Origin of the sequence: Winogradskyella eckloniae (assembly GCF_013249045.1) — a bacterium.
Classification (GTDB): Bacteria; Bacteroidota; Bacteroidia; order Flavobacteriales; family Flavobacteriaceae; genus Winogradskyella; species Winogradskyella eckloniae.
In genome coordinates this window covers 346,029-403,699 of the sequence record NZ_JABRWP010000004.1, presented here as the reverse complement: position 1 = coordinate 403,699, position 57,671 = coordinate 346,029, and the positions used below count along the sequence as shown (strand labels likewise).

Here is a 57,671-nt window from a genome sequence, read left to right as displayed (position 1 = left end):
TGAAAATATTTCAAAAGGTTTATTTAAGAATAACTTTTCAATTTGGGCATTTTTTAACGCTTTATAATCTTTAGTCACTACAGCAAAACCAGCCAAACTTTTCATTTTAGAGGTGGTTTTGTATATGTTAGGGTTTACGGAATAAGAATGTATTCTATGAGTGATATAAACAAAAGGCGTGGATTTATAATGATCTTCAGCCATATTAATTAAGGTTTCATTATGATATTGCTCTATATGAATACCTTCTTTTATAATGGTTATAATATAATTCTCGTAAAAATTAACGGTGCAAAATTCAGTTTCTACTGTTTTATTCATTGAATGATTGATATGAATATTAAAAGTATAAAAAAACTCCTTCGAAATGAAGGAGTTTTTAATAATAGTTAAGGCAATTTAAGATTCCGTAGTTTTGCCAGATGACTTTATTTTAATTTTTAATTCATCTGTTTTAGTATCTAAATCCATTGTAATTGTATCACCTTCATGTATTTTAGAATTAATTATTTCTTCGGCTAGAGCATCTTCTACATATTTTTGAATTGCTCTATTTAAAGGTCGTGCTCCATATTGTTTGTCAAACCCTTTTTCCGCGATATAATCTTTTGCTTTTTCAGTAAGATTAAGTGTATAGCCTAAGCCTTTTATTCTTTCTATAAGCTTAACTAATTCGATATCAATTATTTTTCCGATGTCTTCTTTTTCTAAGGCATTGAAAACAATAACGTCATCAATTCTATTTAAGAATTCAGGTGCAAATGCTTTTTTAAGTGCATTTTCAATAACTGCTTTGGCATGGTCAGATTCTTGTGCAATTGCTGCAGACGTACCAAAACCTACACCAGTACCAAACTCTTTAAGTTTTCTAGCACCAATATTTGAGGTCATAATTATGATAGTATTTCTAAAATCAATTTTACGTCCTAAGCTATCTGTTAAATAACCATCGTCTAAGACTTGCAATAGCATATTAAAAACATCTGGATGTGCTTTTTCAATTTCATCAAGTAAAACTACAGCGTAAGGTTTGCGTCTTATTTTCTCTGTTAATTGACCACCTTCTTCGTAACCTACATATCCTGGAGGCGCACCTATTAATCGCGAAATGGCAAATTTCTCCATGTATTCACTCATGTCAATTCTTACGAGTGCATCATCACTGTCAAATAATTCTCTAGCTAACACTTTAGCTAACTGTGTTTTACCAACACCTGTTTGACCTAAAAATATAAATGAACCAATTGGTTTATTTGGGTCTTTAAGTCCGGCTCTGTTTCTCTGAATTGCTTTAACAACCTTTGCAACGGCTTGGTTTTGTCCTATGACTTTCCCTTTAATTAAATCTGGTAATTGCGCTAATTTATTAATTTCAGTTTGCGCAATTTTATTTACAGGAATTCCGGTCATCATAGAAACGACATCAGCCACATTGTCCTCTGTAACAACTTCCTTATGTTGTTTGGTTTCTTCTTCCCATTTTTCTTGAGCAGTTGCTAATTCTTTTTCAAGACGTTTTTCGTCATCTCTTAGTTTTGCCGCCTCTTCATATTTTTGCTTTTTAACAACACTGTTTTTGGTTTCTTTGACTTCTTCAAGTTTCTTTTCTAATTCAAGAATCTGTTTAGGAACATCAATATTGGTAATATGAACACGAGAACCAGCTTCATCTAAGGCGTCAATAGCTTTGTCTGGTAAGAAACGTTCTGTCATATAACGATTCGTCAATTTCACACAAGCTTCAATCGCTTCATCTGTATAATCAACATTATGATGTTCTTCGTATTTACCTTTAATATTATTAAGGATTTCAATGGTTTCTTCTACAGACGTAGGCTCAACAATTACTTTTTGAAAACGACGTTCTAAGGCGCCATCTTTTTCTATGTATTGTCTGTACTCATCTAACGTTGTTGCACCAATACATTGTATTTCGCCTCTTGCCAATGCAGGTTTAAACATATTAGAGGCATCTAGGCTACCAGTAGCTCCACCTGCGCCAACAATGGTATGAATTTCATCTATAAAAAGTATGATATCATCATTCTTTTCAAGTTCATTCATAACGGCTTTCATGCGTTCTTCAAATTGGCCTCTATATTTAGTACCAGCTACCAAACTAGCTAAGTCTAAGGTTACAACACGTTTATTAAATAAGGTGCGTGATACTTTTCGTTTCACTATTCTAAGCGCTAGACCTTCTGCTATAGCGGATTTACCAACACCAGGTTCACCTATTAATAAGGGATTGTTTTTCTTTCTTCGACTTAATATTTGAGAGACACGTTGTATTTCTTTTTCTCGTCCTACAACCGGATCTAATTTTCCTTCTTCTGCAAGGACAGTTAGGTCTCTACCAAAATTATCTAAAACAGGCGTTTTTGATTTTTTATTCGTCTTGCCTGCTTGTCCACCAAATGGATTTTGTTTAGCGTCTTCTTCTTCATTTATATCATCATCAGAAAACGACTCCGCTTTAGGAGTTTCTAAATAATCATCTTCGTTCGTTGCCATAGATTTAAATTCTTCTTTTACGTTATCATAATCCACTTTAAGCTTGTTTAATAGCTTTGTAGTAGGATCATTTTCATTTCTTAAAATGCACAATAATAAATGTGCTGTGTTTATGGAGGTGCTCTGAAACAGTTTAGCTTCTAAAAACGTTGTTTTTAAAGCACGCTCTGCTTGCCTTGTTAGATGCAAGTTCTTTTTTTCATTAGATGTTGTTACGATATTTGGGTTGGCAGGACTAAGGATCTCTACTTTACGTCTTAAATGATTGAGATCTACTTCTAATGCACCTAAAATATCAATAGCTTTACCGTTACCATCTCTTAAAAGACCAAGCATTAAATGCTCTGTGCCTATAAAATCATGACCTAAACGTAATGCTTCTTCTTTGCTGTAAGCAATAACATCTTTAACTCTTGGGGAAAAATTATCATCCATACTATATTCCTTTCTGCTTTAAAAATAATAAAAACATATTAGGTAATAGGCAAAAACCGTACCTAAACCAAATGATTTTTAAAATGTTTGAAGTTATTCTGAAATTTTTAATTCATTTTTTATTGATAAAACCGTAATAGATTTTGAGCTAAGGTTTTATTTTTTAGTACAATAGAAGACTGATAAAAATGAATGATTTAATTTCTAAACTTTGTTTTTTGGTTGTATCATTTATGTTGATAACGAAGAGAATAAAAATGCATTTTAAATCAAAGTAAATATTGAGATACTTATTAACCAAAAAGATATTAAATATTGTTAATAAAAAAAGCTTAAAAGCTTATTAAATTTATCTAAAAACAGTGGTAATTTGGTTATATTAGCACGTTATTGAAAATTTAAAAAACTAATTAATTTTATATATGGCAGAAGGAGAAAAACTCATTCCAATTAACATTGAAGATGAAATGAAATCGGCTTACATTGATTATTCAATGTCAGTCATTGTGTCACGTGCATTACCAGATGTAAGAGATGGTTTAAAACCAGTTCATAGACGTGTGCTTTACGGTATGCATGAGTTGGGTGTTAGAGCAAGTGGCGCACATAAAAAGTCTGCAAGAATTGTCGGTGAAGTTTTAGGTAAGTACCATCCACATGGTGATACGTCAGTATATGATGCAATGGTTCGTATGGCTCAAGAATGGAGTTTACGATATATGTTAATTGATGGCCAAGGAAATTTTGGTTCTGTAGATGGTGATAGTCCTGCGGCAATGCGTTATACCGAAGCAAGAATGCGCAAGATATCTGAGGATATGTTAGCAGATATTGATAAAGAAACAGTAGACCATAAATTAAACTTTGATGATACATTAGAGGAGCCAACGGTTCTTCCTACTCGTATTCCAGGTTTACTGGTTAATGGAGCTTCAGGTATTGCTGTTGGTATGGCGACAAATATGCCGCCTCATAACTTAACAGAAGTGGTTAATGGAACTGTGGCATTTATTGAAAATAATGATATTGAAATAGATGAATTAATGCAGCACATTAAAGCACCAGATTTTCCAACTGGTGGAACCATTTATGGTTATGATGGTGTTAAGGAAGCATTTCATACTGGTCGCGGACGTATTGTAATGCGAGGAAAAGCAATAATAGAAGAAGTACAAGGAAGAGAATGTGTGGTTGTCACAGAAATTCCTTATCAGGTGAATAAAGCAGATATGATTAAGAAGACAGCAGATCTTGTTAATGATAAAAAGCTAGAAGGAATCTCTACTATTAGAGATGAGTCTGATAGAAACGGAATGCGAATTGTTTATGTGTTAAAGCGTGACGCGATTCCTAATATTGTTTTAAATAAATTATATAAGTATACCGCTTTACAATCATCGTTTAGTGTAAATAATATTGCCTTAGTAAATGGTAAGCCACAATTACTGAATCTAAAGGAGTTGATTCATTATTTTGTTGAGCACAGACATGAAGTTGTTGTAAGGCGTACTACATACGAATTACGTAAAGCCGAAGAACGAGCACATATTTTAGAAGGCTTAATTATAGCTTCAGATAATATTGATGAAGTGATAAAAATAATTCGTGCCTCTTCTAATGCTGAAGAAGCTCGAAATAACTTGATAGCGCGTTTTGAGCTATCAGAAATACAGGCTAAGGCCATTGTAGAAATGCGATTACGTCAGTTAACTGGCTTAGAGCAAGATAAACTACGTGCCGAGTATGAAGAAATAATGAAAACAATTATTGATCTTAAGGATATCTTAGACAAAAAAGAACGTCGAATGGATATTATTAAAGAAGAGCTAATAGTTGTAAGAGATAAATATGGTGATGATCGTCGTTCGGTTATAGAATATGCTGGTGGTGATTTAAGTATCGAGGATATGATACCAGATGAGCAGGTTGTAATTACAATTTCTCATGCAGGATATGTAAAACGTACATCGTTGTCTGAATATAAAACTCAGAATAGAGGAGGTGTTGGTCAAAAAGCATCTACAACGCGAAATGAAGATTTCTTAGAACATTTATTTGTAGGTACTAACCATCAATATATGTTATTCTTTACAGAGAAAGGAAAATGTTTTTGGATGCGTGTGTATGAAATTCCAGAAGGATCTAAGACCTCAAAAGGAAGAGCAATTCAGAACTTAATAAACATAGAGCAAGATGACAAGGTAATGGCGTTTATATGTACACAAGATCTCAAGGATGAAGAGTACATCAATAACCATTATGTCATTATGGCAACTAAAAAAGGGCAAGTAAAGAAAACGTCATTAGAACAGTATTCGCGCCCAAGATCTAACGGTATTAATGCAATTACCATTAAAGAAGATGATGTATTATTAGAAGCGAAGTTAACGACAGGAGAAAGTCAAGTAATGCTAGCGCTAAAATCTGGGAAAGCTATTAGATTTGAAGAAGCTAAAACAAGACCAATGGGTAGAAATGCTTCTGGTGTTAGAGGTATAAGGCTTCAAGATGAAAAAACAGATGAAGTAATAGGAATGATTGCTGTAGATGATATGGAAAGCAATATTCTAGTGGTTTCAGAAAACGGATATGGAAAGCGTTCTAGTCTAGAAGATTATAGAATTACAAATAGAGGAGGAAAAGGTGTAAAAACGATTTCTATTACCGAAAAAACTGGAAATTTAGTATCTATTAAGAATGTAACCGATGATGATGATTTAATGATTATCAATAAATCTGGTATTGCTATAAGAATGGCTGTGGCGGATTTACGTGTTATGGGAAGAGCAACACAAGGTGTTAAACTTATAAATCTTAAAGGAAATGATTCTATTGCCGCTGTTGCAAAAGTGATGAAAGATGAAGATGAGGGTGTTGAAGATATTGAAGGCGCATTAAATGAAGGCGATGTGTCTGAAAATGAAATACCTAACGAAGATGGTACGACTATTGATAATAATGAAAACGAAAACTAATATTTAACAATAAACTATTTATTACAAGATGAAAAAATTAATGACATTAGTGCTTTTATTGGCAGTTGGTTCAATGTCTTACGCTCAAAAAGATGAGTTAAAGGCCGTTGAGAAAGCACTTAAGAATGTAAACTTCTCCGACGCTAAAGCAGCTGTTGCATCTGCAGAAGCTTTAATTGATAATATGGACGATAAGACTAAAGCCAAATTTTATTTTTTAAAAGCCAAATCATTATATGCTAATGGTGCAGGTACAGATGCAAATGTTGATGAGGCTATTGTTACTTTAGATAAATTGAAAACTTTAGAATCTTCAATAGGGAAGCTTAAATATACTGAGCAAGCCAATGAAATGAAATCTGAAATGTTTAATAAGTTTATCACTAAAGCGAATGAAGCATATAAGAGTAATAATTTTGAAGCAGCGGCAGATCGATTTGAAAAAATTTATAAGCTATCTCCAAAAGATACAATTTACCTATACTATGCTGCGTCAGCGGCAGTTTCACAGCCAGATTATGACACTGCTTTGGATTATTATATTCAGTTAAAAAACTTAGGGTATGATGGCACTGAAATAAATTATTATGCATTAAATAATGAAACAGGAAAAGAAGAATCATTTCCAGATAAAACGTCTAGAGATTTATATATTAAAGCAAAGTCGCATAGTAAACCAAGAGATCACAAAAGCCCTTCAAAAATAGCAGAGGTCGTTAAGAATATTGCATTGATATATGTTTCTCAAGGTGAACATGAAAAGGCTTTGGGTGCCATTGAAGATGCAAAAGCAGAAAACCCAGATGATTATAATTTAATTTTATCTGAAGGTAATGTTTATTTAAAACTTGATAATAAGGAAAAAGCATCTCAACTGTACAAAAAAGCCTTGTCTATGGATCCTGAAAATCCAGATTTAAATTTTAATGTTGGTGTTTTAGCAATGAATACTGGTCAAATGGAAGATGCGCAAACTTATTTTTCTAAAGCACTTAGCTTACAACCAGATTATGCTGACGCTGTTTTAAATTTATCTACAATTGAGGTGAATAAAGGTAACGCACTTAATGATGAGATGTATTCGTTAGGTACAAGTTCAGCGGATAATAAACGCTATGATGAGCTTAAAATTCAAAAAAGTAAATATTTTACGAAAGGTGCTGAAATTTTAGAAAACTTTTTAGAAAATAATCCATTATCTAAAAATTTAGATATTTATGGTCAATTAAAAAATATTTATGGTGCTTTAGGTGATGCTGAAAAGTCCAAAATGATGAAAGCAAAGATTGATGAAATTCAATCAGGCAATTAGAAATAAATTTAATTATAAAAAAAAGCGACTAATGTTTAGTCGCTTTTTTTATATAATTTTTTTAATCACTCTCAGTTTATGGGTATGGCTATTTTTTTCTTTGTTATAAATACCGCTGTGATCTAGTCTGTCAATTCTAACCTTACCATGTGCATGTATGATGTAATTGTCTTCCATTATGATACCAACATGAGTAATATGACCTTCAGAATTATCAAAAAAGGCTAAATCTCCTGGTTCACTTTCTTCAATAAAACTTAAAGCTTCTCCTTGTGTAGCCTGCTCTGATGCATCTCTAAGTAATGTATATCCATTAAGTCTGTAAACCATTTGTGTAAAACCAGAACAATCTATTCCAAATGGTGTTTTACCACCCCAAAAATAGGGCGCATTTAAGTACATAAAAGATGTGGCAATTAAATTAGATTTAGGTGATTTTGAGGCTATCACATTGCCATCAAAACGATGCTCTAATAGGGCAAGACCATTTAGGTTAGAACCCATTGGAATAGGGTATAAGTTGTTGGTTTTATCTACAACAAATTCAATTAAATCTTTTGATAAGTTAATATCAGCTGATTGTAGATTTACATAATCGTCTTCTTTAATTTCTGAGTATTGTTTATTGTCAATCCAACCTTCATATTTATCGAATGCAATTCTAACTCGACTCCATTTTTTACGTTTCTCGAGCACTTTAAAAAAGTCACCATATAATGCCTGTGTTACCATTTCACTAGTATCACTAGGTTCAAATCTTATTGGTACAATTCCAAGATTGCAAATGCCGTACTGCATAGAATTTGGTTAAGCGCGTTCTAAAATTAATGCAGAAGCACCACCACCACCATTACAAATTGCGGCAGCTCCAAGTTTAGCATTTTTTTGATGTAACACATTAATTAACGTCACTAAAATTCTGGCACCAGAACATCCAAGTGGGTGTCCTAATGATACAGCGCCTCCATTAACGTTAACATTACTGTCATTAAGGCCTAAAATTTTCATATTTGCTAGACCAACGACTGAAAAAGCTTCGTTAAATTCAAAATAATCGACATCACCAAGTTCTATGTTTGCCTTTGCTAATGCCTTAGGTAAAGCTTTTGCAGGTGCCGTTGTAAACCATTCTGGCTCTTGTGCAGCATCAGCATACCCTTTGATAGTAACTAAAGGTTTTAAACCTAATTCATCAGCTTTGGTTTTACTCATCAATACCATAGCTGCTGCACCATCATTGATGGTGGAGGCGTTGGCAGCAGTAACCGTTCCATCTTTGGTAAATGCAGGACGTAATGCTGGTATTTTATCCATTCTTACATTGGTATACTCTTCATCAGTATCTACAATCACAGGTTCACCACGACGCTGTGGTACTTTAATTGCTATTACTTCTTCTTTAAATTTTCCTTCATCCCAAGCCGCTTTAGAGCGTTCATACGATTGAATGGCATACGCGTCTTGATCTTCTCTAGAGAATTTATATTCAGTGGCGCAAGCATCTGCACAAACACCCATGGCATTATTGTCGTAGGCATCAACTAAACCATCTTTTTGCATGCCATCTTCTAATGTAGACGGACCAAATTTTGTGCCTTTACGCGCATGAAAATAATGTGGTATAGCACTCATGTTTTCCATGCCGCCTGCTATGACAACATCTGCATCACTTAATTGAATGGCTTGCGCAGCTTGCATAACGGCTTTCATACCAGATGCACAAACTTTATTTATTGTCGTACAAGGAATGGTATTCGGTAATCCTGCGTAAATTGCAGCTTGTCTTGCTGGAGCTTGTCCTGTACCTGCTTGTACGACATTACCCATTATTACTTCATCGACAAGATTGACCTCTAGATTAATTTTATCTAATGCCCCTTTAATAGCAGCTGCACCTAGTCGTGGCGCTGGTATCGTAGAAAGACTCCCTAGAAAACTTCCTATCGGAGTTCTAACCGCTGAAACAATAACGACTTCCTTATTCATTATAAATTAAGTTTGATATTATATGTTGCGAAATTAAACATTTTTTAAGAGATTTGAGAATGTATTATTGATATTGCACTTTTAAAGTTTTAATATTTATTACATTTGATTGTATATGAATACATTCTTCAATAAATGGTATAAAAATCATGCCCTAGGCTACAAAATATTGTTATACCTATTAACGACGCTGTTTATTGTTTATCTATTCCCTAAAACAGGTAAGTTTAGGTATTCTTTTGAAAAAAGTAAACCATGGCAGTCCGAAAACTTATACGCACCTTTTAATTTTGCAATAAAAAAGACTTCAGATGAAATAGAAAAGGAAAAACGAGAAATAGAAAATCACAGTCCTTTATATTTTAATATCAATGAAGATATTGTTGAGCAAGTCAATTCAGAGTACTTAGATAAGTTTAATCAGGTTTTTAAAGACTCCAGTGCTTTTAATATAGAGCAAACTAGTTTATACAAAAAAGGTAAACAATTAATTAATAAGTTCTATAGTGCTGGTATTTTAGATGTAGATTACAACTACGCTAGCGATAGGATGGTCGTATTAGTGAAGTCTAATAAAGTGTTTAATGAAATACAGTTTGATAGATTATACAAATTAGGAGATCTGCGAAAATTTGTTGAAAATGAATTTGGTACTGGTTTCAATGAAACCACAAAAAATCGGATGGTTTCGGTTTTTTTCGATGTATTAAAACCGAATCTTAGTCTCAATAAAAGTCTAAGTGATAAGGTGCTTGATGAAGAGTTATCAAAAATTTCATTAACTAGAGGTCAAATTGAAAAAGATCAATTAATCGTTTCTAAAGGACAAGTAATTGAAGAACATCAATATGATATTTTAAGTTCTTTAAAATCTGAATATGAATCCCATATTTGGAATACTAAAAATTACAATTGGGTATTGGTGGCTTATACGTTATTAGTGGCATTGGCATTACTGATGTTATTGCTGTTTCTTAAGAAATATAGAACAGAAGTGTTTTTAAATAATACTAAGGTTACGTTTATTTTCTTCAATATTTCGTTAATGATATTATTAACGACTTTGGTTATTAATTTTAACTCTCAATACATTTATGTTGTACCATTATGTATACTACCATTAGTCTTAAAAGCCTTTTTTGATGCGAGATTAGGGCTGTTTGCTCATGTACTTACGGTTTTACTTTTAGGTTTTATTGTTCCTAATAGTTATGAATATATGTTTCTACAAATTATTGCTGGTATGGTTACGATCTTAACCGTTTCAGAATTGTATAAACGCGCAAATCTATTTATTTCGGTAGGACAAATTACATTTATCTATATCATTGCCTATTTTGCTTTTTTTGTTATTCACGAAGGGCAATTAACAGGTCTAAAATGGGAAACATTTGGTTTGTTTATTTTGTGTGGACTGGCAACCTTATTTGTTCAGCCATTGATTTACATCTATGAGAAAATATTTGGTTTAGTGTCCGATGTTTCGTTATTAGAATTATCAGACACCAATACAAAATTACTTAAAGAGCTGTCTAATAAAGCACCAGGAACTTTTCATCATTCGTTAAATGTAGCTAATTTGGCGGAAGCATCTGCAAATGAGATTGGCGCCAATGCTATGCTTATTAGAGTAGGAGCGTTGTATCATGATATTGGTAAAATGAATAATCCGACGTATTTTACAGAAAATCAAAGTACAGGTATTAATCCTCATGATGAATTGTCTAGTAAAGAGAGTGCAAAAATTATTATCAACCATGCTATTAAAGGCATAGAGATAGCGAAAAAATATAATTTACCAGACAGAGTCATTGATTTTATCAGAACTCATCATGGTACCAGTTTGGTATATTATTTTTACATGAAAGAAAAGGCCAAAGATGAAAATGTTGATATAAAAGATTTTACATATCCTGGACCAAAACCTTTTAGTAAAGAAACGGCAATATTAATGATGTGTGATAGTGTAGAAGCTGCATCTAAGAGTTTAAAAGAGCCAACAAGTACAAAGATTAATGAATTTGTAGAAACGATTATTAATAAGCAAATGGAAAGTGGTCAGTTTTTAAATGCTGATATTACTTTTAAAGAAATACAATCTATAAAAAAGGTTCTAAAACATAAATTATCAAATATTTATCATTTAAGAATTGAATATCCTGAATAAACAAAAAAGCCTCACTAATTAAAGTAAGGCTTTTTGTGATCGCACTAGGATTCGAACCTAGGACCGCCTGCTTAGAAGGCAGGTGCTCTATCCAGCTGAGCTATGCGACCAATTAGAGATGAACTCTAATATTAAACAGTAAAAGTCGGGGTGGCAGGATTCGAACCTGCGGCCTCCACGTCCCAAACGTGGCGCGATAACCGGGCTACGCTACACCCCGAAAATTTAAAAAAATACTTGCAGTCGCATACGCTGAAGTAAATTTTGCGGAGAGACAGGGATTCGAACCCTGGGTAAGTGTTTCCACCTACGACGATTTAGCAAACCGCTCCTTTCGGCCACTCAGGCACCTCTCCAGTACATAATGAACGTCATTTTGTTTAAAATGCGGATGCAAATGTAGCTTTTCAAATTAAAGAAAACAACATTTTTTTAGAGTTTTTAATAAAAAAAATGAGTTCAAATTTTTAACCATACGTAATTGTGTAATTATTAGATGTGTAGACAGATTTTTCTGGCTAAAATTTTTACTTCTTTTTTTAAATTCTAATGGTATTATTAATTGATTTATGCATTTTGTCGATCAACTTGTCATTATTTAATGAGGTTAAACGCTGATTCTGAGATTGAGAACTATGAAATTCAGCTATATTTTCTGCATTTTTAATCAAATTATGCCTAAAAAGATGTATTTCATCGAAAAAATGAAACTTTTTGTCGATGATATCTAATTCGTTTTATATGTTTGTTGTCCCAAATTAAAAGAAATAGGTGTATAGCCTATTTTAAAAATAAATTTAAAATGAAAAACCTACTAAAATTATCGGTTATTTTTAGCCTATTCTTATTGTCTAGTTCTTGTACTGAAACTTCAGATGAATTAGTTGTTGAAAGTGAATCTACCACATTAAATCCACCTTGTATTGATGCAGATCCTAAAACTAGGGTTGTTAATAATGGAACGGTTGATTTTAATTTAGAAGTATTTCTTTCTGATGGTACTACAGTAGTTAGTATTTTAAATATTCCACCGAATTCTACAACATCTTGGGCCACTTTTTCTGAAGCCGAAGTAATGTTCTCTTTAAAAGGGTCTAACTTAAATGTGTCTGATGATAAAGTACTTATTCAGATGGATAATTGTATGGCTTATGAAATTGAAGTGGATATTAACAATGAAATAGTTTCTTATACACCAACTATACTTTAGTACACGTAATTATTATTTTTTTGTTTTGGAAGTCTGTTGTGAAAAACAAATAGAGCGTTCCGCCATCTTTGATTTTAAATTTTTTTCGGATGTCTGATACGGAAATTGGGAAATTTCTGGTGGTAATGTTGGCTTTAGTAATATGCTGTTGCTTGAATAGTTTTTTATTAAAAGGACTAATTTGTTCAACTTTGAAGCGTCTACCAGGAAACTCTAATAAAACATCAGATGTGTATAAGTGCGAGTTTTGATGTAATTTATTAACGTTTAATGTCGTGCTAATAGAATTAAATCCTCCAGACTTTAGAATTGCGGCATTAGGTTCGTATAAAAATGAACCTGGTTCACTGTATGTTGGGAGCGCTAGTGGTTCTTGAGCAAAAACAAAATTAAAATCCTCTGAATTGGTATCCTTTATATTTGTGGTCATTACCTTTACGTGACCACTATACTTGTTTTCTATAACCCATAGAAGCTCTTTTACGTCGTTTTTAACGGCTACAATATGAATTTCTTTAACGTATTGTATATCTCGTAACGTTGCTGTTAGGTCTAATAACGGCGAAGTCTTTATCAGTAAATTGTTTGAAAAAGTAAAATAGAAGTCTTGAAAATCTTTAATATTTGGCTCACAATCTGCTAATAAAAATACTTTCTTTTTAATTTTATCTCGTCTTGAAGGATCTACATAAATCCAGTCGAATTTTTCATTGCATTTTTTTAAAACTGACGTGCCATCTTCATTATAGCAGGTAATGTTTGAAACCTTTAAGGCTTTAAAATTATGACACGCAATAGCAGAAAGTGATTCATTAATTTCACAATGTATTACGTTTGTTACAGCCTTAGAAAAGTAATAACTGTCTACACCGAAGCCACCTGTAAGATCAATTAACTGTTTTCCTGAAACTAAATTTGCCTTATATATGGCTGTAGTTTCTGAAGATGTTTGTTCAATATTTAATTTATTTGGATAATAAATGTTTTGTGTATTAAACCATGTTGGCAATTTCTTTTGACAACGTTTTTTTGATTCAATTTGTTCAAAAACGACATTAGATTCAACGGTTTTAAAAGGCATTCCTTTTAAGACTAACTTAGACATATCAGACTGTAAATTAGACGTAATATAATCTTGAATTTCTTCTTTTAATATTTCACTTTTCAAAATATTTTAAATGCCTTTTGTCAGTTTTTTAACGATGTTGTAGTCAGATAAGAATTCTTTTAAAATCACTTTAATAGCAGTGTATGTAGGTATAGCTACGATCATACCTACAATACCAAAAACAATTCCTGCAATAAGGATCACTAGGAAAATTTCTAATGGATGAGATTTTACACTTTTTGAAAATATATATGGTTGACTAAAAAAGTTATCTATAAGTTGCGCAATTATAAAACCAATCATTACATAGGTTGTTTTTGGTAAAATAACTTCACTAAAACTTTCACCTAAATTACTAGACATACTAAGTAATAACATTAAAAAACCGCTAACTAAAGGACCAACGTAAGGCACTAAGTTTAAAAGTGCGCATAAAAATGCAATAACAATAGCATTGTCTATACCAAAGATGAGTAGGAGGATGGTATAGAAAACAAATAATATTAAGATTTGAAATATAAGGCCCACAAAATAACGCGATAACAAATCCTTTATTTTATGTATTGACCGTTTGGATCGTTCTTCATTTCCATTAGGAACAAAAATCATTATACCGTCTTCAAATAATTTACTGTCTTTTAAAAAGAAAAACGAAATAAATAAAACAGAAAATAGTCCGATACTAAAACTTCCTAATCCGCTGATAAAAGTGTTTAAGAAATTTGGAATGATGGTAAAATCTAATTTAGAGAGCAGATTAGAATCTTCGATAGATTGCTCTACATCAATATTTTTAATTTCAAAATAGGTAATTATTTGATCGTATAGATCTTCTATATTTACTTGTAATTGATTGATGTTTAATAGTGACAAGTTGTGACCTTGTTCTACGATTAAGGGAATAAAAAGACCTACTAAACCAAATAAAAGTCCAAGTAATAATAGCATTGTTACAATAACGGCTGGCGTATTTTTAAACTTTAATTTACGTCTTAGAAATAAAATTATTGGTCGTCCTATTAAAGAGATTACTGCAGCTACAGCGATATAAATTAGTACGGATTGAATTTTAAAAAGAAAGAGTAAAATTAATGCAATGGCAAGAATAATTCCTAACGCTCTTAAAATGCCATTGGCAATAGTTTTTGATTCCATTTCTTTTAATTTACTCAAAGATGCTGAAATAAATTCAGCAAGCCAAATTTAGGAATTAAGTTGTTTTGTGATTTCGTAAAGTGCAATACTAGTGGCTTGCACTACATTCATACTACTATTGTTTCCGTACATATTGATGTGAATAACTGCATCTGCAAGTGCCAATAGTGTTTCGGACACACCAAAATTTTCATCGCCTATAATTAGTGCAATAGGTTGTTTGGTTTCTAACTTAAACGCTGATAAGGCTTGGCTTTTTTCTGTAATCTCTAATGCTATAATGAAATAATTGTCTGCGATTAAACGCATTACTTGGTCTTCTATAGATGTATCATGACTGTATTTTACATACTTTTCTGTAGAACGCGATGTTCTAGTAATACGTTTACCCAATTGCATTTCGGAACCGCAAAAAATGAGTTCTTCAATGCCAAATGCATCTGCAACTCTAAATAAACTGCCAATATTAGGTGCATTAGTAACATTGTCGCATACCACTTTGATGGCATGGTTTTGTTTTTTAAAATTAGAATTGTAGTGCGTTAATTGCATTTAATTTAAGATGTTTTCTAACCCTTTTACTTTACCATGGTTTTATTAAATGCACTAGATTTCTTTTTCATTTCTATCCAAAAAAATAGAGGAATTGTGCCTGTTAAAGTAGATACCCAACCTAAATCCCAAAGAAAAAAGGTTACGATAACAGAAATAATAAAGCCAACAATTACAAGAGTATAATTGTCATCTGCGTATAACCTATTAATGTGTTTTTTTGTAAAATGACCACAATGTTTACAACGTTCATTAAATTCATTTGTTCCCATTTCCATTAATAAACCGTGTCTATCTGATGCTTTGGTTGTAATAAAGTTATCTTTTTTACAAGATTCACAACGGTAACTGAGTTTCATAATGCTAAATTATTTTGCGAATTGTTATTGTACGTGATTAATTTTCAAAAGCATATTTAATAATATTTGCTCCCATTTTCAAGGCTTTTTCTCTAACATCTTCAGGATCATTATGGACTTCTTGATCTTCCCAACCATCACCTAAATCACTTTCAAAAGTGAAAATTAAGACTAATCTATTTTCATGAAAAATTCCTAAGGCTTGTGGTGCTTTACCATCATGTTCATGGATTTTTGGTAAACCGTTTGGAAACTTGTAAGCCGAATTAAAAATTTTATGATCTTTTGGGATTTCTACCAATTCTGTATTCGGAAATACTTTTTTTAACTCTTTGGTGATATAAGGTTCCATACCATAATTATCATCAATATGTAAAAAGCCACCAGAGATTAAATAATTTCTTAAATTTTCGGCATCGTCATCACTAAAAAATACATTTCCATGTCCTGTCATATGCAAAAAAGGGAATTGAAAGATATCAATACTACCTGCTTCTACAGTTTGTACATTTTCGTTTATTGCTGTATCTATGTTAGCGTTACAATATTTTACCAAATTTGGTAATGCTGTTGGGTTACTATACCAATCGCCACCACCTTTGTATTTTAAAATGGCTACATCTTGAGAAAATAGGAGCGTAGCGCATAATGTTAGAAATACGGTAATGATATACTTTACTTGCGTCATTGTCATTAGTCTTCATTTAAAAAAGCAACAGAATGACAAGCTGCAATGGCTGCTGTTTCTGTTCTTAATCGTGTTTTACCCAAAGTTACAGGAATAAAATTGTGTTGCAAAGCCATTTCAATTTCTTTAAGACTAAAGTCGCCTTCTGGACCAATAAGTAGTATATATTCGCCATTAGGTTCTAATAAAGATTTCAAAGATTTTTTATCAGTTTCTTCGCAATGTGCAATAAATTTCTGGCCATTAAAATTCTGTTCTATTAGCGTTTTGAAACTTACAGGTGCATTGAGTTGTGGCAAATAACATTGTAGTGATTGTTTCATAGCCGACTGTATTATTTTCTCAAAACGCTCAGTTTTTACAACCTTTCGTTCACTATGATCACAAAGAATAGGTGTGATGCTATCTATACCTATTTCGGTTGCTTTTTCTAAAAACCATTCATAACGGTCATTCATTTTTGTTGGTGCAACGGCTAAATGTAATTTAAAGGTTTTCTGTGGTTTAAATTCTCTTGCTGTTATGTTAACACTACAGTTTTTTTGTTCGGCAACTATGATTTCTGCTGTAAAAAGCCAACCTTTACCATTGGTTATGTGTAATGCATCACCAGTTTTTTTACGTAATACTTTGGCAATGTGTCTACTTTCTTCCTTATCAAATTTAAAGCTAGTATCGTTTTCAGTAATATTTGGATTGTAAAATAATTGCATTAATCAATATCTTCTGAAAATTTTAAAACTGTAATTTCTTCAATAGGTGTTGCTAATTCGGTTTTTACAACCAAATAGTATTTTTTGTTTTCAAGATCATCTACAAGAAAAATAGCATTGAGATTGTGCGCTTCTTTAAATGCAACCTCATCAAAAGCGGTAGACATATCTCCAAGTTTTATCCAACCTGTATCGCCTCCCATTTTTGCGGTTGGACCTGTAGAGTAATGTTTAGCAAGGTCTTTAAACTTATAACCTTGATTGTATTGACTAATTACTTTTTCGCGTTTTGCTTTAGCGTCCTCGTCTGTAGTTTTATACGCATCAAAGACGATGATACTGAATTTAGTATATTCTACATTAGACTTCTCAATGACCTTGTAATAGGTTTTTTTAAATTCTGTACGTGTTACTTTTTTAGCACCTTTTGATAATTTAAAAAGATCGTTTGCTAATCTCGTTTTGTGTTTTGTTTTGTTAAAAGTAAAGAGTTTACCTTGTTTTGGTTTATGTTCTTTTAAAAAGGTGTCAGCATCTTCTGTGGTAGAGATAGAATCTAATTTCTGCTCTAAAGTTGCTTGAGAAAAACTAAATATTGGAAGTAATAAGAGTAGAATTAAAATTTGTTTCATTTTTTATTGACGTTTAGTTTGTTTGAGGTTAGTGCAAAACAACTAAATTTTAAGTTATCTTAAACGTATGGATGGAAAGGATGTTAACAGATGTTTTAACAATTATGGTCTGAATTGAATTTTTAATTAATTATTCTACATTTCCACTATATTTTAGACCTTCAGAAATGTGGTTATTGGGTTTTGAAGTTGATAAATCATCAATTTGAAAACGTAAATGTTAATGATTATGAGTGCGTTGTCGTAATTTTCTAATTATCACTTTTTAATTCTGCAAAAATGGTCTTCAATTTGTTAAAGGAATCAATTGAATGCTTATATGCATCTTTATTTAGATTTAAAGATACTCTTCTTGCCAAAACATAATTCTGAAAATGGATTTCTTGAGCATAACTTTTTGCGTTCATGTTCATATCCCAAAAACTGACATTTGAAATTAAAAAATCTTCATAAAAATCTAAGAACCCAGTATAATCTAAATCTTCTACAACTTTTATGTTATTAAAGGTTTCGTAAGGTTCAGATATAGAGTTCCGCAAGTTTAAATCGGTAAACAGTTTTAGGTCACCAGAGAATTTCAAGTTGTCATAAGTTACCGTTGTTGGATTTAAGTAATTAGATTGCATTAACCTATCTAGTTTTGTTGGCAATTTTGGGTTGTCGTAATCTTTGGTATATAAAATCATGATTACGGTATCGACGTCTTTCAGTATTTCGGTTGTGAAATCATTAATTTCAATTAATCGGTCAATGTTACGATTGGCTTCGTCGTCTAGCTGTGTGATGTAAGCATTGCGTAATTCTAAATCATGGTTAGCTTTTACATTTTCGTTAATTCCTAAAGCTATAAGAATACCAATGATTACAAGGACTATTTCTCCAATGGCATACAGTAAATATTTACTGAATTTATTTTCGGTCAATAGTTTTTGTCTAATTTTTCTAAAGAACTTAATCATTGGCTAGGGTTTGATGTTTTTGGTTTGTAACAAATTTGATTATAGTAAGTTACGTGGTTAAAACATCTAATTTAAGAAATAAAAGCCGAATAGAAAATAGGTCTAAACTTTGAGCGTGAATACGCATTAAAAAAATACAAACTTAATGTGTACTATACTTTAATATTACATCCATGACTTCTAAATGGAATTTAATAATGGATGCAGCACTTTCTGTATGTTTATAGAATTTTAAAGAAAATACAGTGTGGATGGTGTAAGTATTATGGCTACGCTTTCCTATGGTGTTAAGTTCAAAGGCTGAATTTTTAATAAGATCATCTAAGTTTAATGAAGTGATTAAGTTTGAAATATGTGATTTAAATAGTACATCAGATGATTTTACAAACCAATTTCGATTCTTAAATAAAAGAAGCTTACTGAGGTGGCTTATGGTTTTAATTTCAAATTCAGGAATATTTTTATGATTAGACATCTCAACTTTAAATTCCGCAGTATCCGAAAGCCCATAATTATATACAATATGCAGGTTTAAATTGTTATGATTTAAAGTTAAGTTATAGATAGAATAGAAATCATTGGACATATTTTCGCCAGCAACGCTACTATCTTCAAATGTGAATTTACCGTTATATTTTTCACTAAGGCGCTTTAATTCTGTTTTTGGATGCATATTGTAGGTCGAAGCTCTTTTTGTAGTTAAGATAGGTTTAAATATCTATTTATACAATTCATTAATGACGTCTTTCGTTAATTCAAGATTAGAATTTGGTAAATAAACAAATTCAGGACCATAGCTGTTTCCTATGCCTAAAACGCCGTATTCAGGATTAAACAACAGTGGTCCTGTTGCGTCGTCATAAGGATCTTTTAAGATATAAATCCCAAAATTTGATTTGTGAATTTCTTTATTCTGATAATTCACGTTATCAGAGAGAATGAATTTATCAAATGCAAAAGTTAATTGTTTAGAGACTTTGTGATAGGAGAATTCCATATGTTTCCCCTCATTTTCTAAGTTTCTATAAGAATATTTAGTGATAGAGTCATTATCCGTAATAAACAATTCATATACCATAATTGGTTTCGCTATTTCTGTATGAAAAACGAAAAGCATTCTTTTGGTAGTTATGGTATCCGTTTTAGACATTTGTGGTTTAGAAAAGTCATAATTCTCTGCATTGTAGCCCATAGCAGTTCCTATGAATATCATTATGCCTATAAATATTAAACTTGCGATTCCGAGAATAATGAATGCTATGTTTAGAGCTTTTTTCAAAAGTTAGTTAACGTTTTTGTGTCAGATATTATTCTTTTTTCGATTTAAATATTTTTTCGAAAGCATTGTAAACCGCATTGTGTAGTGCGTCTCCATGTGTTTTATTTTCTAAAAATTCATAAAACAATTGGGTATTTGCTGTTCTGTTTTTATTTAGTTGGTTATAAAGTTCTTTGGCAGTACGTTCCATTATGTCTCCCTCTTTTCCGCCAGCTATATAAATTGATTTATCGGAATCAAATGAAACAGGTTGTTGGTCTAATAGTTTTTCGTCGTCCCACCATAGACTTGGGCTTACAATAATGTAATTATCGAAAAGTTCAGGTTTTTTATATAATATTTCAGTTACCAATAGTCCGCCCAAGGATTGTCCAATTATAGTTTTCATTGAATTTGTTCGGTAATTAGATTCTATAAATAATTGTAGTTCGTTTTCTAAAAAGCGAATAAATTTTTCTGATTGTCCTGAAGTTGGAAACTCTTTTTGGTCGAGTTCATTTTTGGAAGGGTATGTAAAATCTCTTTTTCGATCTACATTTCCAATGCCAACAACAATGGATTCGGGAACCATATTAATCCAAGAAAACGAACCAAATTGAACAATGCCAGCAATATGAATAAAATCTTCATCTTTAGATCCATCTAGTAAATAAATGACTGGATAAGTCTTTAAGCTATCTGCCGAATAATTTAAAGGCAAATAAATATTAATATCCCTTGTTTCTTTTAATATTGTTGATTCAATTTTAATGGATTTCCCAATAGAGAAGTCTGTTTCACTAATTTTTTTGGGTATAGTTTGACCATGAGACAAATAAGTTGTCATTATTAAAATTAGTATTAATATGTTTAGTTTCATATTTTTCAGGTGTCAATATGGTTGCAACGGTTTTGTTTATCGTTACATAGTTAAAGCCCTAAAGTTAGCAAATACAATCCGATAAAATTTATAAGAATATATTGAAGTAGGCGAGGGCAAGCCATTACTTATAGCTATTGTTGGGCAATGTTTTTATTTCTTTATTTATTATCGAGTCAACTTCTTTGTCAGTTAATTTCAAATCTCCGTTTGAATAAAATCTGATTTTAAAGTCGTTCATTTTCCAAGGTTGAATTCTTTTGCTTTTCCAATTGTGTGGACTCTCCAGTTCAATCCGTTGATAATTGTCAGCGATTGAGTTTATAATTCCAACTTTGTCTTTAAATTCCATTTTTTTATTGAACGGAAAAGAATAATCTAATTCCGAATTTTTTAAAGTTCCGTTATTTTCAAGCACTACAAAATAGTCTGTATTTTCATCACTCAAGTCAATAATTATTTCACGTTTTGTGAATGAAAAGATTGTAATTCCAATAATCAAAATCGTAATTTCAATTCTGTTAATTATTTTCGTGTTTGCTTTATGCGCTAATATTCTGTCGAGAATTACAATTAGTCCAACTATTAAAACTCCAAATAAGATAATTGCTCCGCCCAAACTTCCGCCACCATTTAAAGTTAATCCGTTGATTCCAAATGGCAGTCCAACCAATATCAGAATTATTCCCAAGATTGAGAATATTGTTGGATTCTTAAATATCTTTCCGGTTGCGTTTTTCATAAATAGTGGCTAACGTGTTTGTTTATGGTTAGTTGCGTGGTTTAGCAACTAATTTACTAAACTTTAACAAGTAAGCACGTAAAAAGCAATTAATTATACACGATGTTGCCAGTAGTTTTTTTATATTCAGTAAATTTGTATTTTAGAAAAGTGGAAGAACAAGGTTATATAGAATTAAGAGTGACTAATAAGGATAATTCCTTAAGTCCTAAAGACATTGATATTAATGAGGTTAAAGACTTTATATCAGATGTAGAATCATTCTTGTATCCAAATCGAAAAGAAAAACAAAATCGACCACATATGTCTTATGACATAGAAGAAGGTTCTGCAAAGCATAAATTCTTTTTACCAATTACTGCTGTTATATTATTTAATGGATTAACGAGTGAAATTAGAAGTCGTAATAATCTTGATTTTCTGGATTATAAAAGACAATCTATAATTGATAAATTTCAGAAAAAAGCAGTTAAAGAAGGTTACATAATTGAGTTTAATAATTCAATTTCAAAAGAGTCTTCTTTAGTTATAGATTATTCTACAAATTTCGAAATGATTGCACCAACTTTTTATGAAAGTGAATTTTATCTTTATGGTGAAATATATCAAGAAGGCGGTAAAAATCCGAATTTACATATCAGTACTAAAAAGTATGGTAATCTAACTATTTCTGCTACAAAAGAGCAGATAATGAATGGCGAAAAGAAAACATATAAGCCATATGGAATAAAAGTCCGAGGTAAGAAGAGTTTAGAAGATGATAAATTATCTGATTTAGAGTTGATTGAATTTATACAATACCAACCTGTTTTTAATAAATCTCTATTGGAAAAGGTTATTAAAAAGGCTTCTGTTAATTTAAGTAAAATTACAAATGTAGATGCATGGATTGATGATTTAAAAACAGATGGAATATGAAAGGAATAAGTAGTGTTCTTTTAGATAATTCCTTCTGTATTCGATTATTAAAATCGGATGATGAATTTCATCAAAATGCTAAAGATTACTTTGAGTATTTTTTGGAAAATGGGATAGAGATGTATCTTTCTACGATTGTAGTTAGTGAATATGCTGTTGGTGATGACCCAGATAATTTACTTTCACTTAATGCTTTTAGATTGTTAGAATTTGATTATGCAGATGCTAAAACTGCTGGTAGCTTTTTTTTAGAACTCAAAGGAAATGAAACTTTAAGGGAAACCGAGCTAAGAAAAGTTATAATAAACGATATTAAGTTATTCTCTCAAATTCATAATAGGAAAATTGATGCTTATATCACAAAGGACAGGAAATCGTTAGGAAAAATGATTGAGCCTTTAGGGAAATCACATAATTTAAATTTTGAGTTTATTGATTTGACTATTCCACTAAATGATAAATTAGGAAGATTGTTTTAATTTTATTCTGGTTGTTTTTAGTCAAAAAAAAAGCCCTTCGAATGAAGAGCTTTTATATAATTGAATGCCTAACAGGTTGATTAGATATGTTCATTGTCTTACTTTCTAAATTTTCAATATTTTTTTTCAACATAATTTCCTCCTTTTCTTTATTTATATTCTCGTTATTAAATATTTCAATATTGTAGCTCATTACAAGCTGTTTGGTACTCTCGTACGAATGTATAGTATACATTCGAGTTAATATTAAGTAAAACACTATGACAAAGAACAATTTTATTCTGTTCCAAACCTGCGACCAGTAGTCTGCGAATTTGTTAGCTATTAATATACAAAATTAATCTGAATTAAACAAGTTTTTGGTCAGTTATTTTCAAACTGAATTTTGATTGGAATAATCTACTTTGTTTTGAAGTACGATTCTCAAATTACAGCCAACTAAGATATATAATCAACAACTTATATCTATCTAGATTACAATATAATAAGAATTTTTTATCAATAAAAATATAGCCTTTATTTACTGTTGTATAAAAACAGAAAGGGCTTTAATGACAAGTGTTGCTCAGAATAAAAACCAAGGTTTTATAAGGAGGTAGGAGGTAAGGCCATATTGTAACTTACGACTTAAATCTTTAATCGTGCGGTAGCCATAACATCAAAATCAGAAAAATCGCGATTTAAATATTTTAAGTAACCCACTATCGCAATCATAGCAGCATTGTCAGTGGTGTATTCAAATTTTGGAATATAGCTAGTCCATCCAAATTTCTGCTCTGCATTTTGTAGCGCTGTTCTAATGCCAGAATTCGCAGAAACGCCTCCACCTATAGCAATGTGGTTGATGCCTGTTTGTTTTACGGCAAGTTTTAGTTTAGCCATTAAAATGCCAATAATGGTGTATTGAATAGAAGCGCAAATATCATTAAGGTGGTCTTCAATAAAATTAGGATTTAACTTTACCTCACGCTGAATAAAATACAAGATATTGGTTTTTAATCCCGAAAAGCTAAAATTTAAGCCCTCTACTTTGGGTTTGGTAAATTGATACGCTTTAGGGTTTCCGAGTTGCGCACGTCTGTCAATTTCAGGTCCAGCAGGATAGCCTAAACCTAAAATTTTTCCGCTTTTATCATAGGCTTCTCCAACAGCATCATCAATGGTTTCTCCAATAACCTCCATATCAAAGAAATTATTAACCTTTACAATTTGGGTGTGTCCTCCAGAAATTGTCATTGCCAAAAACGGAAATGGAGGCGTTTTATGACCGTCTTCTTCAATAAAGTGCGCCAAAATGTGAGCTTGCATATGGTTCACATCAATAAGCGGAACATCAAAGCCGTAAGCCAAAGATTTAGCAAATGAGGTGCCTACTAAAAGTGAACCCATTAATCCTGGACCTCTTGTAAATGCTACTGCACTGAGTTGGGCTTTGGTAATACCTGCTTTTTCAATGGCCTGATGCACTACAGGAACTATGTTTTGCTGATGCGCTCGCGATGCCAATTCTGGCACAACACCACCATACTCCGCATGAATTTTTTGATCTGCAACAACATTGCTTAAAATTTTAGTATTACATAATATGGCAGCAGATGTGTCATCGCAAGAGGATTCAATTCCTAAGATATAAATATTTTCTTTTTCCATAGTAGATATTAGGCACAATAATTGTTAATTTTACAAGTTAAAGTCCATTGCCAATTTTATAACGTATTATGAATACAAAGGTAAGGAAGATTTCAAACTTTAAAACGTAAAATTCTATCAAACGCATACTCAAAATAATCGGTAAACTGGTCGCAATAATTGTGTTGCTGTTTATCATTTTGTTTTTGATTTTATCTATTCCTGCTGTACAAACAAGGTTAGGTAAGTATGTTACCACCAGAATTAATAACGATTTTAAAACAAACATCAATATTGGTAGAGTTGGGATGCAACTAAATGGCGATATTGAGTTAAAAGAAATTTTAATTAGAGATTACAAAAAAGATACGCTCATCAGTGTAGGTGAACTAAATAGTTCTATTATTAGTTTTAAGAATCTTCTAAATACAAAATTGAATTTTGGAGATATCGACCTTCAAAATGTTATTTTTAATCATAAAACCTATCTCAACGAAAAGGAATCTAACTTAGATATTTTCGTGGCGAAGTTTGATAATGATAATCCTAGAGTAGGACCAAGTGAATTCTTATTCTCATCGAGTGATGTGTCTATCGAAGGCGGAATTTTTAGACTCATTAATGAAAATTTAGAAACACCAGAGGTTTTTGAGTTTTCTGAACTCAATGCCAACACCACCAATTTTTTAATTAATGGTCCTGAAGTGCGATGCCGAATTAATAAATTAGGTTTTACAGACAGTAGAGGCATTGCTGTTAAAAACTTAATGGCCAATTTTGAATACACTTTAGATCACATGAATTTTGGTGATCTTAATATTACAACAGAACAATCTGAGCTAAAAGGTGATCTTACATTCAACTATAAACGAGAAGATTTTGCTCAATTTACAGATAAGGTTAACGTTGATGCAAGTTTTAGAGATTCTAATATTTCTTTAACCGAATTAAATGTCTTTTTTGATGAATTTGGTACCAACCAACATGCAATACTAAATGCAGATTTATCAGGTACTTTAAATAACTTAATCGCGACCAACCTTAATGTTAGTACCTCTTCTAATACGCGAATTATTGGCGATATTACGTTTAAAAATTTATTTAATAGAGAAGATGATAGTTTTGCTCTCGAAGGAAAGTTTCAAAATTTAGCATCAAATTATAACGATTTAACAGCTTTGATGCCAAGACTTTTAGGGAAATCAATTCCTACTGTGATTAACAAAGTTGGAAATTTTAATATTACAGGAACCTCATTTATTACAGCAAAACGGATTGAAGCTAATATAGATATTCATACAGATTTAGGCTATATAAAATCAGATTTACAATTAACTAATATAGATAATATAGATAATGCCAATTATATTGGTAATGTGGTTTTAGAAGAGTTTGATATTGGTAAATTGATAAACGACCCTTTGGTAAAGGCCACCACATTAAATCTCGATGTTGATGGCAAAGGTTTTACCATTAATAATCTAAGAACAGATGTCAAAGGTGAAGTGTCCATGTTGCAATATAATGGCTATACGTATCAAGATATTGTACTCTCAGGAGATTTAGGAAACAATATATTCAACGGACTCATTAATGTAGAGGATTTAAACCTGCAACTTAATTTTAATGGGTTGGTCGATTTTTCGCAAGATATCAATAAGTTCGATTTTAAAGCAGAAGTAGGTTATGCCAACCTCAATAAATTAAACTTTGTTACCAGAGATGATATATCAGAGTTTAGAGGCTTAGTTAGTATGAATGGTACAGGCTCCAATTTAGACAATGCCGCAGGAGCGATTAACATAAAAAATACCACTTACAAAAACCAAGATGGTAGTTATGTCTTTGAAGATTTTGATATTATTTCTTCATTTGAGGAACAAGAGCGCTCTATTTCTATTAATTCTCCAGATATAATTAGCGGAAAAATAACAGGTTTATTTAATGTAAAAGATGTTATTGGATTAATAGAAAATTCTGTAGGTAGTATTTATACCAATTATGTTCCTAACCAATTAGAAGAAGGGCAGTATCTCGATTTTAAATTTGATATTTACTCAAAAATTGCAGCTGTATTCTTTAAGGATTTAACACTAGGAAAAAATACGTTTATTGAAGGCCGAATTGAAACAGATGAAAAAGGCTTTGAACTAACCTTTAATTCGCCAGAAATTAAGTTTAAAGATTATTTTGCCAATAAGATAAATGTTAATATAGATAACAGTAATCCGCTATACAACACATATATTGAAATTGATAGTGTTGGCACTGGTGTTTATAACATGTCCGATTTTAGTTTAATAAACGTGACCAAGCGAGACACGTTATTAATTAAAACTGAATTTAAAGGTGGCAAAAACAACAAAGACAATTACAACCTAAATCTCTTTTATACCATTGATAAATTAAATAAGTCGGTTGTAGGCATTAGAAAATCAGACGTGTTATTTAAAGGCTATGAGTGGCTTTTAAATTCAGAAAAAGATTCATTGAATAAAATTCGATTTGATAGAGATTTTAAAGCGTTTGATATTGCACCTATTAGAATTACACAAGGCAACGAAGAAATTTTGTTATCTGGTACAATCAGTGATTCTATAAATAAAGATATAGATGTCAATTTTAAAGATGTACAACTCGTAAAGATTACACCACGCATAGATAGTTTGGCGTTAAAAGGTTTGGTTAATGGAAAGCTAGAAATTAAGCAAAGTAATGGTGTTTTTCTTCCGAGATCTAATGTAGAAATTAGTGGACTTTTTGTAAATGACTATGATTTAGGCAATCTTAAAGCTAAAGTAGAAGGGAATAATTCTATTACAGATTACGCTGTAGATGTATCCTTAATCAATGATAATATTAAGTCGTTAAGCGCTAAAGGAAACATAGATGTTGCCGAAAATAATCCTGAAATAAACTTAGATGTAAGTTTTGATGAATTTATGTTAGACCCTTTAAATCCATTAGGTGAAGGCGTTATAAATAATATAAGAGGATTGGTTTCTGGGAATGCTAAAGTTTCAGGAAGTTTAAAAAAGCCTAGCATTGATGGCGAGTTGTTATTAGACAGAGCTGGTATGTCTATTCCGTATTTAAATGTAGATTATGGCTTTGATTTTGATTCTAAAGTAGAGTTGAGAGGACAGCAATTTATTTTTAAGAATGTTGCCATGACCGATTCAGAATTTTTCTCAAAAGGAAATCTAAACGGGTTCATAGAGCATCATAACTTTTCAGAATGGCGATTGGGATTACGACTAAATACCAACCGACTATTAGTATTAAATACCGAAGAGTCCGAAGATGAATTATATTATGGAACCGGTTTTATTTCAGGAACAGCAGAAATAAAAGGGCCAACGGAACAATTGGTTATTGAAGTTAATAATGGAAGAACAGAAGCCGGAACCGAGTTTTTTATTCCCTTAAACGATGCCGAAAGTTTTGGAGATAACTCTTATATCCATTTTTTAAGTCCAGAAGAAAAATTAGCCAAAGTCAAAGGTAAAATATCAGAGCAAATAGAAGTCAAAGGATTGATTTTAGATTTTGATCTCAACGTAAATCAAAATGCTTCTATAGAAATAGTAATAGATAAGGAAGCCGGAAGCACAATAAAAGGTAAAGGTGAAGGGACGCTTAATTTTTATATTAACACCAATGGTACTTTTAATATGACAGGTGATTTTACCGTCTATGAAGGTTTCTATAACTTTAAGTATGGCGGATTTGTAGAAAAAAAGTTTAAAGTAGAGCAAGGCGGCAATATTGTATGGCAAGGTGATCCTTTAGGAGCAGAGTTAAATTTAAAAGCAGTGTATTCTGGCGATGCTAACCCTTCGGTATTATTAGATAATCCGGTGACTCAAAGTATAGATGTAGAAGTAGAAATTCATTTAACAGGACCATTAGAACAACCAGTACCAGAATTCGATTTTAGATTTCCTGGCGTAAGCTCCACTGTAAAATCAGAGTTAGAATACAGATTGTCATCAAAAGAAGAAAAAGACAACCAAGCCTTAATCTTTTTGGCCACAGGTGGTTTTTCTAATGGTATAGAAGGTGCTAATTTTACAGGAACCATTTCAGAGCGTTTATCAGGCATTGTTAATAACCTATTTGGTACCAATAATGGAAATTTAGACGTTGGTATAGATTTAGAACTTGGCCAAGACACGCCAGAATTACAAACCAATTCTACGGTAGGACTAACACTTCAAACTAAAATAAGTGATAAAATTTTAGTGAATGGAAAGGTTGGTGTACCATTTGGTAGTGCCAGCCAAACGGTAATTAGTGGCGATGTTCAAATTGATTTTTTATTAAATGAAGATGGCACACTAAGGGCTAAAGTCTTTAATAGAGAAAATAGTATAGTTAACCTTGTAGATGAAATAGGATACACACAAGGCGTAGGTTTATCTTATAATGTAGAATTTGATACCTTCAAAGAGTTTCTTCAAATTATATTTTCTGGAAAGAACAGAAAAGAAAATGCACCCAAAAGAGCAGAAGAAAATGATCTTAATGAGAATGAAGGATTTCTTCCGGATTATATAACTCAGAAAGAAAAAAAGGAAAAAACCAAGTCTTAAAATCTCATTTTTATTCAAATTATCAAAATACTTATTAACGAAAACGTTTGAATTGGTTTTTCAACGATTTTTTTAAGGAAATAGTCACTTTTTTCTATGTAATGTTTCTTAATTTTACTGTATATAAAAAAAAGATAATGCTACATACAATTAAAAAAATAGGTGTTTTAACTTCAGGAGGTGATTCTCCAGGGATGAATGCTGCGATAAGATCTGTTGTTAGGGCATGTGCTTTTCATGACATAAAATGTATTGGAATTTATAGAGGTTATGAAGGCATGATTGATGGCGATTTTATAGAAATGGATGCACGTAGTGTAAAAGGGATCATTAATAAAGGTGGTACTATTTTAAAATCGGCGCGTTCAAAAGAATTTAGAACAATAGAAGGTAGAACAAAAGCGCACGAGCAATTAAAAAAAGCGGACATAGATGCGTTTGTTGTTATTGGTGGTGACGGAAGTTTTACAGGTGCAATGATATTTAATCAAGAATTCAATTTCCCTGTGATGGGAATACCAGGAACAATTGATAATGATATTGTAGGTACATCACATACACTTGGGTATGATACAGCGTTAAATACAGTTGTAGATGCCATCGATAAAATTAGAGATACCGCAAGTTCACACAACCGATTATTCTTTATAGAAGTGATGGGAAGAGACGTTGGGCATATTGCACTTAACGTAGGTATTGCTGGTGGTGCTGAAGAAATTTTAATTCCAGAAGAAGACTTAGGTTTAGATAGGTTAGTAGAATCATTACGACGAAGTAAAAAATCGGGTAAGTCTTCTAGCATCGTTGTCGTAGCCGAAGGTGATAAAATAGGTAAAAGTGTTTTTGAACTTAAAGATTACGTTGACCAAAATATGGAAGGATACGATGTTAGAGTTTCTGTACTAGGTCATATGCAACGTGGTGGATCACCATCGTGTTTTGATCGTGTTTTGGCGAGTAGAATGGGTGTAAAAGCGGTTGAAAGTTTAATAACAGGAAAAAGCAATTATATGGTTGGTATAAAAAACGACGTTATGGATTTAACACCGTTTGACCAAGCCGTAAAAGGAAAATCAAAAATTAATATGGAACTTTTAAGAGTTTCTGATATAATGACAATTTAATACGAACAAAAATTAAAACAAAGATAGAGTAATGGCAAATTTAAAATTAGGAATCAACGGATTCGGAAGAATAGGAAGAATTGTATTTAGAGCAACAGTAAAACGTAATGACGTAGATGTTGTGGCAATTAATGATTTGTTAGATGTAGATCATTTAGCATATTTATTAAAATACGACTCAGTACACGGAAGATTTGATGGTACTGTAGAAGTAAAAGATGGACAATTAGTTGTAGATGGAAAAACAATCCGAGTAACAGCAGAAAGAGATCCTAAAAACTTAAAGTGGGACGAAGCAGGTGCAACTGTAGTGGCAGAATGTACAGGTATTTTTACAACATTAGAAACCGCTCAATATCATATTGATGGAGGTGCTAAGAAAGTCGTTATTTCTGCACCAAGTAAAGATGCTCCAATGTTTGTAATGGGAGTAAATGACGATAAATTAACGGCAGATAATACAATTGTATCTAATGCTTCTTGTACAACAAACTGTCTTGCACCAATAGCAAAAGTAATTGAAGATAACTTTGGAATTGAAGAAGCTTTAATGACCACGATTCACGCAGCAACGTCTACACAATTTACTGTAGATGCACCGTCTCGTAAAAACTACAGATTAGGTCGTTCTGCTATCAATAACATTATCCCAACATCTACAGGTGCAGCTAAAGCGGTAGGTAAAGTTATTCCTGAATTAGATGGAAAACTTACAGGTATGGCATTTAGAGTTCCAACGGTAGATGTGTCTGTTGTAGATTTAACAGTGAAAACTAAAAAAGAAACATCTCTAGAAGAAATCAAAACTGCAATGAAAGCTGCAGCAGCTGGTGCTATGGAAGGTGTTTTAGGCTATACAGAAGATGCAGTCGTATCTCAAGATTTTGTAAGCGAGGTAAAAACAAGTGTATTTGATGCCGATTCTGCTATAGAATTAAATTCAACATTCTTTAAGTTAGTATCTTGGTATGATAACGAATTTGGATATTCTAACAAATTAGTTGATTTAGCACAGAAGGTAAATAGCCTTTAAGACATATTATTAATTCTTAAGATTCCGTAGGATTATGTATTGTCATAGGCTACGGAATTTTTATTTATTCACCTTATCATGATTTTAATTACAGATGGTGGTTCTACAAAATGCGATTGGATTGCAATTGATGACAACGGCAATCAAGCCGTTGATAAAATAAGAACCAAAGGTTTAAATCCTGCTATTGTTGCAGAAAAAAAGCTTAACAAAATTATTCGTAAGAGTAAAGAGTTGATGGCAATTGCAGATGATATAACTCATATTTATTTTTATGGCGCTGGTTGTGGTACAGATAAGCCAACACTTTTACTAAAATCTATTTTAGAATTTTATTTTAAAAATGCAATCGTAGAAGTAAGAGAAGATACCTATGCAGCCGTACGTGCTTGTATTAATAAAAATGATGAAGCAGCTGTAGTTTGTATTTTAGGAACAGGATCTAATTGTAGTTATTATGACGGTAGAGATTTGCATCAACGCGTATCGAGCTTAGGATTCATTTTAATGGATGATGCTAGTGGAAATTATTTTGGTAAACAATTAATAAGAGATTATTATTTTAAAAAAATGCCAGATACCATAAGCGTAGCATTTGCGCACAAACATAATTTAGATGCAGATTTTATAAAATATAATTTATACAAGCAAACAAATCCTAGTGCTTATTTAGCAGATCATGCTGAGTTTATGTTTATTAATAAAGATTCAGAATATGTAAGTAATGTCATTACAAATGGAATTCGATTATTTGCAGAAAACATGATACTTCAATATAAGGAAGAATTAGACAAAGGGATTCCTGTACATTTTGCAGGCTCTATTGCCTATTTTGGTCAAGAAGAAATAAAGCAAGTGGCAAAAGAATTTGGTTTTAAAGTGGGCAACTTTGTAAGACGACCAATTGAAGGATTGGTAGATTATCACGTAAAGAATCTTTAATATGGAAATTGCAATTATTGCACATGATGGCAAAAAAGCAGAAATGGTTCAGTTTCTCAACCATCATAGTGCCATTTTAAAACAGAAAAATATAACATTAATTTCTACCGGAACTACAGGTAAAAAAGTAAGTAAAGCAGGTTTAAAAGTTAATGCCCTTTTGTCTGGTCCTTTAGGTGGTGATGCGCAGATTGCAGCTAGAGTAGCTGAGGGTCAATGTGATATGGTATTATTTTTTAGAGATCCTTTAGATCGTCATCCTCATGAGCCAGATATTTTAATGCTAATGAGACTGTGCGATGTTCATAATGTACCATTGGCGACCAATCCAGCAACTGCTGAATTACTGATTAAAGCCATATAATTTTTAATAACCTGTTAATAAAACTAGGCAAGCCTGTTGTAAAACTTATATTTTGGTTATATCTTTGTACCTTTAAAACGTAAACGAAACAAAAATTATGTTCGAATTTGATCAATATTTAGGATTTTTAGCATTTTTAACCATATTAACTATTGGATTTTGGTTAATGATTTTCCTTATTACTTTTGTAATTCCTTACTGGGTATTTGGTTCGGCTATTGAGCGTTTAAAAGAAATTAAAGAAGAAAAGAAAGCGAAAAGACTTGCTTAACCTTAGGGTAGAAGTTTATAAATATAAAAAAGAGCGCAAATTTAAAATTTGCGCTCTTTTTTTATTACATATTTGTGGTCATTAAGCGTTAAACCTGCAAAACTCCCATATTAAATGGTTTTTCAATAGGAGCGTGGTTGGCGGCTTCAATACCCATAGAAATCCAAGTTCTGGTATCTAATGGATCTATGACACCATCAGTCCAAATTCTTGAAGCTGCATAATAAGGAGAAACCTGGTCATCGTATCTCGATTTTATCTTATTGTATAATTCCTCTTCTTTTTCTTTAGTAATTGTTTCGCCTTTCTTTTTAAGAGAAGCCGTTTCAATTTGTAATAAAACTTTTGCGGCAGAATTGCCACTCATTACGGCAAGTTCTGCACTTGGCCATGCAGCAATTAATCTAGGATCATACGCTTTTCCACACATGGCATAATTTCCTGCGCCATAACTATTGCCTAATACAATGGTAAATTTTGGCACCACAGAATTACTTACGGCATTAACCATTTTGGCACCATCTTTAATTATGCCACTGTGTTCAGATTTGCTTCCTACCATAAAACCGGTCACATCTTGTAAGAATACTAACGGAATTTTTTTCTGATTACAATTAGCAATAAAACGTGTTGCTTTGTCAGCAGAATCATTATAAATGACACCTCCAAATTGCATTTCGCCTTTCTTGGTTTTTACTAATTTTCTTTGGTTAGCCACAATACCAACAGCCCAACCCTCAATTCGTGCATAAGCAGTAATGATGGTTTTTCCGTAATCTTCTTTATACTCTTCAAATTCTGAATTATCAACCAGTCGTTTTATGATGTCTTTCATATCGTATTGGTCGGCACGACTTTTTGGAAGTATGCCATAGATGTCTTGAGGATTTTCTTTTGGCTTTTTAACTTCGGTTCTGTTATAACCTGCGTTATCAAAATCACCAATTTTATCTATAATAGATTTAATCTTGTCTAGCGCATCTTTGTCATCTTTAGCTTTATAATCCGTGACTCCAGAAATTTCACAATGTGTTGTTGCGCCACCTAAGGTTTCATTATCTATAGATTCACCAATAGCTGCTTTAACCAAATAACTACCTGCAAGGAAAATACTTCCTGTTTTATCTACAATTAAAGCTTCATCACTCATTATAGGTAAATAGGCACCACCAGCAACACAACTGCCCATAACTGCGGCTATTTGGGTAATTCCCATACTGCTCATTACCGCATTATTTCTGAAAATTCGACCAAAATGTTCCTTGTCTGGGAAAATTTCATCTTGCATAGGAAGAAAAACACCAGCACTGTCTACCAAATAAATGATAGGCAATCTGTTTTCTATAGCAATTTCTTGAGCGCGTAAATTTTTCTTTCCAGTGATAGGGAACCATGCACCCGCTTTTACAGTAGCGTCATTGGCGACAACAATACATTGCTTGCCTTGTACATAGCCCATTTTTACTACAACACCTCCAGAAGGGCATCCACCATATTGCGCATACATACCTTCACCAGCAAATGCACCAATTTCAATAGATTTAGCTTTGGGATCTAATAGATAATCAATACGTTCTCTTGCAGTCATCTTGCCTTTAGATTTATGCTTTTCAATACTTTTTTCGCCACCACCTAATTTTACTTTGGCGAGACGTTTCTTTAAATCAGATAATAAAAGCTTATTGTAATCTTCGTTTTGATTGAATTTGATATCCATTAATTCTGGTTTGTTTTGTACGAATTTACAAAACGAAACTATTTTTGGAAAGTTATTATTTTTTTAAAAAGCATTACATGGAAATATATTCCTAGGAATATATATATATAAATTTTTATATATTTGTACTCTAATTAAATATTTAAAAAATGAAGAGAAATAAAATTATTTTCTATGTTTCTACAGCATTATTAACATTATTAATGTTGTTTTCTGTAAGTATGTATATTTTTAAACATGAGGATGTATCTGTTATGTTTTCAAAATTTGGGTATCCAACCTATATAATATATCCATATGCTGTGGCAAAATTATTGGGTCTGTTTTCAATCTGGAATCCAAAATTTAAGACTATCAAAGAATGGGCTTATGCAGGTTTTTGCTTTGCATTCATTTTAGCCTTTTTTGCGCATTTTATGATTAGTGATGGTGGACAAACAAGTGCATTAATAGCCATGATACTTTTAATTATATCGTATATATTTAACAAAAAAACACAAAATTAATATGAAACATATTATAGCATTTGCAGGTAGTAATAGTAAACAATCTATAAACAAGCAACTGGCTGGTTTTGCCGCTAGTTTAGTTAAAGATGTAACAGTAGATGTTTTAGATTTAAACGATTTTGAACTTCCACTGTATAGTGTCGATGTTGAGCAAGAAGATGGTTTTCCTGAAAACGCAAAGCGTTTTGTAGAGGCCATTAAAAATTCTGATGGTATTATTCTTTCGTTGGCAGAGCATAATGGTGCATATAGTGTAGTATTTAAAAACTTATTTGATTGGATTTCTCGTATTGAGCAAAAAACTTTTCTGAATAAGCCAATGCTATTAATGGCAACTTCTCCTGGAGCTAGAGGAGGAGCTACAGTTTTAGATATAGCAAAAGGTAGATTTCCATATCATGATGCACAAATTGTAGGCGCGTTTTCATTACCTTCTTTTTACGCTAATTTTGCGGAAGGAAAAGTTAGCGATGAGGCTTTAAATACACAGTTATTAGAACAGGTTAAGAAATTTGAAGACGCTCTATAAGTTTCTCCTATAATACTTTATAAAACGAAATTATTCAAAATATATGGGCGATTTTTCTAAAGACATTAATTCAACATTTCCGAATCAAAAAGTAAAAGCAATGCTTAACATTTTGTACACTGCGAATTGGATTAATAGTCATCAATCAGCATTTTTTAAGCCTTTTAAAATTTCATCACAGCAATATAATGTGTTAAGAATTTTAAAAGGAGCAGGTGAACCTTTAAAAGTTCAAACGATAAAGGAGCGCATGATTGAAAGATCACCAAATGCTACACGCTTAATGGATAAACTTCATGCAAAAAATTTAATAGAACGCATTGCTTGCCCAAATGATAGGCGTGTAGTGCATATTAATATTACTGATGAAGGCTTAAATTTGTTGGAGCAGATAGCTAAAACAGATAGGAAAAATAGCTTTCAAAATTTAACTGAAGAAGAAGCATCACAATTGAGTGATTTATTAGATAAATTAAGATGAAAAAAGTAATTCATAAAGCAGAGAGTAGAGGATTTGCAGATCATGGTTGGTTACAAGCGAGTCACTCCTTTAGTTTTGCAAATTGGTATAATCCTGATAGAATTCACTTTGGCGCTTTAAGAGTTTTAAATGATGATATCATCGCACCAAAAATGGGATTTGGTACACATCCACACGATAATATGGAAATTATTACCATTCCATTAAAAGGTGTTCTTAAACATCGTGATAATATGCATGAGGATTGGCAAACTGTTGTGCCAAGCGAAGTGCAAGTTATGTCCGCAGGTACAGGAATTCAACATTCTGAAATTAACGGTTCTGTAAATGAAGAATTAGGTTTGTTTCAAATTTGGATTATTCCAGATGAAAGAAATGTAAAACCGCGTTATGATCAAAAGGTATTTAAAGCTGAAGATAGACATGGACAACTTCAAACTTTAGTAACATCTTTTAATGATGCTGATACAGATTCCTTAAAAATTCATCAAGATGCTAAAATATCTAGGATTGACTTATTAGAAAATGAAACATTTGAGTATCACTTAAAGCACAAAAAATATGGTGTTTATGTTCTTAACATTTCTGGAGATGTTGTCATCGCTAATGAGGAATTGTCTACACGAGATGCCATTGGAATTTCAGATACAGAGCATTTTGATGTCTCAACAAAAGCGGCAAGTGCATTGTTATTTATAGAAGTTCCTATGATAAATTTGTAATTTTTTAATAGTATTACTAATATAAGCATCACATTTTGTGGTGCTTTTTTATTTAAAATACGATATTTGTATTTCAACTAACTAATTAACTAAAATAAAGATAAAGCGTATGGCGATGAATAAGAACACAGTACTAGCTTGGGCTACATGGATTATGATATTTGTAGGATGTGGATTAATAGCTCTAGGAGCATTTAGATATGATGATGTTGCAGGTTGGGGATTTGCTGCTGTAGGTGGTGGTTTTTTCTGTATTTCATGGGTGTTTAATGCCTTAAAAGGTAGAGTGTAATTTTGCCGTTTTATTGATTTTATAACTACAAACTTTTAAAATTTTATTATGAGTGACGATAAAAAAGTGATTTTTGCAATGTCTGGTCTTACCAAGACATTTTCTGGAGCAAACACACCTGTTTTAAAAAATATCTACTTAAGTTTTTTCTATGGTGCTAAGATTGGTATTCTAGGACTTAACGGTTCTGGTAAATCTACATTATTAAAGATTATAGCTGGTGTTGATAAAAATTATCAAGGTGATGTTGTTTTTCAGCCTGGTTACACCGTTGGTTATTTAGAGCAAGAGCCACAATTAGATGACGATAAAACAGTTATGGAAGTGGTACGAGAAGGCGCGGCAGAAACCGTTGCTATTCTCGATGAATACAATAGTATTAATGATCAATTTGGTTTAGAAGAAGTCTATAGTGATCCTGATAAAATGGAAAAACTAATGAATCGTCAGGCCGAATTACAAGATCAAATTGATGCTGCAGGCGCATGGGAATTAGATACGAAGCTAGAAATAGCCATGGATGCCTTAAGAACACCAGATGGTAATAAAAAAATAGGCGTGTTATCTGGAGGAGAACGTCGTCGTGTTGCGCTTTGTCGCTTATTGCTTAAAGAACCAGATGTTTTATTATTAGATGAGCCTACCAACCACTTAGATGCAGAGTCTGTACATTGGTTAGAGCATCATTTAGCGCAGTATAAAGGCACTGTTATTGCTGTAACGCACGATAGATATTTTTTAGATAACGTAGCAGGCTGGATTTTAGAACTCGATAGAGGTGAAGGTATTCCTTGGAAAGGGAACTACTCATCTTGGTTAGATCAAAAATCTAAGCGTATGGCGCAAGAGAGCAAAACAGCGTCAAAACGTCAGAAAACATTAGAACGCGAGCTCGATTGGGTACGTCAAGGTGCCAAAGGAAGACAAACCAAGCAAAAGGCACGTTTGAAGAACTATGATAAATTAATGAGTCAAGATCAAAAACAACTTGATGAAAAATTAGAAATTTATATACCAAATGGACCACGATTAGGTACCAATGTTATTGAAGCTGCTAGTGTTGCTAAAGGCTATGATGATAAATTATTATATGATGATTTAAACTTTAACCTTCCGCAAGCAGGTATTGTTGGTGTTATTGGGCCAAATGGTGCTGGTAAAACCACAATATTCAGAATGATAATGGGTGAAGAAACGCCTGATAAAGGAGAGTTTAAAGTAGGTGAAACTGCAAAGATTGCTTACGTTGATCAAAAACATTCTAATATAGACCCAGAAAAAACCATTTGGCAAAATTTTAGTGATGAACAAGAGTTGGTGTTAATGGGTGGAAAGGAAGTTAATTCTAGAGCCTATTTAAGTCGTTTTAACTTCTCTGGAGGTGAGCAAAACAAGAAAGTTAAATTGTTATCTGGAGGAGAAAGAAACCGTTTGCATTTAGCAATGACGCTTAAAGAAGAGGGTAATGTGTTACTTTTAGATGAGCCAACTAATGATTTAGATGTCAATACATTACGAGCATTAGAGGAAGGTTTGGAGAATTTTGCTGGTTGTGCAGTAGTCATCAGTCACGATAGATGGTTCTTAGATAGAATTTGTACTCATATTTTAGCTTTTGAAGGCGATTCTCAGGTTTATTTCTTTGAAGGAGGCTTTAGTGATTATGAAGAAAATAAGAAGAAACGTTTAGGTGGCGACTTGATGCCTAAACGCATAAAGTACAAGAAATTGGTTCGTTAATCAAAGCAATTTCTATAGGATACAAAAAGAGCCAACATGATGTTGGCTCTTTTTAATTATGTGAGATTTTGGATGATGCCTAAGTTATTTATATGTGTTATCTAATATTGTACGTTCTACAAATTTCAAATAACCATATAATAGAGGTCTAAGCTGTTTTACTATTGTAATCTAGGACTATTATAAGTAGAAATTCAACTAAGCTAACCGACTAAAAATTAGTTGTCTCCATAGAGATGACCACTTGGTGTTTCTTCCGTGGAGTTTTCGTAATCTTTAAATGCATTAGTTTGCATTAATTTTTTGTTCTCAGCTTTTAACCTATACATTTTAATAATAGCAATGGTAATGAGTACAAAAAAAACTGTGGCTACTGATATAAGTATAATGGTTAGTTGTGTTGTTGTCACAATCAAAGCCTTAGAAAGTAGTTGAATAAGCATAGAATTTGGTTTAGACTTGGGGTTCTAAAGCGCTAATATAGAAAATAATATTTTTTTTAAATGCTTAATTTTAAATTATTTACTAAATGTAGTTAACAATTTACTCGATAAAAGGACTTTAAAATCGGACAAACAACAGTGTTTAATGGTGTCTCTGTAGGTTAGATGAATTGTTAATAATTAATATTTTTAACAAAAAATAATTAAAGATTGAGGTCTAAAACTCGTTTTTATTTAGATTCTTTTATAAGTCAGATGCTAATATTAAAAGGTTCATTAAAAATATTCAAGAAAATTGTAACAATTTAATCCTTGACCATACATATAATTTAGTAAGTAAAGTTTTTATAGTCTTAAAAATTTACCGAAATTGTTATCCTTAAATTGTTCAACTTAATAATACTACACAAATATGTCTGATGATTTTGATTTATTAGAAACAAATTCCAACGAAAAAACTGAAAAAGTAGATGTAAATTGGGGAAAAGCCATTGACCAAATGAAGTCTAAATTGGCTCAAGAAGATGATCCAGAAAGCCGTCAGAAAATATTAAATGCAACATTAGATAATGTTGTAGATATGGCAGAAAAAGACAGGACTACTTTATTAGACGCTATAAAAGACTTAACAGATTACCAAGATGAAGTTGGTATTATGTTTGAAGGATTTTCGGCTTTAAACGCAGAAGAACAAAAAGTAATAGACGATGCAGTAAAACGTTTAGAGCGTGCTAAGGTAGAACTTGAAGATGCCAATAATAAGCCAGATACATGGTGGAATAATCTTTGGGGACGAAAAAGCAAAATTAAAGATGCTGAGCAAGAGTTATTAAATGCTCAAAAAGAGCGTGATGCTTCAGATAATAAAGCGAAAGCTATGTTTCAGCAACGTATTGAAACGGCTGATGTTCAAACCTTATTAAATGAATTATCATTTAAAAGTCAAGCTGCAATAAAGCGTTTAAAGGACAGAGAAATTGAAATAAAGGAAGTAGAAGAAAGTTTAAAAACAGCAATAGTTGAAGCTTCTAATAACCATACAAAAGCGCTTCAAAAGAAAAAAGAAGTAGAGGATAAGTTAGAAGAACAATACGCTTTATTAAAGCAAGCACGTCAAGCTTTAGAAGAAGTTGCAGATAAGCAATCTACAGAATACTCAGATGCCTTAGGTAAAGTAACCACTTTAGAGCAAAAAGTTGAAGAATTAGAAGGGCTTAAAAATGCTTATACAACTTTAGCCGCTTCAAAAGATAGTTTTGTACACAAACACAATCTTACTATTAAAGTATTAACCTCTTTACGTAGTAATTTACAAACGCATAGAGCAAAATTAAAGAGTGATACAGACGAGCGTCTTAAGTATTACGATGGTTACGTTGTAGCATTAAAAGCACGTACAGACCAAGAATTCGCAGCTATTTTAGAGCACTTAGGTGTTAAAACGGATGAGCATATTGGCGAAACTTTAGCTGCAATGCATACGGCAAGTGCTAAAGCACGTCAAGAAATGATGGACAATATTCCTGTACACGAAAAAGTGATGCAAGGTGTTTATGGAAGTTATGCTGAAGCGTTACAAGAAATTAGAGAAAAGGATAAGTCTATCCAGTCTAATTTTGCAGACCGTTACGGAATCGATATGAAAGAGATTTTTGAGGATTATTACGCAGCAGATGGAAATGCACCAGCAAATGATGGCGCAGGTGAGCCAGCAGACGCACCAAAGCCAGAGTCTACTGACGATGACCTTTTAGGATAAAAAATAGTTGTTGGTTTTTAGTATTCAGTTGGTATTAAATACGGATTGAATACTATGACCAAACGCTATAACGTCTTTAATAATTTTAAATAGTGCCTTTCAAATATTGGAAGTGTACTGTAAACTGAATATTGCCAACTACCAACCACAATGATAGTTACACCCTTAGATTCCGCAATACTAGATTCCAAAGAACAGTATGTGTTTTATCACAAAATGATAGACTTCACATTAAAAGAACTTATTTATGCGGTTCAAGAAAAACAAATTCTAAACAACCAAGAGGTTCAATTATTTAAGCAATACAGTGATTTGTTGTTGTATTCCATTGAAGCCATGCGTGTAAAATACATGTATGATGACGAGGAAAATATGAAGGTGGATTTAACAGATTCCGGTTTTCCGAATTATCTTGAGTTTAGATATTTATTTAATGATTTAGAATTACGTGAAGAGTATCTTGGCAAACTTACAGATGTAGAAACCCTAAAAGATGAGTTTTTAGATACTTTAATGCGGAAAAAAGAGCCTATCGCTAAACGCAAACTCTTTCAAGCATCATCTATAGTATATTATACCTCTGCAAAGAAGGAATATATTTTTAATCGTTTTGTACAAGGTAAAATAATGCAAGCACCAGCAGAAGTGGAAGAAGACTATTTGGTTAGTTGGAGCTTTTACGATGTATCGCATAACAGACCATACATTTGCTATATGTACTTTAATTACGATGGTAAAAATATTCAAGATTATAAAGACGAATTGTATTCGGTTCTTAAAAATGCGGCTGATCGTGATATGAATTTAGATACTATGGCTTATGCTATAGATAAACGTTTGCCAAAAGTTTTTCCTAAGCGTATCCGACGTATAGATTTAGGTCCAATTCATAATGTGTTTGCCAAGGACGAAAACAAAGTAACGCATGCTATTTTGCAAAGTATTGCCAATAAAGAAGTGCCTTTAGAATCTTATGCAATTTCATTTAAAATAGACGAATTAAAATCTGGTAGTGAATTTAGAGAAGGCAGTTTTTTTAGTAAACAAACCTTTCAACGTTGGGATGCTATTTTTAAGCAACGTTACATATTTGCACCACATAGAATTATACAATTACTATATAACAAAACACCAGAGATTATGAATAAGTTAGCGCAGAGTCCGATTCAAATTTCGGAGTTAGAAATGAAATAAGTCTTCAGTGATTAGTATGTAGTTGGCAGTAGAATATAGGAAAATTGAACATGTCGTTTAAAACATTATTGGCTTATCAAAAAGGATTCGAATTGGCAATGGTGGTTTTTCAATTGACTAAGGAATTTCCTAAATCTGAAATGTTTGGTTTAACGCCCCAAATGGTAAGGTCGAGTAGTGCTGTTTGTTCAAATATTGCTGAAGCTTATAGAAAGCGTCAATATGAAAAGCATTGTTAGAAGTAAATTATCTGATGCAGATAGTGAAAATTCGGAAACTCAATTATGGTTAGATTTTTCATTAGCATGTGGGTATATTTCAGAAGAAAAGAAACAAGAATTACAATATAAAAGCGAAGAAATAGGAAAGCTTATCAATTATATGATGAAGAATCTCAATAAATTCGGAATATAAAAATGAAAAAGTCTGCAAGTATTCAGTCCACAGTTGGCAATTACAGTAGATGTTATTTCATCATATAATAAATTAAGTTTTAAAATATATAAAAAAAGCAACAGTAAGTCACTACAGTAAATACTGAGGACTGAAGACTGTAAACTGAATACTAAATAAAAATGGAACACAACTCAACCTTCCCTATAAAACAAAATGAATTAGACATGCTTCGCGATGAAGCGACAACCTATCTAAAATCCATTCAATGGGAGCAAAGTCAACGTGCAAAAAATAAAGATGCAGATGCCAAAGACGAATCTATTTTGTTGTATTTGTCTAGAGCAAATAATGGTAGCAACGTTAATGTCACTTCAGTGTCTAAAACCATTTTAGCATTAAAAAAACGTTTGTTACCTGAGTCTGTAGCGCTTCCTATTTATTTAAATCAAGCTTTGTTTGCGGTTCAAGAAGGATTAACGCTAGGCATTTGGATAAAAGATTCATTCTATGACGCTTCAGGCTTATCGAGTTTAAGTGAGAATAAATCGGCATTAGATAGCTCAGGAAGACGGGAATATGAAAGCAAAATGCATACAGCAACGGCTTTTATGTTATTTTCAACAGCATATAAAATTCTTCATGATTTAAAACCATATGCTTCAGATGATTTATCGGTGATGAAACAAAAGTTTGCAGGTATTCCCGAAGTATCATTATTAACGCCTTTAAAAGGAATTTCTTGTCAGTTATTTTATTACGATAAGTATTTAGGGCATCCTGAAATTATTAAATCAGACAAGGATGTAATTGATTTTACAGTGGTTTATTTTGAAGCGTTAATTGCAGAAATTCAATTACGTAAAAGTGCCTTAGAATATACAGAAACCATAGTTGATAGAACGTATAAATTAGAGAATTCAGAATTTGCGGTTTCTGGTTGGGATAATGCTTTTTCTGGTACAGCTGTTAGTGTAGAATTTAATAAAATTCAGTTTGAACAAATTGTAGGTAATAAAGATGCCAAGCATTTTGCGCGTCGTTTAACAGAGCGCTTATTGAGTTACGATATAGAAGCAAAGAAAAATCCATTTCAAGAATTAGGCGGATTTATGCCAGTGTTTATGGGTTACGGAATTCCTGGTACAGGAAAAAGTATGCTAATTGCAGCTATTGCAACCCGACTTAAAGAACATTCCGATAATTTAGATATTCCGTTTTTATTTCATCCTATGCCAGATACTTTGATATCAACATTTCAAGGTGGTTCTGCCGAAAAAATGGTAGAGTGGATGAAGCCATTACAAGACCCTTCGAAATTAATTTTTGCACCAATTGATGATGCCGAAAATAACTTACAAGAGCGTACAGCACAAGGTGTTTCTGCAGGTGTAAAAGAAGTAATTGGTGTGTTTTTAAGATATACAGAAGGCGCTTATGCTGTAAATTATGGAAACAGTTCTATTGGTTTATTTACCAATTTGCCAGAAATGTTAGATAAAGCGGTAATTTCTAGAGTACAAGGTAGATTTAAAATTGATGGTGCACGTACGGAACACGATTTTTTGGATCAAGATTACATCTGGTGGAAAAAATTACAAGATACTATGCCAGATTTTGTAAACATGAATGACCCAGAAGTGTACAAATATTTGTCAGACCAAGGGTTAGCCAATAGTATGGGAGACATTCTTAATGCGATTGAGGATCCTTCGGAAGCAAGAGTGCATGCTACATTTGATAAGGTTGAAAAATTACATCAAAACGACGACCATATGTTTTATGCAGCATTATATAAAGAAATTCAGAAAATATTTCCGTTTTTCTCGTCAAGAGATGTTAGAAATATTCAATCTGCCATTTCATTACGTTTGACGGATTTCGATTTAGAACAAGATTGGTTTGAAAATCCTGAAACGTATTTCAAAAAAGATTACGAGACTAAATTTAATATGCTTCAAGAATTAATGAAGGCGAACATGAAAGGTTTAAACTTTTCAGATATTAGAAGACAAGAAGTAATTAGATATTTAGATAACGTAGCAACGATTGCAGATACAGACTTTAAACGAAAAGTAGATGCTAGAGTGAACCAAATGAATATTGAAACTAAGGCTCGTGAGCAATTTGGCATTAAAGGCTAAACATGGAAGAGAACATAAACAAAGACATAGAAATAGATAAAGTGGCCAAAGAACCTACAAAAGGTTGGTTGCAACGACTAAAGGATGAAAGTTGGGAAGCTGAATTACTAGTTTCTGCCATTGCTATTTTTGGTATATTTCAGATGTTTGATGTAATTGATTGGGGCACAAATAAGTTTATTAACGTATTAAATCCTAGTCAATATTTAGTGGGTTATGCTATTTTATTTATTGGGTTATTTGCCATAAGTATTTTGGCATCTATGTTTGTGATTCATTTTTTCCTTCGTGCGTATTGGATTGGTTTAGTAGGTTTAAATTCTGTTTTTCCAGATTATAGTATAGAAGATAGTGCGTATTCAAAAATATATACCGAAAAGATTCTCACTATTCTTCCAAAACTAGAAGATTCAATAAAAAAAGTAGATGCGTTGTGTAGTGTTATTTTTTCAGCAGCATTTACATTTTTACTGATGTATGCTTATATGGCTTTAATGGCTTGTCTTTACCTGCTATTATTTAATTTATTATCAGATTTCGTACCTACACTAATTCTTTTAATTCCATTAGTTTTATTTATTGGAGCCATGCTATTCCAAATAATTATTGGAACCATAGCTAATTTGAAGAAAAATAGAGAAAAAGAAAGTCTTCAGATTTTATATTTTAAAGCTGTAAAATATACCTCTCTGATTATGATTGGACCTTTATATAAGTCCATTCTTCAAGTATCAATGATCTTTGGTTCTAATTTTAAGAAGAACAAATCGCTTGCTTATTTAATGCTCTCATTTTTAATTGTTGGGATGCCTTTGGCTATTATTCAAATGAATAAAACGAACATTCCGTATTTAATTAAAACTGGAATTGGTGTTGAGGCAGATGAATTAAAAATATACCCAAGTTATTATGCCTCAGAAAATACAAGTAGCACATTTCTTTTAGCGCCAGAAATTGCATCTGACGTTATAAAATCTAAAGTAATTAAAGTCTTTATTCCCATTTTTGATAACGAAAAGAGACTACGAGAAGGCACTTGTGAAACTTATAAAGAAGATGAAAATCTAACGAAATCAGAACAGCGAAAAGCGAGTAGTTTAAGTTTTTTAAACTGTTATAAAACCTATAATACAGTGTTTTTAAATGATGAAAAAGTGGATGCAGATTTCTTAAAATATAAGCATCCGGTAACAAAACAATTTGGAGTGATAGGTTATGTATCCTTAAAGGATGCAACCTTTGGCATGCAGACTATAACTATAAAAAAAGAATACAGCAAGGATAATATTAAGTCTTGGTCAATACCTTTTTATTACGTAGAAAACAATTAGATCTATCTTAAGGATACATCCATATGAAGGATAAATTAAAAAACATTACAAAAACAACGCTGTCTCACGATTGGGCAAAATTAGATAGAATTGATTACGATTTTCAGTTTAAAAATGGTGCATGGAAACGACTATCTAGAGAAACCTATAACAGAGGACATGGCGCTGCAATATTACTTTATAATGTCCAAAATGGAACTGTAATATTAACCAAACAATTTAGAATGCCAATCTATGATGTCCATAAGGACGAAGGCATGTCTATAGAAGTTTGTGCAGGTGCAATTGATAATAATGATAGTCCATTAGCAACTGTGATACGAGAAGCAGAAGAGGAAGTAGGTTATAGCATTAAAACGGCAGAGCAAGTACTTACTGCATATACATCACCTGGCGCAATAACCGAAAAAATGTACTTGTTCATAGCTAGTTACAATGAACAAATGAAGGTTACACAAGGTGGAGGATTAGACAGTGAAGATGAAGAAATTGAAGTTTTAGAAATTCCGTTTTCTAAAGCCATAGAGATGATTAAAACAGAAGAGATTATTGATGCCAAAACAATAATGCTATTGCAATATGTTCAAATTAATAATTTGATGACCCAAAAATGAACAAACTAAAACAAGCAAATTTATACAGAAGCGAACTCATTTCTATAAGTGGTAAACTTGTAGAACGTTATAACAAGTGTTTAAAAACATTAGGATTTAAAGAAACTAAACTCAAATCATTTTATATCGATGGTATTGGTTGGAGTCCGGAAATTGCAGAAGAAAAAAAGAACACACAATACTTAAATCATGGTGATGCGAATCCGCATGGCATAATTATTTCGCCATTACAAAAAGGAAAACCTGTGTATCTGCCATTTCATTCCTTTGATAAAGAAATGATGCAACATGTGTTTAGAACCCATGGTCAGAAAATCAATGATATTACAAGAGATTCTGCCATTTGTATAGATTTTGATCAAAATATAGATGTTTTTTATGAGCCATTAGATGTGCTCAAATACGATAATGTAAATATAACATTCCGACTCATTGATAATCTCGAGCAAGTACAACGCGACCAATTAAAGTTGGTAGATACCTTTAGAACAGATAATAATTTTATTGATGAAAACATTCATAAGCAACTGTTAGAATCGGCAAAGACATATGGCGACTTAAGAGATAGAGATTTAAGTCTTCATCCCTTGCATTTTTCAACAGATTCTTTTTATACTAGAGCTTTTGATGGTGTGTATTTACTTAGAGATTTTATAAAACCAATTGTAGTTTTTGAAAGTTTAGAGTATTATAAAGAAGCCATAAAAGATACAGTACATGATGTATTAATTTACCATATTGCACAGCCTGAATTAATTGCTAAACTTACAGATCATATCATTATAGAATGTGATTTAGAACACATGGTAAACACGTCTAACTATGAGCGCATTAAAAAGTATGAATTAGCTCAGTTTTTGAAGGATACAGAGCATCCAATTAAAACCATTTTAAATGATAAGGTTTTATTTAAAAGTTATTTAAACAAAATAGATATCAAAGCCAGAAAGCAAGTCATGGGTGTGGAGTTGTATTTAGAAAAATTAGAAAGAAGCAATGCCTTTAAAATTGAAGATATTGTAGACCAATCTTTATATTTTTCATTGCATCAACCACATTCTTCGCTATCGTCAGAGCATCGGGATTTAATTCATAAATTACTCATTAATATTGCACCTAAGGACGTATTATTCTTGTATTGGTATGATAAGGAGCAGTTTTATAAAAATTATGAAACTTGGGATGATTCCTTTAAAGATTGGGTAATTGAAAGTATCCGTAACAATATTTAATAAAATTAGACTAATTTTATAGTAGTTAGCATTACAGGTGTTAAAAAGCTAAAGTGAAACTTAAAATAAAACAACCATGGGAATAGAACTCGTCATATTTATATCTGCAATTTTATTCGGAATTTTTCTGTACTGGAGAGAATCGAATAGTAATGCTGTTTATCGTTTTTTAAATAAAATAGTCAATAGTAAAGAGTTACAAATGTCTAAAGATAATCCCAAAGGATTTGTTTATAGACAATCGCTTTTACCTCGTATCATATTTATCGTTAGTTTGGTCTTAGTGGCAGCTTTAGTTGTAGAATTTTTAACTCCTATAGCCGTTTTTAGCAGTTATTACGGTATTTCGGCGTTTGCTTCATTTGCCTTAGGAACCTTAATAGGCACATATTTAGCCAATTTTGTAATAAAAACCACAGAGGTGGTAGAAGAAAAAAGTGATTCTATTGGAGATATGGTAGACGAGGCTGTAGAAAAAGGAAAAGACTTTATAGAGGATTTAAAAAGTAAAGATGACGTGGTTGTAGAACCAGCTAAAGAAAACACAACATCTCAACCTGAAGTTGAAAAAACAAGCGCACGTGACCGATTAAAAGATAAGGGTCTTATGTAAAACATGGTGTCATCCTGAACTTGTTTTCAGGATATTTTAAATTTAACTAGAAACAAGTAAGCATCACAACAACAAAATATTTAAAATGATTAGAAATTACTGGAATAAAGGCGGAAAACAGAAGGGAATCACAATTTTTGTGGTGTTACTATTATTAGTCTTACTGTTCTTTTTTAGAGATGATTACCAACCTGTTTTATTATTTCTACGTAAATACATATTCGTAATACTCATCAGTGTATTGGTGCTTTTCTTTGGATTGAGAAAATTCAGAAAATCAGCCAGCACAGGTGGAAGATTGGGCATTTTAGCATTACTGATTATATTTTTTGGTTTATTGTATGGAGTAGGATGGCATTTAAAAATGTACGATTACATGAAAACCTATAACGTATTTAATAGTTTAAATAAAGTTGAAATTAATGAATTGCCATTAACTCAGAACGAACGCATACAGCCATTAAGAAACATTTTTTCAATGGCTAATGAAAGTGTAGGTGAAACCAAAGATGTATCCTTACCACATTTAGTAAGAATTGGTACTGAGAATAAATGGACAATGGCGATACAGCCAAGTGAAAAGTATGTTATGCAGCAAATGAGTGATAATACAGAAGAAGTATTTGCCGTGAGCAGTACAACACCATTTCCACGTTTTTCAAATGAAAACAGAATCGACGTTACGTTTTCTATTGGTGAATCTTTAAAGTTTAGTAGAAACACCTACAATGCTGTAGTGCAGCGTTTTAATCCTTGGATGTTATTTAATCACGAGCCAAGTGATACGTTTTATATGAAAAATGATAACGACCAATGGGTACAAGTGGTAAGTTTAATAAAATGGAAGGGCTTTTTCTTTCCGTACCCAACGTTTGGAGGTGTCATGATTATTGAAAACGGCGAACACGATTTTGATGATTATTTAGAGCGCATAACCATAGGAAAAGGTACTTATGTTTGTCCAGAAGATATAAAGAATTACCCGTTTTTAACCAAGCAAAATACCTTATCAGAAAAAGTATCGCAATTAGAAGCAGAATCTTTAAAGTTTTTAGGAGGCTTTAGTGATCCATTACCTTGGAATATGGAAACAGCGGTTAAAATACCATTAATGCCTAAAGATCAAAACCAACAACCTTATGTGACGGATTTTGATTTTGCAGGTTCAAATTCTGATGCCTTCAGTGGCTTGTATCATTGGTTTGGTTTAGAACCTGTTGGTGACGAAAGAACAAGTTTAAGTTATAGTGTGTTTATTCCTGCAGACGGAACAGATAAATTGTATTACTACGATCATGCTTCAAAAAAGCAAGGTTATGCTGGTGTTTCTGCAATGCCTTTAAAGGTTAAGGAATCGCGTAAAGAATATGATTGGTCAGCGAATACGCCTGTAGAATTTAGACCTTATATAAAAGATATTGCAGGTAGAAAACGCATGTTTTTCTTAGGTACTGTGTCGTCAATTAGTGAAAAAAATGCACAACAATTTGATGGATCAGCTACACCAGATTTAGTATTAATTGATAGCGAATATAGAGATGTTATTTGGATTGATGTAAAACATCCAAGTACTTGGGATGAAGAAGTTTATAATCAACTAAACGAAGCCTGGCGCGCAAGTGAAGGTATTGGATATTATTATAAAGAGGTGCCAAAAGATGAAGATATTATGGAGCAAGAAATGGATTCTATAATGCGCATACCAAAGACGGAAGATAATACTGAAGTGATTAATAAGTTACAACGACAGATTGATTCGTTAAAAGCGGCTGGTCAATAAATAATTAGTAGAAGCTTTAAAAAAATCGAAAGACTTGTTATGTTTTTAAACTAGCAAGTCTTTTTTAGTTCATCACAATAAAAAGGTTTGGTTTGCTGACTGAAATATACTAGTTATAAGTTTAGTATCATCTTAATATCACAGCGTTCATAAGGCGACTGTGCTTCAACAGGAATTTCTTTAAAACCATATTTGCGGTATAAATAAATAGCATTTTCTAACTTTCGGCTAGAGTAGAGAATAAGGCTATTAAATTGTTGTGTTTTACCAAAATCAATACAATGCTGCAATAATTGTTGGCCGATCTTTTGACCACGTTCATTTGGTAAAACCGCCATTTTAGTTAATTCTAATATTCCAGATGTTGCCGTAGGCATCAACGCTACAGTGCCTACTATGTGTTCTGCTTTTACAGCAAAAAATATAAATCCACCTTTATCAATGATGTATTGATTAGGTTTACTTAAAACTTCTTCGTCATAATCTTCAACATAAAAGAAGGTTCTTAACCATTCAATATTCAAATCGTAGAACTGTTGCGTATACTTTGTATTAAAGTCAATTATTTTTATTCCCATTAGCCTTAATAAAATCCGTTATTAAATAAGAAATAAGTTTTCCTACGTTAGTGATTGACTTTTTGCGTGGCGCAGCTTCACAGATATGCAGATAAGTCGCTTCGCTATGTTTACCAAAATAATGTACAAATTGCCTAGCTTGTTTTGCACTAAAACCACTTGGTGTTTTTGCACTACTTGGTATATTTTCTATGGCATCACAATCTATTTCAATTCCGAATGATTTATTGGAAACATGATCTAATGCCGCTTTTATTTCGGGTTTAAAGTCTACTTCGTTACGTACTTCTATAGCTTCGTAAGTATTATATTTTATGGACTTTACTTTTTTTATTTTCTTTAATAAGGCATCAGACGTGTAGTTTTCATGAAGTCCAAAAATGAAATAGTTTTTAAGAAATCCTTCGGCATAAGCATAACTAAACCCATTGCCACTATGTCTACCTTCTTCGGCTCTAAAGTCTGAGTGTGCGTCAAAGTTTACCACATTTATGGTGTCGTTTTTCGCTAAGGCAGTTCCTTTGATATTGCCGTAAGCATTGTTATGTCCACCACCAATAATAATAGGTGTTTTACCAGCTTTAACTATAGACGACACGACATGCGTTACATCTTTATCTATAGTTTCAACAAATCGTCTGATTTTATGAAGTTCTTTCTTTTTTGAGTTGTCTAAATGCAGTAAAGTGTCTTGAGCTTCAGGATACTCTAAATGTCCAAGTACTAGCACGCGTTTTGCAGTCGTAAAGTGATTACTCTGCATATTTAACAAAATTTTTAATGTTGCATCCCAAGCCTTGTAAGTGCCTGTTTTTCCGTAGTTTCCATAAACACCAATGTCTTCTTTTATTCCAAATAACACATAGTCAACGTCCAAATTAACAATATCATCGTATATGTTAGTGAGGTTAGAGATTAACTGAATATGTTCACCAAATTTTGATTCACTTTTACGTTTCTTTAAAAGTTCTTGTTTTTCTTTTTCAGAAAATAAAATAAAATGATTCATTAAAAAAATATTAAATAATAAATTAAAAATACATATTTATTTATGACTTTTATCTCAAATTAAAATTTAAAAACAACAATTAACAATACTAAAAAGACACAATTTATGAATGATTCACAAAAATCGAGTAGAGGATTAAAGGTAGGGTTAGGTATTTTAGCCGTATTATTCTTAGTAACTGCATTTTATACATCTAAGTTGTATAATGAAAAGCAGGAAAATGAAAAATTATTAGTTAGCGAAAAGCAACAAGTGATGAATGATTTAAATAATCTAGCTAAAGATTATGATGAAGCGATTGCAGAAAGCGAAGTGAAAAATCAAGATTTAATTGCTGCTAGAGAGCGTATCCAAGGCTTAATGGATTCACTTAAAATTTCTCAGAATAGTGTAAACAGCTTATGGAGATACAAAAAGAAGTATCAAGCATTAGAGGAGGAAATGGAAATTTTATTAACGGAAAACGATCGTTTAAAAGTAGAAAACCAATATTTAGCAACCTCTTTAGATAGTACACAAGTACAATTAGCAGAGCGTACAATGTTTACAGATTCGCTTTTAGTGCAAAACACACAATTGGCTACGGTTGTTAAGGATGCGGCAGCATTACAAACGGTTGGATTAGTTGGTATGGGTGTTTTAGAAAGAGCAAGTGGTAAACAAGTACCTATGGAGCGAGCACGACGAAGTGATAAAATAAAAGTATGCTTTACTGTGGCTAAAAATACGTTAACAGAAGCTGGTGATAAAGAATTATATGTACAAGTAATTGACCCAATGAACAATGTTTTAGGTGCAAATGACCAAGTACAGTTTGAAGATCAAGTTTTAAACTTTAGCTTAATTAGTAGATTTAATTATGAAAACAGAAATTTAAACATCTGTGAATACGTTTCTCCATCTGAAGACTCTAAGTTTGAAGCTGGTCGTTATAAAATAAATGTATTTAATGATAAGGCATTAATTTCGTCTTCAGAGTTTACTTTGAAATAGAATAGCGTAATCTTAAATATTTATAAAAAAAATCCAGAAGTTGACTTCTGGATTTTTTTTATGCTTCTAACAACTGACCATTAATTATAACTTGTTCAATAGGATTGTGTGCAAAAGCATATGGTATTTCACTATAATGCTCCATTGGCTTAGTGATTAAAAGATTCGCTTTTTTACCACGCGTAATACTTCCGTACATATTACTTATACCCATGGCATAAGCGCCATTTACGGTCGCAGCATTAATAGCTTCTTCTGGTGTCAATTTTAATTTTACACATGCTGCGCCAACAATAAAGTTCATGTTACCACTTGGTGCTGAACCAGGATTGTAATCTGTTGCAATGGCTAGAGGTAAACCTGCATCTATTATGTTTCGTGCTTTGGTATATGAAATACCTAGAAAGTAAGAACAACCAGGTAAAGCTACAGCGATAGTATCACTACCTTTTAGTGCTTTGATGTCATTTTCGTTTAGCTCTTCTAAATGGTCTACAGACAGCGCATTGTATTTTACACCAAGTGCAATGCCGCCCAAAATATTAAATTGATTCACATGTATTTTTGGTCTTAAGTTATGTGCTTGGCCTGCTTTTAATATGGTTTCGGTATCCTTAATATCAAAATAACCTTCTTCACAAAACACATCGATATAATGTGTAATATTAGAGGCTGCGGCTTCTGGTATTAACTGTTCTGTAATATACTTAATATACGCTTCTTTCTTTGTTTTATAGTCTTCTGGAATAGCATGTGCTGCTAATAATGTTGGTGTGATAACAGCTAAACTTTCTTGCTTTATACGCTTAATAACGCGTAGCATTTTTAGTTCTGCCTCTAAAGTTAAGCCATAGCCTGTTTTTATTTCTATTGCTCCAGTGCCCATGGCAATAAGTTCGTTTAATCGTGCTATAGATTGGTCGTACAAGTCATCTTCAGAGGTGTCTTGCAAGACTTTTGCGGAATTTAATATGCCACCTCCTTTATTTGCTATTTCAGCATATGATAAACCGTTTATTCTATCAACAAATTCTGAAGTTCTATTTCCGGCATACACAATATGTGTGTGTGAATCGCACCAAGAAGGCAAAACAATTTTACCTGTAGCATCAATTATGGTATCGGCTTCAATAGTTCTATAATCTTCCATTTCTCCATACTCAATAATGGTATCATGTTCTAAATAAACGTAGGCATTTTCAAGTACAGTAAGGGTTTTCATTTCTTCTCCTTTGAGAAGTGTTACATTTGTTTCGTGGACTTGAAGGAGTTGTTTAATATTTAATATTAGTATAGACATAGAGATTGGTGTTTTTGTAAAGATTGTTAAATTTTTGAACAAAAAAAAACGCTAGTAGGTATTTACTAGCGTTTTCATAAATTATTTAATGATATTTTAATGTTTTATAAACTTTGTTGAAAATTTATCATTAAGGATAATGGAGTAAACACCTGCATCACATTGAGAGACATCTATAGGTTCTCCAATCATTAAGGTTTTACTAAGTATTTCCTTACCTAAAGCATCTATTACAGAAACTTTTATAGTGGCATCAAAACCTTCAAAATTTAATAGATCTCTTGTAGGATTAGGATATATTGAAACTGTTTCTAATTCCGAAATAGGAATACTAAGCACAACCTTTTGATTTTCAAAATAATTTAAATCATCTTCATTGTATGCACAAATCGCAATATCTAAATCGCCATCAGCATCAAAATCTTCAATAGCATGAACAAAGGCTTGGCTCTGAGTAGCGTCAATAACTTCTTCGGCTGCAAAAATACCTGCACCATTATTTTTAAACCATACAAGATCATTACCTGCATTTGATTTTCCACTACTTAAGATGATATCCTTTAAGCCATCATTATCTAAATCTTTAAATTGTGCTAAAGCCGGATTGTTAATAGATGTTGTAAAAGCCGTCTCTGTAAAACCGCTTCCATTATCTTCTAACCAATATAAATTTCCGGCAGGACCTCCACCATAAGATACTTCAGAAACTAATAAATCAAGATTGCTATCACCATCAATGTCTTCAAATTCTAAATTAAATATACCTACTTTACCCGTAGTCACAGAAGTCGCATCTTTAATAAATGAAACCGTTCCGCCAGGAATTAAATCATTTCTGAAGATTTCGATTACATCACCACTGTAAGCAGCTGTACCAACAACAGCGTCTAAATCGCCATCATTATCTATATCTTTTAGTTTTACAGCGCCAGGTGCATTTAAAGTGTTATCTATTTTATTTGTTTCTAGAGTAAACGTCCCTGTACCATCATTAGAGAACCAAACCACTTCATCGTTACTATAAGCTGATATGGCAATATCAAGATGTGTATCGTTATTAATATCACCAACGGCCATTCCGGAAGCACCTATAATAGTGTTAGAAATAATATTTTCCGTTAGGAAATTCCCAGCGCCATCATTTGGATACCAAGCAAAACTATCATTATTATAACCAGTGGCTAAAATGTCTAAATAACTATCATTATTAAGATCTACAAGTTTTACTTCTACAATTCCATTTAGTCCTGTAGTGACTAAGGGTTGTAAGGTAAACGTATTATCTCCATTATTTTTATACCATTCTATGGTATTTCCTAAGTTGGTTCCAATAACAATATCTATAAAAGAGTCGCCATCAATTAATCCAGAATTTATTGCATATGGCGCATCACCAGTAGTTCCATTAATGGTCACTTTTGGTAAAAATGTAGTTTGTGCGTAAGCAAAAGAACTTAACAAAGCCAATGCAAAGAGTATTTTGTGTTTCATCTTTTATAGTATTTAAAGGTTGATTAAATGTTATTATTTAAGACTGCCTACCATGTTTTCTGGTTTTACCCATTCGTCATAATCTTCTGCAGATACGTAGCCAAGATTTACAGCTTCTTCTTTTAAGGTAGTTCCGTTTTTATGAGCTGTATTTGCGATTTCTGCAGCTTTGTAATACCCAATTTTGGTGTTTAAAGCTGTTACTAACATAAGGGAGTTATTTAATAATTCTTTAATAACCTTATGATTTGGTTCTATACCACTAGCACAGTGTTCTTCAAAACTTACACAGGCATCACCTATAAGTTGCGCAGATTGTAAAATGTTGGCTGCCATCATTGGTTTAAATACGTTTAACTCATAATGACCTTGTGTACCACCAACAGAAATAGCAACATCGTTACCTAAAACCTGAGCACAAACCATAGTTAAGGCTTCACATTGTGTTGGGTTTACTTTTCCTGGCATTATAGAACTTCCTGGTTCATTTGCAGGAATAATAATTTCTCCAATTCCAGAACGCGGTCCAGAAGCCATCATTCTGATATCATTAGCAATTTTATTTAAAGAAACGGCTAACATTTTTAATGCACCATGCGTTTCTACAATAGCATCATGTGCTGCTAAAGCTTCAAATTTATTTTCTGCGGTTACAAATGGTAAATTGGTAAACTCAGCAATGTATTTTGCAACTAAAACATCATAACCTTCAGGTGTATTGAGTCCTGTTCCTACAGCAGTACCACCTAATGCCAATTCGCTTAAATGTGCAAGGGTTGCTTCTAAGGCTTTTAGTCCGTGATCTAATTGAGAGACATAGCCCGAAAATTCTTGGCCTAACGTTAAAGGCGTTGCATCCATTAAATGGGTACGTCCAATTTTTACAACTTCTTTAAATTCAATAGATTTTTTGTGTAAGGTATTACGTAATTGAATAACACCAGGAATGGTAGTTTCTACTACTTTTTTGTAGGCTGCAATATGCATTCCGGTTGGGAATGTATCGTTTGAAGATTGAGATTTATTAACATCGTCATTAGGTTGAATGGTTTTTTCGCCCTCTCCAATAACTTTACCTGCTATTTGGTGTGCTCTATTGGCTACAACTTCATTAACATTCATGTTACTTTGTGTACCAGATCCGGTTTGCCAAACAACTAATGGAAATTGATCGTCGTGTTGTCCATCTAATATTTCGTCACATACTTTTGCAATTAAATCGCGCTTTTCAGTTGATAACACGTTTAATTCGCAATTTGTATATGCGGCAGCTTTCTTTAAATATGCAAAACCATAAACAATTTCTAATGGCATTGATGCAGAAGCGCCTATTTTAAAATTATTACGAGAACGTTCTGTTTGTGCTCCCCAAAGTTTGTCGGCAGGTACTTTAACCTCACCCATCGTATCTTTTTCAATTCTATACTTCATATTAGTTTTATTTAATGCTATACAAAATTAAAGATTTTGTAACTTTATTAACAAGGTATACAAGGTTTTATGTGAACAGGTATTTATTAAAAAAGTTAATAAGTTTTTTAGCTTTTTTTTATAAAAATGCCATTTTTTAAATTTTAAGAATATGATAAATATTAAAGAGTAAAACTGAGTAATCATTAAAAAAATGCAATCAGGATTAGTGTTGAAATAATAATATTAACTTAAACTAATAATTGTTAAATTGGTAATGAATATAATTGGAGCTAACTGTTTAGTATTCAGTTGAAATACATTAATTTATTCATGAAAATAGTGTAGTTTTGCGCACCTAAAACGTACAATAACTAACTAAAAATTAATCAATTGA

General features: G+C 32.2%; 54 protein-coding genes and 3 tRNA genes (2 of these 57 cut by a window edge). 30 read left to right on the top strand and 27 right to left on the bottom strand.

The genetic code is table 11. The annotated features are described in order from the left end of the window. Both HNV08_RS09425 and HNV08_RS09420 read right to left on the bottom strand, forming a co-directional pair. On the bottom strand, positions 1–321 hold the 5' portion of the coding sequence (locus HNV08_RS09425) for a hypothetical protein (protein ID WP_173281051.1). 51 nt of this gene lie to the left of the window's left edge; the window shows 321 of its 372 coding nt (coding positions 1–321); it begins with the start codon at positions 319–321; its stop codon lies beyond the left edge, outside the window. A 78-nt stretch (positions 322–399) separates the two neighbouring features. Beyond that, positions 400–2,949 (bottom strand): ATP-dependent Clp protease ATP-binding subunit, encoded by a 2,550-nt coding sequence (locus HNV08_RS09420; protein WP_173281050.1) that lies wholly within the window; start codon positions 2,947–2,949, stop codon positions 400–402. Between the two features lie 422 nt (positions 2,950–3,371). Here HNV08_RS09420 and gyrA point away from each other — a divergent pair, with 422 nt between their 5' ends. Then, the gene (gyrA, locus tag HNV08_RS09415) at positions 3,372–5,924 is read left to right on the top strand and encodes a DNA gyrase subunit A (protein WP_173281049.1); all 2,553 of its coding nucleotides are present in this window, start codon (positions 3,372–3,374) and stop codon (positions 5,922–5,924) included. Positions 5,925–5,952: 28 nt separating this feature from the next. Beyond that, positions 5,953–7,236 carry a tetratricopeptide repeat protein gene (locus tag HNV08_RS09410; RefSeq protein ID WP_173281048.1) on the top strand — a complete coding sequence of 428 codons (1,284 nt, stop codon included), beginning with the start codon at positions 5,953–5,955 and terminating at the stop codon, positions 7,234–7,236. 48 nt (positions 7,237–7,284) lie between these two features. On the opposite strand, the gene HNV08_RS09405 is transcribed toward HNV08_RS09410, so the two are convergent. Both HNV08_RS09405 and HNV08_RS09400 read right to left on the bottom strand, forming a co-directional pair. Beyond that, on the bottom strand, positions 7,285–8,034 hold the full coding sequence (locus HNV08_RS09405; protein ID WP_173281047.1) for a C40 family peptidase: 750 nt from the start codon (positions 8,032–8,034) through the stop codon (positions 7,285–7,287). 9 nt (positions 8,035–8,043) lie between these two features. Beyond that, positions 8,044–9,222, bottom strand: a complete 1,179-nt coding sequence (locus HNV08_RS09400; RefSeq protein WP_173281046.1) for an acetyl-CoA C-acyltransferase — start codon at positions 9,220–9,222, stop codon at positions 8,044–8,046. A 115-nt stretch (positions 9,223–9,337) separates the two neighbouring features. Between HNV08_RS09400 and HNV08_RS09395 the strand changes: the two genes are divergently transcribed. After that, positions 9,338–11,389: an HD family phosphohydrolase gene (locus tag HNV08_RS09395; protein ID WP_173281045.1), complete on the top strand. Its 2,052-nt coding sequence runs from the start codon at positions 9,338–9,340 to the stop codon at positions 11,387–11,389. A gap of 36 nt (positions 11,390–11,425) precedes the next feature. Here HNV08_RS09395 and HNV08_RS09390 read toward each other — a convergent pair. The 3 genes from HNV08_RS09390 to HNV08_RS09380 all read right to left on the bottom strand — a co-directional run bounded on the left by HNV08_RS09390 (position 11,426) and on the right by HNV08_RS09380 (position 11,745). Next, positions 11,426–11,499: transfer RNA gene (locus HNV08_RS09390), tRNA-Arg, on the bottom strand. A 35-nt stretch (positions 11,500–11,534) separates the two neighbouring features. Then, positions 11,535–11,609: transfer RNA gene (locus HNV08_RS09385), tRNA-Pro, on the bottom strand. Positions 11,610–11,656: 47 nt separating this feature from the next. Then, positions 11,657–11,745 (bottom strand) — tRNA-Ser (locus tag HNV08_RS09380). A 446-nt stretch (positions 11,746–12,191) separates the two neighbouring features. Here HNV08_RS09380 and HNV08_RS09375 point away from each other — a divergent pair. After that, a complete protein-coding gene (locus HNV08_RS09375) occupies positions 12,192–12,599 on the top strand; it encodes a hypothetical protein (protein WP_173281044.1) in 408 nt (135 codons plus the stop codon). Here the strand turns inward: HNV08_RS09375 and HNV08_RS09370 are convergent. From HNV08_RS09370 to HNV08_RS09315, 12 genes are all read right to left on the bottom strand, one after another. Next, positions 12,589–13,767: a THUMP-like domain-containing protein gene (locus tag HNV08_RS09370; protein WP_173281043.1), complete on the bottom strand. Its 1,179-nt coding sequence runs from the start codon at positions 13,765–13,767 to the stop codon at positions 12,589–12,591. The two genes, HNV08_RS09375 and HNV08_RS09370, sit on opposite strands and share 11 nt — an antisense overlap. Positions 13,768–13,773: 6 nt before the next feature. Continuing rightward, positions 13,774–14,862, bottom strand: coding sequence for an AI-2E family transporter (locus HNV08_RS09365; protein ID WP_173281042.1), 1,089 nt, complete (start codon positions 14,860–14,862; stop codon positions 13,774–13,776). A gap of 48 nt (positions 14,863–14,910) precedes the next feature. Beyond that, positions 14,911–15,414, bottom strand: coding sequence for a TrmH family RNA methyltransferase (locus HNV08_RS09360; RefSeq protein WP_173281041.1), 504 nt, complete (start codon positions 15,412–15,414; stop codon positions 14,911–14,913). 26 nt (positions 15,415–15,440) lie between these two features. Then, the gene (locus HNV08_RS09355) at positions 15,441–15,773 is read right to left on the bottom strand and encodes a hypothetical protein (RefSeq protein ID WP_173281040.1); all 333 of its coding nucleotides are present in this window, start codon (positions 15,771–15,773) and stop codon (positions 15,441–15,443) included. 37 nt (positions 15,774–15,810) lie between these two features. Continuing rightward, positions 15,811–16,461 carry a DUF4159 domain-containing protein gene (locus HNV08_RS09350; RefSeq protein WP_173281039.1) on the bottom strand — a complete coding sequence of 217 codons (651 nt, stop codon included), beginning with the start codon at positions 16,459–16,461 and terminating at the stop codon, positions 15,811–15,813. 5 nt (positions 16,462–16,466) lie between these two features. Beyond that, complete coding sequence (locus HNV08_RS09345) at positions 16,467–17,174, bottom strand: 16S rRNA (uracil(1498)-N(3))-methyltransferase (protein ID WP_173281038.1); 708 nt, start codon at positions 17,172–17,174, stop codon at positions 16,467–16,469. Next, positions 17,174–17,806 carry a peptidylprolyl isomerase gene (locus HNV08_RS09340; protein ID WP_173281037.1) on the bottom strand — a complete coding sequence of 211 codons (633 nt, stop codon included), beginning with the start codon at positions 17,804–17,806 and terminating at the stop codon, positions 17,174–17,176. Before HNV08_RS09340 ends, HNV08_RS09345 begins: the two co-directional genes overlap by 1 nt. Before the next feature lie 251 nt (positions 17,807–18,057). Next, positions 18,058–18,765 (bottom strand): hypothetical protein, encoded by a 708-nt coding sequence (locus HNV08_RS09335; protein WP_173281036.1) that lies wholly within the window; start codon positions 18,763–18,765, stop codon positions 18,058–18,060. Between the two features lie 142 nt (positions 18,766–18,907). Continuing rightward, positions 18,908–19,438 carry a hypothetical protein gene (locus tag HNV08_RS09330; RefSeq protein WP_173281035.1) on the bottom strand — a complete coding sequence of 177 codons (531 nt, stop codon included), beginning with the start codon at positions 19,436–19,438 and terminating at the stop codon, positions 18,908–18,910. A gap of 45 nt (positions 19,439–19,483) precedes the next feature. Next, complete coding sequence (locus HNV08_RS09325) at positions 19,484–20,044, bottom strand: hypothetical protein (RefSeq protein ID WP_173281034.1); 561 nt, start codon at positions 20,042–20,044, stop codon at positions 19,484–19,486. Between the two features lie 28 nt (positions 20,045–20,072). Beyond that, the gene (locus HNV08_RS09320; protein ID WP_173281033.1) at positions 20,073–20,903 is read right to left on the bottom strand and encodes an alpha/beta hydrolase; all 831 of its coding nucleotides are present in this window, start codon (positions 20,901–20,903) and stop codon (positions 20,073–20,075) included. A gap of 124 nt (positions 20,904–21,027) precedes the next feature. After that, positions 21,028–21,645, bottom strand: a complete 618-nt coding sequence (locus HNV08_RS09315) for a hypothetical protein (RefSeq protein WP_173281032.1) — start codon at positions 21,643–21,645, stop codon at positions 21,028–21,030. Between the two features lie 102 nt (positions 21,646–21,747). Here HNV08_RS09315 and HNV08_RS09310 point away from each other — a divergent pair, with 102 nt between their 5' ends. Continuing rightward, on the top strand, positions 21,748–22,563 hold the full coding sequence (locus HNV08_RS09310; protein ID WP_194241994.1) for a hypothetical protein: 816 nt from the start codon (positions 21,748–21,750) through the stop codon (positions 22,561–22,563). Then, positions 22,560–23,042: a PIN domain-containing protein gene (locus tag HNV08_RS09305; RefSeq protein WP_173281031.1), complete on the top strand. Its 483-nt coding sequence runs from the start codon at positions 22,560–22,562 to the stop codon at positions 23,040–23,042. Before HNV08_RS09310 ends, HNV08_RS09305 begins: the two co-directional genes overlap by 4 nt. 627 nt (positions 23,043–23,669) lie before the next feature. Here the strand turns inward: HNV08_RS09305 and tsaD are convergent. After that, a complete protein-coding gene (tsaD, locus tag HNV08_RS09300; protein WP_173281030.1) occupies positions 23,670–24,692 on the bottom strand; it encodes a tRNA (adenosine(37)-N6)-threonylcarbamoyltransferase complex transferase subunit TsaD in 1,023 nt (340 codons plus the stop codon). Between the two features lie 185 nt (positions 24,693–24,877). Between tsaD and HNV08_RS09295 the strand changes: the two genes are divergently transcribed. The 6 genes from HNV08_RS09295 to HNV08_RS09270 all read left to right on the top strand — a co-directional run bounded on the left by HNV08_RS09295 (position 24,878) and on the right by HNV08_RS09270 (position 33,000). After that, positions 24,878–29,266, top strand: coding sequence for a translocation/assembly module TamB domain-containing protein (locus HNV08_RS09295; RefSeq protein ID WP_241697203.1), 4,389 nt, complete (start codon positions 24,878–24,880; stop codon positions 29,264–29,266). 137 nt (positions 29,267–29,403) lie between these two features. Further along, positions 29,404–30,390, top strand: a complete 987-nt coding sequence (gene pfkA / locus HNV08_RS09290) for a 6-phosphofructokinase (protein WP_173281029.1) — start codon at positions 29,404–29,406, stop codon at positions 30,388–30,390. Positions 30,391–30,421: 31 nt separating this feature from the next. Next, positions 30,422–31,423 (top strand): type I glyceraldehyde-3-phosphate dehydrogenase, encoded by a 1,002-nt coding sequence (gene gap / locus HNV08_RS09285; protein WP_173281028.1) that lies wholly within the window; start codon positions 30,422–30,424, stop codon positions 31,421–31,423. 78 nt (positions 31,424–31,501) lie between these two features. Further along, entirely contained in the window at positions 31,502–32,365 is an 864-nt protein-coding gene (locus tag HNV08_RS09280) for a BadF/BadG/BcrA/BcrD ATPase family protein (RefSeq protein ID WP_173281027.1), read from the top strand. 1 nt (position 32,366) lies between these two features. Further along, complete coding sequence (locus HNV08_RS09275; protein WP_173281026.1) at positions 32,367–32,729, top strand: methylglyoxal synthase; 363 nt, start codon at positions 32,367–32,369, stop codon at positions 32,727–32,729. Between the two features lie 97 nt (positions 32,730–32,826). Then, entirely contained in the window at positions 32,827–33,000 is a 174-nt protein-coding gene (locus HNV08_RS09270) for a hypothetical protein (protein WP_173281025.1), read from the top strand. Positions 33,001–33,088: 88 nt separating this feature from the next. On the opposite strand, the gene HNV08_RS09265 is transcribed toward HNV08_RS09270, so the two are convergent. Beyond that, positions 33,089–34,717, bottom strand: a complete 1,629-nt coding sequence (locus HNV08_RS09265; RefSeq protein WP_173281024.1) for an acyl-CoA carboxylase subunit beta — start codon at positions 34,715–34,717, stop codon at positions 33,089–33,091. 149 nt (positions 34,718–34,866) lie between these two features. Between HNV08_RS09265 and HNV08_RS09260 the strand changes: the two genes are divergently transcribed. The 6 genes from HNV08_RS09260 (at position 34,867) to ettA (ending at position 38,990) form a co-directional block, all read left to right on the top strand. Continuing rightward, on the top strand, positions 34,867–35,223 hold the full coding sequence (locus HNV08_RS09260; protein ID WP_173281023.1) for a DoxX family protein: 357 nt from the start codon (positions 34,867–34,869) through the stop codon (positions 35,221–35,223). A 1-nt stretch (position 35,224) separates the two neighbouring features. Beyond that, positions 35,225–35,755, top strand: coding sequence for an NADPH-dependent FMN reductase (locus HNV08_RS09255; protein ID WP_173281022.1), 531 nt, complete (start codon positions 35,225–35,227; stop codon positions 35,753–35,755). A 43-nt stretch (positions 35,756–35,798) separates the two neighbouring features. Beyond that, the gene (locus HNV08_RS09250) at positions 35,799–36,236 is read left to right on the top strand and encodes a MarR family winged helix-turn-helix transcriptional regulator (RefSeq protein WP_173281021.1); all 438 of its coding nucleotides are present in this window, start codon (positions 35,799–35,801) and stop codon (positions 36,234–36,236) included. Then, positions 36,233–36,958 carry a pirin family protein gene (locus HNV08_RS09245; RefSeq protein WP_173281020.1) on the top strand — a complete coding sequence of 242 codons (726 nt, stop codon included), beginning with the start codon at positions 36,233–36,235 and terminating at the stop codon, positions 36,956–36,958. Before HNV08_RS09250 ends, HNV08_RS09245 begins: the two co-directional genes overlap by 4 nt. A 109-nt stretch (positions 36,959–37,067) precedes the next feature. Next, positions 37,068–37,250 (top strand): CAL67264 family membrane protein, encoded by a 183-nt coding sequence (locus HNV08_RS09240; RefSeq protein WP_173281019.1) that lies wholly within the window; start codon positions 37,068–37,070, stop codon positions 37,248–37,250. A gap of 48 nt (positions 37,251–37,298) precedes the next feature. Next, positions 37,299–38,990 carry an energy-dependent translational throttle protein EttA gene (ettA, locus tag HNV08_RS09235; RefSeq protein WP_173281018.1) on the top strand — a complete coding sequence of 564 codons (1,692 nt, stop codon included), beginning with the start codon at positions 37,299–37,301 and terminating at the stop codon, positions 38,988–38,990. Positions 38,991–39,208: 218 nt separating this feature from the next. On the opposite strand, the gene HNV08_RS09230 is transcribed toward ettA, so the two are convergent. Continuing rightward, positions 39,209–39,433, bottom strand: a complete 225-nt coding sequence (locus HNV08_RS09230; RefSeq protein WP_173281017.1) for a hypothetical protein — start codon at positions 39,431–39,433, stop codon at positions 39,209–39,211. A gap of 412 nt (positions 39,434–39,845) precedes the next feature. Here HNV08_RS09230 and HNV08_RS09225 point away from each other — a divergent pair, with 412 nt between their 5' ends. The 10 genes from HNV08_RS09225 (at position 39,846) to HNV08_RS09185 (ending at position 50,493) form a co-directional block, all read left to right on the top strand. Next, on the top strand, positions 39,846–41,192 hold the full coding sequence (locus tag HNV08_RS09225; protein WP_173281015.1) for a microtubule-binding protein: 1,347 nt from the start codon (positions 39,846–39,848) through the stop codon (positions 41,190–41,192). 150 nt (positions 41,193–41,342) lie between these two features. Continuing rightward, positions 41,343–42,386 carry a hypothetical protein gene (locus HNV08_RS09220; protein ID WP_173281013.1) on the top strand — a complete coding sequence of 348 codons (1,044 nt, stop codon included), beginning with the start codon at positions 41,343–41,345 and terminating at the stop codon, positions 42,384–42,386. A 50-nt stretch (positions 42,387–42,436) separates the two neighbouring features. Beyond that, on the top strand, positions 42,437–42,625 hold the full coding sequence (locus tag HNV08_RS16430) for a four helix bundle protein (RefSeq protein ID WP_317170226.1): 189 nt from the start codon (positions 42,437–42,439) through the stop codon (positions 42,623–42,625). Continuing rightward, positions 42,609–42,800: a four helix bundle protein gene (locus HNV08_RS16425; RefSeq protein ID WP_317170225.1), complete on the top strand. Its 192-nt coding sequence runs from the start codon at positions 42,609–42,611 to the stop codon at positions 42,798–42,800. The genes HNV08_RS16430 and HNV08_RS16425 overlap by 17 nt, the downstream gene beginning before the upstream one ends. A gap of 161 nt (positions 42,801–42,961) precedes the next feature. Then, a complete protein-coding gene (locus tag HNV08_RS09210; RefSeq protein WP_173281011.1) occupies positions 42,962–44,923 on the top strand; it encodes an AAA family ATPase in 1,962 nt (653 codons plus the stop codon). A 2-nt stretch (positions 44,924–44,925) separates the two neighbouring features. Beyond that, positions 44,926–46,254, top strand: a complete 1,329-nt coding sequence (locus HNV08_RS09205) for a hypothetical protein (RefSeq protein ID WP_173281009.1) — start codon at positions 44,926–44,928, stop codon at positions 46,252–46,254. 23 nt (positions 46,255–46,277) lie between these two features. Beyond that, on the top strand, positions 46,278–46,868 hold the full coding sequence (locus tag HNV08_RS09200) for an NUDIX domain-containing protein (RefSeq protein ID WP_173281007.1): 591 nt from the start codon (positions 46,278–46,280) through the stop codon (positions 46,866–46,868). Next, complete coding sequence (locus HNV08_RS09195; RefSeq protein WP_173281005.1) at positions 46,865–48,100, top strand: DUF6638 family protein; 1,236 nt, start codon at positions 46,865–46,867, stop codon at positions 48,098–48,100. The genes HNV08_RS09200 and HNV08_RS09195 overlap by 4 nt, the downstream gene beginning before the upstream one ends. Before the next feature lie 76 nt (positions 48,101–48,176). Further along, positions 48,177–48,713 carry a hypothetical protein gene (locus HNV08_RS09190; RefSeq protein WP_173281003.1) on the top strand — a complete coding sequence of 179 codons (537 nt, stop codon included), beginning with the start codon at positions 48,177–48,179 and terminating at the stop codon, positions 48,711–48,713. A gap of 85 nt (positions 48,714–48,798) precedes the next feature. Further along, the gene (locus HNV08_RS09185; protein WP_173281002.1) at positions 48,799–50,493 is read left to right on the top strand and encodes a hypothetical protein; all 1,695 of its coding nucleotides are present in this window, start codon (positions 48,799–48,801) and stop codon (positions 50,491–50,493) included. A gap of 113 nt (positions 50,494–50,606) precedes the next feature. Here HNV08_RS09185 and HNV08_RS09180 read toward each other — a convergent pair whose 3' ends face one another. Both HNV08_RS09180 and HNV08_RS09175 read right to left on the bottom strand, forming a co-directional pair. Next, positions 50,607–51,071, bottom strand: coding sequence for a GNAT family N-acetyltransferase (locus tag HNV08_RS09180; RefSeq protein ID WP_173281000.1), 465 nt, complete (start codon positions 51,069–51,071; stop codon positions 50,607–50,609). Then, positions 51,052–52,080 carry a formimidoylglutamase gene (locus HNV08_RS09175; protein ID WP_173280999.1) on the bottom strand — a complete coding sequence of 343 codons (1,029 nt, stop codon included), beginning with the start codon at positions 52,078–52,080 and terminating at the stop codon, positions 51,052–51,054. The genes HNV08_RS09180 and HNV08_RS09175 overlap by 20 nt, the downstream gene beginning before the upstream one ends. Before the next feature lie 105 nt (positions 52,081–52,185). On the opposite strand from HNV08_RS09175, the gene HNV08_RS09170 reads away from it, so the two are divergent. After that, complete coding sequence (locus tag HNV08_RS09170) at positions 52,186–53,073, top strand: chromosome partitioning protein ParA (RefSeq protein ID WP_173280997.1); 888 nt, start codon at positions 52,186–52,188, stop codon at positions 53,071–53,073. A gap of 58 nt (positions 53,074–53,131) precedes the next feature. Here the strand turns inward: HNV08_RS09170 and hutI are convergent, their stop codons facing one another. The 3 genes from hutI to fumC form a co-directional block, all read right to left on the bottom strand. Further along, positions 53,132–54,373 (bottom strand): imidazolonepropionase, encoded by a 1,242-nt coding sequence (hutI, locus tag HNV08_RS09165; protein WP_173280995.1) that lies wholly within the window; start codon positions 54,371–54,373, stop codon positions 53,132–53,134. Between the two features lie 96 nt (positions 54,374–54,469). Next, positions 54,470–55,864 (bottom strand): T9SS type A sorting domain-containing protein, encoded by a 1,395-nt coding sequence (locus HNV08_RS09160; RefSeq protein WP_173280993.1) that lies wholly within the window; start codon positions 55,862–55,864, stop codon positions 54,470–54,472. Between the two features lie 33 nt (positions 55,865–55,897). Then, positions 55,898–57,295, bottom strand: a complete 1,398-nt coding sequence (fumC, locus tag HNV08_RS09155) for a class II fumarate hydratase (RefSeq protein ID WP_173280991.1) — start codon at positions 57,293–57,295, stop codon at positions 55,898–55,900. 372 nt (positions 57,296–57,667) lie between these two features. Between fumC and HNV08_RS09150 the strand changes: the two genes are divergently transcribed. Next, positions 57,668–57,671, top strand: partial view of an esterase family protein gene (locus tag HNV08_RS09150; RefSeq protein ID WP_173280989.1) — the beginning only. Its footprint extends 701 nt past the window's final position; only the first 4 of its 705 coding nucleotides appear in the window; it begins with the start codon at positions 57,668–57,670; the stop codon falls past the right edge of the window.

What these genes read in the sequence shown, in the direction of transcription:
- HNV08_RS09420 (WP_173281050.1), bottom strand. Translation starts at nt 2,949, where the DNA reads ATGGATGATAATTTTTCCCCAAGAGTTAAAGATGTTATTGCTTACAGC.
- gyrA (WP_173281049.1), top strand. Translation starts at nt 3,372, where the DNA reads ATGGCAGAAGGAGAAAAACTCATTCCAATTAACATTGAAGATGAAATG.
- HNV08_RS09410 (WP_173281048.1), top strand. Translation starts at nt 5,953, where the DNA reads ATGAAAAAATTAATGACATTAGTGCTTTTATTGGCAGTTGGTTCAATG.
- HNV08_RS09405 (WP_173281047.1), bottom strand. Translation starts at nt 8,034, where the DNA reads ATGCAGTACGGCATTTGCAATCTTGGAATTGTACCAATAAGATTTGAA.
- HNV08_RS09400 (WP_173281046.1), bottom strand. Translation starts at nt 9,222, where the DNA reads ATGAATAAGGAAGTCGTTATTGTTTCAGCGGTTAGAACTCCGATAGGA.
- HNV08_RS09395 (WP_173281045.1), top strand. Translation starts at nt 9,338, where the DNA reads ATGAATACATTCTTCAATAAATGGTATAAAAATCATGCCCTAGGCTAC.
- HNV08_RS09375 (WP_173281044.1), top strand. Translation starts at nt 12,192, where the DNA reads ATGAAAAACCTACTAAAATTATCGGTTATTTTTAGCCTATTCTTATTG.
- HNV08_RS09365 (WP_173281042.1), bottom strand. Translation starts at nt 14,862, where the DNA reads ATGGAATCAAAAACTATTGCCAATGGCATTTTAAGAGCGTTAGGAATT.
- HNV08_RS09360 (WP_173281041.1), bottom strand. Translation starts at nt 15,414, where the DNA reads ATGCAATTAACGCACTACAATTCTAATTTTAAAAAACAAAACCATGCC.
- HNV08_RS09355 (WP_173281040.1), bottom strand. Translation starts at nt 15,773, where the DNA reads ATGAAACTCAGTTACCGTTGTGAATCTTGTAAAAAAGATAACTTTATT.
- HNV08_RS09350 (WP_173281039.1), bottom strand. Translation starts at nt 16,461, where the DNA reads ATGACGCAAGTAAAGTATATCATTACCGTATTTCTAACATTATGCGCT.
- HNV08_RS09345 (WP_173281038.1), bottom strand. Translation starts at nt 17,174, where the DNA reads ATGCAATTATTTTACAATCCAAATATTACTGAAAACGATACTAGCTTT.
- HNV08_RS09340 (WP_173281037.1), bottom strand. Translation starts at nt 17,806, where the DNA reads ATGAAACAAATTTTAATTCTACTCTTATTACTTCCAATATTTAGTTTT.
- HNV08_RS09335 (WP_173281036.1), bottom strand. Translation starts at nt 18,765, where the DNA reads ATGATTAAGTTCTTTAGAAAAATTAGACAAAAACTATTGACCGAAAAT.
- HNV08_RS09330 (WP_173281035.1), bottom strand. Translation starts at nt 19,438, where the DNA reads ATGCATCCAAAAACAGAATTAAAGCGCCTTAGTGAAAAATATAACGGT.
- HNV08_RS09320 (WP_173281033.1), bottom strand. Translation starts at nt 20,903, where the DNA reads ATGAAACTAAACATATTAATACTAATTTTAATAATGACAACTTATTTG.
- HNV08_RS09315 (WP_173281032.1), bottom strand. Translation starts at nt 21,645, where the DNA reads ATGAAAAACGCAACCGGAAAGATATTTAAGAATCCAACAATATTCTCA.
- HNV08_RS09310 (WP_194241994.1), top strand. Translation starts at nt 21,748, where the DNA reads ATGTTGCCAGTAGTTTTTTTATATTCAGTAAATTTGTATTTTAGAAAA.
- HNV08_RS09305 (WP_173281031.1), top strand. Translation starts at nt 22,560, where the DNA reads ATGAAAGGAATAAGTAGTGTTCTTTTAGATAATTCCTTCTGTATTCGA.
- tsaD (WP_173281030.1), bottom strand. Translation starts at nt 24,692, where the DNA reads ATGGAAAAAGAAAATATTTATATCTTAGGAATTGAATCCTCTTGCGAT.
- pfkA (WP_173281029.1), top strand. Translation starts at nt 29,404, where the DNA reads ATGCTACATACAATTAAAAAAATAGGTGTTTTAACTTCAGGAGGTGAT.
- gap (WP_173281028.1), top strand. Translation starts at nt 30,422, where the DNA reads ATGGCAAATTTAAAATTAGGAATCAACGGATTCGGAAGAATAGGAAGA.
- HNV08_RS09280 (WP_173281027.1), top strand. Translation starts at nt 31,502, where the DNA reads ATGATTTTAATTACAGATGGTGGTTCTACAAAATGCGATTGGATTGCA.
- HNV08_RS09275 (WP_173281026.1), top strand. Translation starts at nt 32,367, where the DNA reads ATGGAAATTGCAATTATTGCACATGATGGCAAAAAAGCAGAAATGGTT.
- HNV08_RS09270 (WP_173281025.1), top strand. Translation starts at nt 32,827, where the DNA reads ATGTTCGAATTTGATCAATATTTAGGATTTTTAGCATTTTTAACCATA.
- HNV08_RS09265 (WP_173281024.1), bottom strand. Translation starts at nt 34,717, where the DNA reads ATGGATATCAAATTCAATCAAAACGAAGATTACAATAAGCTTTTATTA.
- HNV08_RS09260 (WP_173281023.1), top strand. Translation starts at nt 34,867, where the DNA reads ATGAAGAGAAATAAAATTATTTTCTATGTTTCTACAGCATTATTAACA.
- HNV08_RS09255 (WP_173281022.1), top strand. Translation starts at nt 35,225, where the DNA reads ATGAAACATATTATAGCATTTGCAGGTAGTAATAGTAAACAATCTATA.
- HNV08_RS09250 (WP_173281021.1), top strand. Translation starts at nt 35,799, where the DNA reads ATGGGCGATTTTTCTAAAGACATTAATTCAACATTTCCGAATCAAAAA.
- HNV08_RS09245 (WP_173281020.1), top strand. Translation starts at nt 36,233, where the DNA reads ATGAAAAAAGTAATTCATAAAGCAGAGAGTAGAGGATTTGCAGATCAT.
- HNV08_RS09240 (WP_173281019.1), top strand. Translation starts at nt 37,068, where the DNA reads ATGGCGATGAATAAGAACACAGTACTAGCTTGGGCTACATGGATTATG.
- ettA (WP_173281018.1), top strand. Translation starts at nt 37,299, where the DNA reads ATGAGTGACGATAAAAAAGTGATTTTTGCAATGTCTGGTCTTACCAAG.
- HNV08_RS09230 (WP_173281017.1), bottom strand. Translation starts at nt 39,433, where the DNA reads ATGCTTATTCAACTACTTTCTAAGGCTTTGATTGTGACAACAACACAA.
- HNV08_RS09225 (WP_173281015.1), top strand. Translation starts at nt 39,846, where the DNA reads ATGTCTGATGATTTTGATTTATTAGAAACAAATTCCAACGAAAAAACT.
- HNV08_RS09220 (WP_173281013.1), top strand. Translation starts at nt 41,343, where the DNA reads ATGATAGTTACACCCTTAGATTCCGCAATACTAGATTCCAAAGAACAG.
- HNV08_RS16430 (WP_317170226.1), top strand. Translation starts at nt 42,437, where the DNA reads ATGTCGTTTAAAACATTATTGGCTTATCAAAAAGGATTCGAATTGGCA.
- HNV08_RS16425 (WP_317170225.1), top strand. Translation starts at nt 42,609, where the DNA reads ATGAAAAGCATTGTTAGAAGTAAATTATCTGATGCAGATAGTGAAAAT.
- HNV08_RS09210 (WP_173281011.1), top strand. Translation starts at nt 42,962, where the DNA reads ATGGAACACAACTCAACCTTCCCTATAAAACAAAATGAATTAGACATG.
- HNV08_RS09205 (WP_173281009.1), top strand. Translation starts at nt 44,926, where the DNA reads ATGGAAGAGAACATAAACAAAGACATAGAAATAGATAAAGTGGCCAAA.
- HNV08_RS09200 (WP_173281007.1), top strand. Translation starts at nt 46,278, where the DNA reads ATGAAGGATAAATTAAAAAACATTACAAAAACAACGCTGTCTCACGAT.
- HNV08_RS09195 (WP_173281005.1), top strand. Translation starts at nt 46,865, where the DNA reads ATGAACAAACTAAAACAAGCAAATTTATACAGAAGCGAACTCATTTCT.
- HNV08_RS09190 (WP_173281003.1), top strand. Translation starts at nt 48,177, where the DNA reads ATGGGAATAGAACTCGTCATATTTATATCTGCAATTTTATTCGGAATT.
- HNV08_RS09185 (WP_173281002.1), top strand. Translation starts at nt 48,799, where the DNA reads ATGATTAGAAATTACTGGAATAAAGGCGGAAAACAGAAGGGAATCACA.
- HNV08_RS09180 (WP_173281000.1), bottom strand. Translation starts at nt 51,071, where the DNA reads ATGGGAATAAAAATAATTGACTTTAATACAAAGTATACGCAACAGTTC.
- HNV08_RS09175 (WP_173280999.1), bottom strand. Translation starts at nt 52,080, where the DNA reads ATGAATCATTTTATTTTATTTTCTGAAAAAGAAAAACAAGAACTTTTA.
- HNV08_RS09170 (WP_173280997.1), top strand. Translation starts at nt 52,186, where the DNA reads ATGAATGATTCACAAAAATCGAGTAGAGGATTAAAGGTAGGGTTAGGT.
- hutI (WP_173280995.1), bottom strand. Translation starts at nt 54,373, where the DNA reads ATGTCTATACTAATATTAAATATTAAACAACTCCTTCAAGTCCACGAA.
- HNV08_RS09160 (WP_173280993.1), bottom strand. Translation starts at nt 55,864, where the DNA reads ATGAAACACAAAATACTCTTTGCATTGGCTTTGTTAAGTTCTTTTGCT.
- fumC (WP_173280991.1), bottom strand. Translation starts at nt 57,295, where the DNA reads ATGAAGTATAGAATTGAAAAAGATACGATGGGTGAGGTTAAAGTACCT.